The organism is Solibacillus sp. FSL W7-1464 (assembly GCF_038004425.1).
Lineage (GTDB): Bacteria > Bacillota > Bacilli > Bacillales_A > Planococcaceae > Solibacillus.
Genome location: NZ_JBBORC010000001.1, coordinates 3,752,501 through 3,809,536 on the forward strand (window position 1 = coordinate 3,752,501; position 57,036 = coordinate 3,809,536).

General features: G+C 40.3%; 69 protein-coding genes and 1 other annotated feature (2 of these 70 only partly in view). Of the genes, 4 read left to right on the forward strand and 65 right to left on the reverse strand.

From position 1 onward, the window contains the following. A protein-coding gene (locus MKZ25_RS18725) for a hypothetical protein (protein WP_340802804.1) crosses the window boundary here: on the forward strand, positions 1-134 show its 3' end. The gene continues 511 nt to the left of window position 1, outside the view; 134 of the gene's 645 nt are visible here — the last part of the coding sequence; the start codon falls outside the window, past its left edge; it ends in the stop codon at positions 132-134. 69 nt (positions 135-203) lie between these two features. Here the strand turns inward: MKZ25_RS18725 and MKZ25_RS18730 are convergent, their stop codons facing one another. Next, complete coding sequence (locus MKZ25_RS18730; RefSeq protein ID WP_340802805.1) at positions 204-884, reverse strand: KinB-signaling pathway activation protein; 681 nt, start codon at positions 882-884, stop codon at positions 204-206. 148 nt (positions 885-1,032) lie between these two features. Between MKZ25_RS18730 and gerD the strand changes: the two genes are divergently transcribed. Further along, positions 1,033-1,650 carry a spore germination lipoprotein GerD gene (gene gerD / locus MKZ25_RS18735; protein ID WP_340802806.1) on the forward strand — a complete coding sequence of 206 codons (618 nt, stop codon included), beginning with the start codon at positions 1,033-1,035 and terminating at the stop codon, positions 1,648-1,650. Between the two features lie 42 nt (positions 1,651-1,692). Here gerD and MKZ25_RS18740 read toward each other — a convergent pair whose 3' ends face one another. The 5 genes from MKZ25_RS18740 to MKZ25_RS18760 form a co-directional block, all read right to left on the reverse strand. Next, a complete protein-coding gene (locus MKZ25_RS18740) occupies positions 1,693-2,751 on the reverse strand; it encodes a P-loop NTPase (RefSeq protein ID WP_340802807.1) in 1,059 nt (352 codons plus the stop codon). A gap of 73 nt (positions 2,752-2,824) precedes the next feature. Next, the gene (locus MKZ25_RS18745) at positions 2,825-3,538 is read right to left on the reverse strand and encodes an N-acetylmuramoyl-L-alanine amidase (RefSeq protein ID WP_340802808.1); all 714 of its coding nucleotides are present in this window, start codon (positions 3,536-3,538) and stop codon (positions 2,825-2,827) included. Positions 3,539-3,596: 58 nt separating this feature from the next. Next, positions 3,597-5,405: an ABC transporter ATP-binding protein gene (locus MKZ25_RS18750; protein WP_445326875.1), complete on the reverse strand. Its 1,809-nt coding sequence runs from the start codon at positions 5,403-5,405 to the stop codon at positions 3,597-3,599. Continuing rightward, positions 5,398-7,137 (reverse strand): ABC transporter ATP-binding protein, encoded by a 1,740-nt coding sequence (locus MKZ25_RS18755; protein ID WP_340802809.1) that lies wholly within the window; start codon positions 7,135-7,137, stop codon positions 5,398-5,400. Before MKZ25_RS18755 ends, MKZ25_RS18750 begins: the two co-directional genes overlap by 8 nt. Before the next feature lie 32 nt (positions 7,138-7,169). Continuing rightward, positions 7,170-7,454 (reverse strand): 2-keto-3-deoxygluconate kinase, encoded by a 285-nt coding sequence (locus MKZ25_RS18760; RefSeq protein ID WP_340802810.1) that lies wholly within the window; start codon positions 7,452-7,454, stop codon positions 7,170-7,172. A gap of 161 nt (positions 7,455-7,615) precedes the next feature. Between MKZ25_RS18760 and MKZ25_RS18765 the strand changes: the two genes are divergently transcribed. Next, positions 7,616-8,653, forward strand: coding sequence for a C45 family peptidase (locus tag MKZ25_RS18765; protein ID WP_340802811.1), 1,038 nt, complete (start codon positions 7,616-7,618; stop codon positions 8,651-8,653). A 256-nt stretch (positions 8,654-8,909) separates the two neighbouring features. On the opposite strand, the gene rpsI is transcribed toward MKZ25_RS18765, so the two are convergent. The 40 genes from rpsI to MKZ25_RS18965 all read right to left on the reverse strand — a co-directional run bounded on the left by rpsI (position 8,910) and on the right by MKZ25_RS18965 (position 34,300). Then, positions 8,910-9,302: a 30S ribosomal protein S9 gene (gene rpsI / locus MKZ25_RS18770; RefSeq protein ID WP_251690844.1), complete on the reverse strand. Its 393-nt coding sequence runs from the start codon at positions 9,300-9,302 to the stop codon at positions 8,910-8,912. 29 nt (positions 9,303-9,331) lie between these two features. Next, positions 9,332-9,769 (reverse strand): 50S ribosomal protein L13, encoded by a 438-nt coding sequence (gene rplM / locus MKZ25_RS18775; protein WP_008406709.1) that lies wholly within the window; start codon positions 9,767-9,769, stop codon positions 9,332-9,334. A 231-nt stretch (positions 9,770-10,000) separates the two neighbouring features. Continuing rightward, complete coding sequence (gene truA, locus MKZ25_RS18780; protein WP_340802812.1) at positions 10,001-10,750, reverse strand: tRNA pseudouridine(38-40) synthase TruA; 750 nt, start codon at positions 10,748-10,750, stop codon at positions 10,001-10,003. Between the two features lie 12 nt (positions 10,751-10,762). Further along, positions 10,763-11,560 carry an energy-coupling factor transporter transmembrane component T family protein gene (locus tag MKZ25_RS18785; RefSeq protein WP_340802813.1) on the reverse strand — a complete coding sequence of 266 codons (798 nt, stop codon included), beginning with the start codon at positions 11,558-11,560 and terminating at the stop codon, positions 10,763-10,765. Beyond that, on the reverse strand, positions 11,557-12,429 hold the full coding sequence (locus MKZ25_RS18790; protein WP_340802814.1) for an energy-coupling factor ABC transporter ATP-binding protein: 873 nt from the start codon (positions 12,427-12,429) through the stop codon (positions 11,557-11,559). Before MKZ25_RS18790 ends, MKZ25_RS18785 begins: the two co-directional genes overlap by 4 nt. Continuing rightward, positions 12,405-13,250, reverse strand: a complete 846-nt coding sequence (locus tag MKZ25_RS18795; RefSeq protein ID WP_340802815.1) for an energy-coupling factor ABC transporter ATP-binding protein — start codon at positions 13,248-13,250, stop codon at positions 12,405-12,407. Before MKZ25_RS18795 ends, MKZ25_RS18790 begins: the two co-directional genes overlap by 25 nt. A gap of 442 nt (positions 13,251-13,692) precedes the next feature. Beyond that, positions 13,693-14,070 (reverse strand): 50S ribosomal protein L17, encoded by a 378-nt coding sequence (rplQ, locus tag MKZ25_RS18800; RefSeq protein WP_008406715.1) that lies wholly within the window; start codon positions 14,068-14,070, stop codon positions 13,693-13,695. Positions 14,071-14,126: 56 nt separating this feature from the next. Further along, complete coding sequence (locus tag MKZ25_RS18805; RefSeq protein WP_008406717.1) at positions 14,127-15,071, reverse strand: DNA-directed RNA polymerase subunit alpha; 945 nt, start codon at positions 15,069-15,071, stop codon at positions 14,127-14,129. Positions 15,072-15,216: 145 nt separating this feature from the next. Beyond that, a complete protein-coding gene (rpsK, locus tag MKZ25_RS18810; RefSeq protein WP_008406718.1) occupies positions 15,217-15,606 on the reverse strand; it encodes a 30S ribosomal protein S11 in 390 nt (129 codons plus the stop codon). Positions 15,607-15,632: 26 nt separating this feature from the next. Next, positions 15,633-15,998: a 30S ribosomal protein S13 gene (gene rpsM, locus MKZ25_RS18815; protein ID WP_008406720.1), complete on the reverse strand. Its 366-nt coding sequence runs from the start codon at positions 15,996-15,998 to the stop codon at positions 15,633-15,635. Between the two features lie 24 nt (positions 15,999-16,022). Further along, positions 16,023-16,136, reverse strand: a complete 114-nt coding sequence (gene rpmJ / locus MKZ25_RS18820; RefSeq protein WP_000868344.1) for a 50S ribosomal protein L36 — start codon at positions 16,134-16,136, stop codon at positions 16,023-16,025. 37 nt (positions 16,137-16,173) lie between these two features. After that, positions 16,174-16,392 (reverse strand): translation initiation factor IF-1, encoded by a 219-nt coding sequence (infA, locus tag MKZ25_RS18825; protein ID WP_008406932.1) that lies wholly within the window; start codon positions 16,390-16,392, stop codon positions 16,174-16,176. 412 nt (positions 16,393-16,804) lie between these two features. Continuing rightward, positions 16,805-17,458, reverse strand: a complete 654-nt coding sequence (locus MKZ25_RS18830) for an adenylate kinase (protein WP_340802816.1) — start codon at positions 17,456-17,458, stop codon at positions 16,805-16,807. Between the two features lie 62 nt (positions 17,459-17,520). Then, the gene (gene secY, locus MKZ25_RS18835; protein ID WP_339174370.1) at positions 17,521-18,816 is read right to left on the reverse strand and encodes a preprotein translocase subunit SecY; all 1,296 of its coding nucleotides are present in this window, start codon (positions 18,814-18,816) and stop codon (positions 17,521-17,523) included. Further along, on the reverse strand, positions 18,816-19,256 hold the full coding sequence (rplO, locus tag MKZ25_RS18840; RefSeq protein WP_191701166.1) for a 50S ribosomal protein L15: 441 nt from the start codon (positions 19,254-19,256) through the stop codon (positions 18,816-18,818). The genes secY and rplO overlap by 1 nt, the downstream gene beginning before the upstream one ends. A 33-nt stretch (positions 19,257-19,289) precedes the next feature. Next, positions 19,290-19,469: a 50S ribosomal protein L30 gene (rpmD, locus tag MKZ25_RS18845; protein ID WP_008406936.1), complete on the reverse strand. Its 180-nt coding sequence runs from the start codon at positions 19,467-19,469 to the stop codon at positions 19,290-19,292. A 14-nt stretch (positions 19,470-19,483) separates the two neighbouring features. After that, positions 19,484-19,984, reverse strand: coding sequence for a 30S ribosomal protein S5 (rpsE, locus tag MKZ25_RS18850; RefSeq protein ID WP_251690860.1), 501 nt, complete (start codon positions 19,982-19,984; stop codon positions 19,484-19,486). 21 nt (positions 19,985-20,005) lie between these two features. Continuing rightward, on the reverse strand, positions 20,006-20,365 hold the full coding sequence (rplR, locus tag MKZ25_RS18855; protein ID WP_340802817.1) for a 50S ribosomal protein L18: 360 nt from the start codon (positions 20,363-20,365) through the stop codon (positions 20,006-20,008). 41 nt (positions 20,366-20,406) lie between these two features. After that, positions 20,407-20,946 carry a 50S ribosomal protein L6 gene (gene rplF / locus MKZ25_RS18860; RefSeq protein WP_340802818.1) on the reverse strand — a complete coding sequence of 180 codons (540 nt, stop codon included), beginning with the start codon at positions 20,944-20,946 and terminating at the stop codon, positions 20,407-20,409. A gap of 31 nt (positions 20,947-20,977) precedes the next feature. Beyond that, the gene (gene rpsH / locus MKZ25_RS18865; protein WP_008406947.1) at positions 20,978-21,376 is read right to left on the reverse strand and encodes a 30S ribosomal protein S8; all 399 of its coding nucleotides are present in this window, start codon (positions 21,374-21,376) and stop codon (positions 20,978-20,980) included. Between the two features lie 30 nt (positions 21,377-21,406). Beyond that, positions 21,407-21,592, reverse strand: coding sequence for a 30S ribosomal protein S14 (gene rpsN, locus MKZ25_RS18870; protein ID WP_008406949.1), 186 nt, complete (start codon positions 21,590-21,592; stop codon positions 21,407-21,409). A 21-nt stretch (positions 21,593-21,613) separates the two neighbouring features. Beyond that, positions 21,614-22,153: a 50S ribosomal protein L5 gene (rplE, locus tag MKZ25_RS18875; protein WP_340802819.1), complete on the reverse strand. Its 540-nt coding sequence runs from the start codon at positions 22,151-22,153 to the stop codon at positions 21,614-21,616. Positions 22,154-22,181: 28 nt separating this feature from the next. Continuing rightward, positions 22,182-22,490, reverse strand: a complete 309-nt coding sequence (gene rplX / locus MKZ25_RS18880; RefSeq protein ID WP_191701161.1) for a 50S ribosomal protein L24 — start codon at positions 22,488-22,490, stop codon at positions 22,182-22,184. Positions 22,491-22,527: 37 nt separating this feature from the next. Continuing rightward, positions 22,528-22,896, reverse strand: a complete 369-nt coding sequence (gene rplN / locus MKZ25_RS18885; RefSeq protein WP_008406955.1) for a 50S ribosomal protein L14 — start codon at positions 22,894-22,896, stop codon at positions 22,528-22,530. Between the two features lie 46 nt (positions 22,897-22,942). Continuing rightward, positions 22,943-23,206 carry a 30S ribosomal protein S17 gene (gene rpsQ, locus MKZ25_RS18890; RefSeq protein ID WP_079523483.1) on the reverse strand — a complete coding sequence of 88 codons (264 nt, stop codon included), beginning with the start codon at positions 23,204-23,206 and terminating at the stop codon, positions 22,943-22,945. Positions 23,207-23,224: 18 nt separating this feature from the next. Continuing rightward, positions 23,225-23,425 carry a 50S ribosomal protein L29 gene (gene rpmC, locus MKZ25_RS18895; RefSeq protein ID WP_004233646.1) on the reverse strand — a complete coding sequence of 67 codons (201 nt, stop codon included), beginning with the start codon at positions 23,423-23,425 and terminating at the stop codon, positions 23,225-23,227. Then, the gene (gene rplP, locus MKZ25_RS18900) at positions 23,415-23,849 is read right to left on the reverse strand and encodes a 50S ribosomal protein L16 (RefSeq protein ID WP_191704084.1); all 435 of its coding nucleotides are present in this window, start codon (positions 23,847-23,849) and stop codon (positions 23,415-23,417) included. The genes rpmC and rplP overlap by 11 nt, the downstream gene beginning before the upstream one ends. Before the next feature lies 1 nt (position 23,850). After that, the gene (gene rpsC / locus MKZ25_RS18905) at positions 23,851-24,507 is read right to left on the reverse strand and encodes a 30S ribosomal protein S3 (protein ID WP_340802820.1); all 657 of its coding nucleotides are present in this window, start codon (positions 24,505-24,507) and stop codon (positions 23,851-23,853) included. A gap of 3 nt (positions 24,508-24,510) precedes the next feature. Then, positions 24,511-24,855 carry a 50S ribosomal protein L22 gene (rplV, locus tag MKZ25_RS18910; protein ID WP_340716737.1) on the reverse strand — a complete coding sequence of 115 codons (345 nt, stop codon included), beginning with the start codon at positions 24,853-24,855 and terminating at the stop codon, positions 24,511-24,513. A gap of 22 nt (positions 24,856-24,877) precedes the next feature. Continuing rightward, on the reverse strand, positions 24,878-25,156 hold the full coding sequence (gene rpsS / locus MKZ25_RS18915) for a 30S ribosomal protein S19 (protein WP_004233637.1): 279 nt from the start codon (positions 25,154-25,156) through the stop codon (positions 24,878-24,880). Between the two features lie 60 nt (positions 25,157-25,216). Then, entirely contained in the window at positions 25,217-26,047 is an 831-nt protein-coding gene (rplB, locus tag MKZ25_RS18920) for a 50S ribosomal protein L2 (RefSeq protein WP_251690865.1), read from the reverse strand. Positions 26,048-26,090: 43 nt separating this feature from the next. After that, a complete protein-coding gene (gene rplW, locus MKZ25_RS18925; protein WP_340802821.1) occupies positions 26,091-26,375 on the reverse strand; it encodes a 50S ribosomal protein L23 in 285 nt (94 codons plus the stop codon). Beyond that, on the reverse strand, positions 26,375-26,998 hold the full coding sequence (rplD, locus tag MKZ25_RS18930; RefSeq protein ID WP_340802822.1) for a 50S ribosomal protein L4: 624 nt from the start codon (positions 26,996-26,998) through the stop codon (positions 26,375-26,377). Before rplD ends, rplW begins: the two co-directional genes overlap by 1 nt. Positions 26,999-27,025: 27 nt before the next feature. Beyond that, positions 27,026-27,655, reverse strand: coding sequence for a 50S ribosomal protein L3 (gene rplC / locus MKZ25_RS18935; RefSeq protein ID WP_340802823.1), 630 nt, complete (start codon positions 27,653-27,655; stop codon positions 27,026-27,028). A 51-nt stretch (positions 27,656-27,706) separates the two neighbouring features. After that, positions 27,707-28,015, reverse strand: a complete 309-nt coding sequence (gene rpsJ, locus MKZ25_RS18940; RefSeq protein ID WP_008406970.1) for a 30S ribosomal protein S10 — start codon at positions 28,013-28,015, stop codon at positions 27,707-27,709. Between the two features lie 361 nt (positions 28,016-28,376). Then, positions 28,377-29,696 (reverse strand): Na+/H+ antiporter family protein, encoded by a 1,320-nt coding sequence (locus MKZ25_RS18945; RefSeq protein WP_340802824.1) that lies wholly within the window; start codon positions 29,694-29,696, stop codon positions 28,377-28,379. A 125-nt stretch (positions 29,697-29,821) separates the two neighbouring features. Further along, positions 29,822-31,804 (reverse strand): FtsX-like permease family protein, encoded by a 1,983-nt coding sequence (locus MKZ25_RS18950; RefSeq protein WP_340802825.1) that lies wholly within the window; start codon positions 31,802-31,804, stop codon positions 29,822-29,824. Next, on the reverse strand, positions 31,794-32,555 hold the full coding sequence (locus tag MKZ25_RS18955) for an ABC transporter ATP-binding protein (RefSeq protein ID WP_340802826.1): 762 nt from the start codon (positions 32,553-32,555) through the stop codon (positions 31,794-31,796). Before MKZ25_RS18955 ends, MKZ25_RS18950 begins: the two co-directional genes overlap by 11 nt. A gap of 96 nt (positions 32,556-32,651) precedes the next feature. Then, positions 32,652-33,623: a sensor histidine kinase gene (locus MKZ25_RS18960; protein ID WP_340802827.1), complete on the reverse strand. Its 972-nt coding sequence runs from the start codon at positions 33,621-33,623 to the stop codon at positions 32,652-32,654. After that, a complete protein-coding gene (locus MKZ25_RS18965; RefSeq protein WP_340802828.1) occupies positions 33,620-34,300 on the reverse strand; it encodes a response regulator transcription factor in 681 nt (226 codons plus the stop codon). Before MKZ25_RS18965 ends, MKZ25_RS18960 begins: the two co-directional genes overlap by 4 nt. 119 nt (positions 34,301-34,419) lie before the next feature. On the opposite strand from MKZ25_RS18965, the gene MKZ25_RS18970 reads away from it, so the two are divergent. Next, positions 34,420-35,307 (forward strand): LysR family transcriptional regulator, encoded by an 888-nt coding sequence (locus tag MKZ25_RS18970; RefSeq protein ID WP_340802829.1) that lies wholly within the window; start codon positions 34,420-34,422, stop codon positions 35,305-35,307. A 41-nt stretch (positions 35,308-35,348) separates the two neighbouring features. Here the strand turns inward: MKZ25_RS18970 and MKZ25_RS18975 are convergent, their stop codons facing one another. The 19 genes from MKZ25_RS18975 to MKZ25_RS19065 form a co-directional block, all read right to left on the reverse strand. Further along, positions 35,349-36,170: a methyl-accepting chemotaxis protein gene (locus tag MKZ25_RS18975; protein WP_340802831.1), complete on the reverse strand. Its 822-nt coding sequence runs from the start codon at positions 36,168-36,170 to the stop codon at positions 35,349-35,351. A gap of 146 nt (positions 36,171-36,316) precedes the next feature. Next, a complete protein-coding gene (locus tag MKZ25_RS18980) occupies positions 36,317-38,497 on the reverse strand; it encodes a malate synthase G (protein ID WP_340802832.1) in 2,181 nt (726 codons plus the stop codon). 199 nt (positions 38,498-38,696) lie between these two features. Further along, complete coding sequence (gene tuf / locus MKZ25_RS18985) at positions 38,697-39,884, reverse strand: elongation factor Tu (RefSeq protein ID WP_340802833.1); 1,188 nt, start codon at positions 39,882-39,884, stop codon at positions 38,697-38,699. Between the two features lie 135 nt (positions 39,885-40,019). Next, positions 40,020-42,098 (reverse strand): elongation factor G, encoded by a 2,079-nt coding sequence (gene fusA, locus MKZ25_RS18990; protein WP_340716748.1) that lies wholly within the window; start codon positions 42,096-42,098, stop codon positions 40,020-40,022. Between the two features lie 81 nt (positions 42,099-42,179). Next, the gene (rpsG, locus tag MKZ25_RS18995; RefSeq protein ID WP_008406982.1) at positions 42,180-42,650 is read right to left on the reverse strand and encodes a 30S ribosomal protein S7; all 471 of its coding nucleotides are present in this window, start codon (positions 42,648-42,650) and stop codon (positions 42,180-42,182) included. Between the two features lie 41 nt (positions 42,651-42,691). Next, on the reverse strand, positions 42,692-43,111 hold the full coding sequence (gene rpsL / locus MKZ25_RS19000; RefSeq protein WP_008406983.1) for a 30S ribosomal protein S12: 420 nt from the start codon (positions 43,109-43,111) through the stop codon (positions 42,692-42,694). Positions 43,112-43,211: 100 nt separating this feature from the next. Further along, the gene (locus tag MKZ25_RS19005; protein ID WP_340802834.1) at positions 43,212-43,463 is read right to left on the reverse strand and encodes a ribosomal L7Ae/L30e/S12e/Gadd45 family protein; all 252 of its coding nucleotides are present in this window, start codon (positions 43,461-43,463) and stop codon (positions 43,212-43,214) included. A 180-nt stretch (positions 43,464-43,643) separates the two neighbouring features. Continuing rightward, positions 43,644-47,324, reverse strand: a complete 3,681-nt coding sequence (gene rpoC / locus MKZ25_RS19010) for a DNA-directed RNA polymerase subunit beta' (RefSeq protein WP_340802835.1) — start codon at positions 47,322-47,324, stop codon at positions 43,644-43,646. A 315-nt stretch (positions 47,325-47,639) separates the two neighbouring features. Then, positions 47,640-51,194, reverse strand: a complete 3,555-nt coding sequence (gene rpoB / locus MKZ25_RS19015) for a DNA-directed RNA polymerase subunit beta (protein WP_340802836.1) — start codon at positions 51,192-51,194, stop codon at positions 47,640-47,642. Positions 51,195-51,437: 243 nt separating this feature from the next. Further along, on the reverse strand, positions 51,438-52,040 hold the full coding sequence (locus MKZ25_RS19020) for a class I SAM-dependent methyltransferase (RefSeq protein WP_340802837.1): 603 nt from the start codon (positions 52,038-52,040) through the stop codon (positions 51,438-51,440). A 196-nt stretch (positions 52,041-52,236) separates the two neighbouring features. Next, on the reverse strand, positions 52,237-52,599 hold the full coding sequence (rplL, locus tag MKZ25_RS19025; RefSeq protein WP_079523499.1) for a 50S ribosomal protein L7/L12: 363 nt from the start codon (positions 52,597-52,599) through the stop codon (positions 52,237-52,239). A 72-nt stretch (positions 52,600-52,671) separates the two neighbouring features. Continuing rightward, entirely contained in the window at positions 52,672-53,172 is a 501-nt protein-coding gene (rplJ, locus tag MKZ25_RS19030) for a 50S ribosomal protein L10 (protein ID WP_340802838.1), read from the reverse strand. 32 nt (positions 53,173-53,204) lie between these two features. After that, positions 53,205-53,351 (reverse strand) — a sequence feature (ribosomal protein L10 leader region). 74 nt (positions 53,352-53,425) lie between these two features. Beyond that, entirely contained in the window at positions 53,426-54,124 is a 699-nt protein-coding gene (gene rplA / locus MKZ25_RS19035) for a 50S ribosomal protein L1 (protein ID WP_340802839.1), read from the reverse strand. Between the two features lie 132 nt (positions 54,125-54,256). After that, on the reverse strand, positions 54,257-54,682 hold the full coding sequence (gene rplK / locus MKZ25_RS19040; protein WP_008406998.1) for a 50S ribosomal protein L11: 426 nt from the start codon (positions 54,680-54,682) through the stop codon (positions 54,257-54,259). 180 nt (positions 54,683-54,862) lie between these two features. Continuing rightward, a complete protein-coding gene (gene nusG / locus MKZ25_RS19045; protein WP_340802840.1) occupies positions 54,863-55,402 on the reverse strand; it encodes a transcription termination/antitermination protein NusG in 540 nt (179 codons plus the stop codon). A gap of 183 nt (positions 55,403-55,585) precedes the next feature. Next, positions 55,586-55,771 carry a preprotein translocase subunit SecE gene (gene secE / locus MKZ25_RS19050; protein ID WP_008407002.1) on the reverse strand — a complete coding sequence of 62 codons (186 nt, stop codon included), beginning with the start codon at positions 55,769-55,771 and terminating at the stop codon, positions 55,586-55,588. Positions 55,772-55,811: 40 nt separating this feature from the next. Then, positions 55,812-55,958: a 50S ribosomal protein L33 gene (gene rpmG / locus MKZ25_RS19055; protein WP_340802841.1), complete on the reverse strand. Its 147-nt coding sequence runs from the start codon at positions 55,956-55,958 to the stop codon at positions 55,812-55,814. 77 nt (positions 55,959-56,035) lie between these two features. Further along, positions 56,036-56,683 carry an RNA polymerase sporulation sigma factor SigH gene (gene sigH / locus MKZ25_RS19060; protein ID WP_340802842.1) on the reverse strand — a complete coding sequence of 216 codons (648 nt, stop codon included), beginning with the start codon at positions 56,681-56,683 and terminating at the stop codon, positions 56,036-56,038. A 70-nt stretch (positions 56,684-56,753) separates the two neighbouring features. Next, on the reverse strand, positions 56,754-57,036 hold the 3' portion of the coding sequence (locus tag MKZ25_RS19065) for an NYN domain-containing protein (RefSeq protein WP_008407006.1). Its footprint extends 230 nt past the window's final position; 283 of the gene's 513 nt are visible here — the last part of the coding sequence; the start codon falls outside the window, past its right edge; it ends in the stop codon at positions 56,754-56,756.

Below are 57,036 nucleotides of genomic sequence, written 5' to 3' on the forward strand. Positions count from 1 at the left end.
TTGTAAGTATTCCTCTACACCGAGACAAGGAAGTTTCATTTGAAGATATTAATGAATTTATAAAAGCGCATAAATTTGTATCTATTGAACAAAATATATTTGGCTATGAAATTTCTACAAAGCGTTATCCTTAAATTTAAAATCTACTATATAACTAAAAAAGGGCTGCCACGAAATTTTTCATTTCTGTGATCGCCCTTTTTTTATGCTTTTACAGCTTTCGTTGTTTCTTTTCGTGCTTTGCGACGCTCTTCCAATCGTTTTCGATCTTCTTCTGATTGTGCATTGTATTTTGGCAACATTAAAATTTGGTATGCATTAACGGCTACTAATGGGAATAATAGTAGTGCAACATATACATCAATATTATCTTGTCTTCCCATTAAAGCGATGATCCATTCCAATGATGTAATAACGATCATAAAAAACAATGTCGAAATCAGCACATGCGGCTTTTGCGTCATTTTGATTTTTTTTATTGCTGTCCATATAGCCGCGGCGATTAGTACCGTAAGTAAGAAACCATAAAAAACCCAGTCTCCCGCTGCATTTGCTCCCGGTGCAAAACGGAAAACAATAATATCCACCAACACGATAATGATTAATAAAATTTGAATCCAATTCCAAAGTGTCAAAGATCTAAATATATTGACCCCGACTTGATGTAATGTCAAATAAGCGAAAAAGCCTGCTTGTGCCATTACACTCATCGTCATCCCTAATACGATATTCCAAACTACTGCAGCAAGAAATTCCGAGATTTCTCCGTTCGCTAAGTATGGCTGGTAAAAGTCCCAACGAATAATTAACGAGGCAACTGCATTAACTAAACCACCGATTACTAATGCCCAAAAAGCAAACTTCACCCAGTTTCGTATCGTCACGAACAAATTCCCCCATTTTTTAATATATCTTGTATATTTTATCAATTTGATGTGAAAAAAGCGACCTCTCTTAAAAGATGTTACATACAATCGGTAAAATTGTGAACAATAAGCGAAAGCGCATAAATGAAGAAAGGTCGTGAGAAAAGTGAAACGATTAATCATACTAGCCTTTTCCCTCATTCTCCTTGCCGGTTGTAATGATGCCAAATCGACGACAATGTCTTATGATGAAGTAAAGAAAATTATGGTCGATGCCATTCAGACAGAGGACGGGAAAAAAGCAATTCGCCAAATGTTTGAAGATAAGAATTTCCGGGAGTTGCTTATTTTAAATACGGAGGAAGTTAAAAAAGCGACCGAGGAGACAATGTTGTCAAAAGAGGCAATGGATTTTTGGATTAAAACATTCGAAGACCCGAAATTCAAAGAAACATTCGCAAAAAGTATGCAGGATCAGCAGGAAGATCTTATGAAAAACTTACTGAACGACGCCAGCTACCAGGAAGCTTTAACGTCTTTCTTCGACCAGCCGGATATGCAAAAACAGCTGGAAAGCATAATGAAAGGTGCCGTCATGCGAAAAGAGCTTGAAAAAATCGTAATGGAAACAATCGAAAATCCGCTTATGCAGACAAAATGGCAGGATCTCATTAAAAAGAGCGGTGAAGCTTCATCCGAAAAGGAATCGGAATCGGGATCTGAATCCGGGTCCGGCTCCGAGAAGGAAAGCGGCGGCGGTAAAGAAAGTGGTGGAGGATCATAAAAAAACAACCAGTCGTCTCATTCGGGACAACTGGTTGTTTTTTTATTTTTTAATTAACTCTGAAATAATTTCTTCAGCGATTTGCAAATAGATTTTACCTGTTGGGTGACTTTCTGCATAGACAGATGGTGCAAAGTCTTCCTCTGTCCAATCTGGTTGTCCTAATGGAATTTGACCAAGTAATTTTGTGCGCAGTTCATCAGCAAGCTTTGGACCGCCACCTTGACCAAATACAAATTCTTTTTCCCCTGATTTGCTTTCATACCAAGCCATATTCTCAATAACACCAAGAATTTCATGATTTGTCTGTAATGCCATCGCACCTGCACGGGCTGCTACGAAAGCGGCTGTCGGATGAGGTGTTGTTACAACAATCTCTTTTGAAGACGGCAGCATTTGGTGAATGTCCAGAGCTACGTCCCCTGTTCCTGGTGGTAAATCCAATAGTAAGTAGTCTAAATCGCCCCACTCTACATCACGGAAGAACTGGTCCAATACTTTTCCAAGCATCGGTCCGCGCCATACGATTGGTGCATTATTTTCAACGAAGAATCCCATAGAGATAACTTTTACACCAAGACGCTCTACCGGGTAAATACGGTCATCTTTTACGACCGGCATTTCCGTAACACCCATCATGTCCGGTACAGAGAAACCATAAATATCGGCATCGATTAAACCGACTTTTTTGCCAAGGCGTGCTAGTGCAACTGCCATATTTACAGATACCGTCGATTTCCCTACTCCGCCTTTACCTGATGCGATTGAAATAAACTGTACGCTTGATAAAGGGGATAAAATATCCTGTGCTTCCGATTCCGTCGCTTGTCCACGGAATGATTGCAGTACTTCTGCAGGTAATTCTTCAAAACGAATCCCAACGGAAGCCGCGCCATTTTCCTTTAACACTTCAACAATTTTCATTTGCAGTGTCATTTGTTCAGGCGTATTAGTTTTTGCGATTGCAATACGAACACTCACATGCGCTTTTTCCGCTTTAATCGAAACGTTTGTTACACCTTTTGTTTCTGCTAGTGATTTATGTAAAAACGGATCTTGTAGTTCTCCTAGTAGTTCTCGGACTTGTTCCTCATTTAACATATCAAACACTCCCCTGAATGAAATTACAATTGTTAGTATATCATAATCGATTCGTATTGTTATTACATGTTGCCTACTCGTATTTTACGTGAATATAATTTTCGATGCCACGCGCAATCGCAAATGCCATTTTTTCCTGATAGCTGTCATTTGCCAGTAAATCACGCTCTTCCTCATTGCTTAAAAAACCTGTTTCGACTAATACAGCCGGCTTTTCGACTTTCTTTAATAAATAAACATTTTTAATCGCCAGTGCTTCGCGTTCCGTATTTTCCATCGTCTCTCGAATTGATTGCTGAACAGCCTGTGCGAGTGCCGCACTTTTCTCATGTCCTGTCTGATGGTAAAACACTTGCGCCCCTCTCCACTTGCTATTTGGGATTGCATTTGCATGAATCGTAATGAATAGATCCGGTTCATGTGATTCTACTAACGTTTCACGTAAAAAGATGTCCTGTTTTTTACGCTCACGAAGTGTTGGAAAGGTCTCACTTGGTGCATGTTCACTTAATACATCCCCATCTGTTGAACGTGTTAATACTACTTCTGCCCCTAAACGTGTCAATTGACGAGCTACTTTTTTTGTAATTGCCAGTGTCACATCTTTTTCGATTACCTCTCCATTTGAGGCACCACCATCAACTCCTCCATGACCAGCATCTAATACAATTTTTACCCCACCTAATGGCTCGGGCAAAAAAAATCGCCGGTCGGATGCATTCGTTTCATATACAACGACAAGCATCGAACAAAAAATTACGAATATGAGTGCAAGCCAACGTCTCAAAAAAAACACCGTCCTTTTTGCCTACTATACGCAAAAGGACGGTGGAATATTCACCTTATCATTGCGACAAAAGCTGACGCTGTAATGTTGCATAAAAACCTTGTTCATTCATTAAAGAATCATGATTTCCCTGCTCTAAAATCCGGCCATCTTTAATGACAATGATCTGGTCTGCATTTTCAATTGTTTTAAGACGGTGTGCAATGACAAAGCTCGTACGCCCTTCCATCAAATTGTTCAAACCTTTTTGAATATGCACTTCTGTCATCGTATCCACACTTGAAGTTGCTTCGTCTAAAATCAAGATGTCGGGATCCTCTAAAATTGCACGTGCAATCGCTATAAGCTGACGCTGCCCCTGACTTAAATTTAAGCCCCCGCTTGTAAGCACTGTTTCGTACTGTTCAGGCAAATACTTTATAAAATTATGTGCATATGCAATTTTTGCCGCTTGTTCAACTTCATCATCCGTTGCATGGAGCTTACCGAAACGGATATTCTCACGTACTGTTCCTGAAAACAAGTACGTATCCTGCAGTACGACTCCGACATGATCACGCACATTCGTCATCTTGTATTGCCCAATTGGTTCACCGTCCAATAAGATCCGGCCCCCTGTCGCATCATAAAATCGGGTTAATAGCTGGATGATTGTCGTCTTCCCTGAACCAGTCGGACCAACGATGGCAACTGTCTCTCCTGCTTTTGCTTCAAAATCAATTCCGTGTAATACTGTCTTGCCCGTTTCATAAGCAAACTGAACATTTTCGAACTTAACATCACCACTAAACTTTTCTTTCGCTTTTGCATTTCCCATATCTGCTACTTCCTTTGCTTCATCCAGCACTTCAAAAACGCGCTCGGAGCCCGCAATAGCCGATTGGAACGTATTGAGCAAGTTCGATAGCTGATTGATCGGTCGGAAAAACTGGCGGGTATACGTAACAAAAGATGCGATTACACCGATTGTCAGTCCGCTTGTTACAGCCATGATTGCACCGGCACCTATTACAAGACTTAAACCTAAGTTGTTCATAAAGTTATTGATTGGGCCCATGAAGCCAGAAATTATATCAGCTCGCATTGCTGAACCGCGCAATCGCTCATTGGCTTCTTTAAACTCAGCGAGCGTTGATTTTTCCTGACCGAAAAGCGTAATAATATCCGCGTTCGAAATGGTTTCTTCAATATAACCATTCAAATTGCCCAGATCCCGTTGACGTGCTTTGTAGTTTACACTGCTTCGTTTAATAATCTGCTTTGTCGCATAGACGATGAGCGGAATAATAATGAGTGTTACTAGGGCTAATCGCCAATCTAAATAAAAGAGTGCAAAGGCCGTTCCGATAATCGTTAAAAAACTCGAAACAATTTGAATGACACTTTGTGACAATGCGGCATTTAAATTTTCGATATCATTTGTCATCCGGCTCATTAAATCGCCTTGCTGTCTTTTGTCGTAAAAGGAAAGCGGCAATGACTGATACTGCTCAAACAGCTGTTGTCGCAGCCGGCGAATCGTTTTCTGTGAAACTCGAATCATGACGAATGTTTGAAGCCAAGTGAGTAAAGACGACGCGATATAGACGCCGGCTAAAATAAGTGCCATCCGAATCGCTCCCGGAACATCGAGCTTCACAATATAATCATCGATTGTTTTCCCGATCAGAAACGGGCCGACTAAGCTTAACAATGTACTAATAAATACGAAAATGACAACACTGATCAGTTCTACCTTTTGTATGCGTAAATAGCTCCAAATACGAAGCAATGTTTCTTTTTGATTTTTCGGCTTCACAACCGGACCTGTAAAGCGGCCACCTGGATGCCTCATTGGTGCAGGCGGTTCCCCTTGTTGTTTATTCACTTAAGGTCACCCCTTTTTCTGCCTGTGTTTTCGCCATCTCTTGATATAATGGACTTTCCTGCAATAATTGCTCATGTGTTCCTGCTGCGGCAATTTTCCCGTCGTCCATTACGAGTATTTGATCGGCATGACGAATGGAAGAGATTTTAGACGAGACAATAACTTTTGTGGCATCGCTAAATTGTTCTTCAATTGCCCGTTGAATCGTTTTTTCAGAAATACTGTCAACCGCACTTGTCACATCATCCAAAATTAAAATACTCGGTTTCCGGATAAAGGACCTCGCCATTGCCAATCGCTGCTTTTGCCCGCCTGACAAGTTTGTTGCCCCTTGTGTGAGCAAGTGTTCTGTCCCTGCATCCAGCTTATCGACAAACTCCTGGGCGTTTGCTGATTGCAATGCCTGCAAAATTTCCTCTGCTTTTGCATCGGGTTTGCCGTATCGTAAGTTGTCGGCGATCGTTTTTGAAAACAATGTCGCTTTTTGCGGCGCAAAGCCGACCGACTGGCGTAAATGTTCCAATGAATAGTTCCCGATCGGTAAACCGTCTATTTTTACGCTGCCACTGTCAGGATCAAACAGGCGCGGTATCATTTTAACTAATGTCGATTTCCCGCTGCCTGTCATTCCGATAATGCCGACCGTTTCTCCCGCATTCACATGGAAGCTAATGTTTTTCAATACTGATTCTGTTTCTTTTAAATAGGAGAAGCTTACATTTTCAAAACTTATACTTCCTTGAATTTCCTTCGTCTCTGGTGCTGAAGGACTTATTAAGTCTGTTTTCTCTTCCAGCACTTCTACGATCCGCCCTGCGCTTGGTATTGCACGTGCCAACTGTACAAGTACCATTGAAGAACTCATCAGCCCCTGCATGACCATCATCAAATAATTGATAAAAGCAAGGATAACCCCCACTTGCAGCGTATTGTTATCTACTTTGATCGCACCCATCCAAAGTGCTGCAACAATACCTAAGTTCACGACAAACATCGTAAGCGGTGCAAGTACACCTATAATTTGATCGGCTGCCATACTGCGCTTCATCATCTGTGTGTTCACTCCGGTAAACTGCTCGATTTGATGATTTTTCCGATTGTATGCCTTAATGACCCGAATACCTGCCAAGTTTTCCTGGACTTTCGTATTTACAACATCGACAACCTTTTGCACTTTATGAAAAAGCTTTCCTGAAAGTGCCGTAAAATAGTACATGCAAAATGCCAAAATCGGTACAACGACCAACAAAATCGGAAATAACTCGCGTGCTGTAATAAAGACAATGACAATCGCCCCGATAAACATCATCGGTCCGCGGACAAATACTTTTAATAACATCGTCAGTGCACGCTGAAGCATCTCCATATCACTTGTTAAATTCGTAACAAGCTTTCCGAGCGTAAATTTATCTTTACTGCTATTTGAAAAGTACGTAATTGTTTCATATAAATCCTGACGTAGATCGGTTGAAAAGTTAACGGCCGTCCGTGATGCATAAATCGAACACCCTACCCCTCCGATTAAGCCGATTACGGATGTCGCTATCATTAAGCCAAACATTTTCACAATATATGACGTATCATTTTGAGCAATCCCATCATCGATAATATGCTTTAATATTGTAGGCTGCAGTAAATCCATGCTTACCTCAATAACCATCATTACGGGAGCTATGATTGCAAATAATATATACGGCTTAATATATTTTGAGAGTTTCCATACTGCCTGCATTAAACAAGTTCACTTCCTTATGTTGTGAAAAATTATTCCTCTTCTGTTGCCTGTGTATCTTCCAGCAATTCATTCAACTGAAACAAGCCTACGAAATCATTCATAATCGCTTCGGTCGCTTTCAGTTCTCCGGCAATAACAGGATGAATCGATTGCAAATCCGCAGACTCCAGCTGTTGTTTCAATGTTGAACGTTTCATTTCGAGTTGGCGGTAAAACTCCAGTGCACGCCCGCGACGGAAAGTTTGGGCACCTTTTGGGCGGCGCTTACCATGTTCTCCTTCTCCTCGATGTCTCTCCCTACCTTCTGATTTCAAATTTTTCACCTCATCGTTTTTGAATACTATTGTATACCAATGTATACAATTATGGCAATGCATTAGAATACGTACAAATTTTTCTCAAACCCTTTTATTTTGTTTGTTCCTTAAATATCGTTACTATGAAAAAAACAGTTTCATTAAAGGGGTACATAAAATTGAAAAACGTAACAAGCGATATTATACAATTCAGAGGATCGCATTATGAGTTTGGTATATATCAGGGAGAGCTTTTAAAAGATTCCCCTCTTTTTTATAATAGAGAAAAACTTTATAAACAATTGAATCTTAAATTTTCTATAGATAAATTATTTGTTAAGCAACTTTTAAACCGGTTCGGCCCGGGAATTGAAGAGGAAATCGAAGGTCTCGCTTATACACTTGGTTATACGGAAGAACAGGCTTTACTTCACTATGGTGGCTATTATGCGGCACATAAAAAAAGCGGCTGCTCGATAACGACAAGCCCTTCTTATATGATCCGCAACTATGACAATGACCCTCAAAGTTATGATGGGCGTTTTATGTTATATGCCCCGACTGACGGCGGCTACGCATCTGTCGGACCTTCCATGCAAATTACAGGCCGCATGGATGGAATGAATGAGAAAGGACTCGTCGTCGGTTATAACTTCGTAAATACGAAAAACAGGGCAGATGGCTTTGTATGCAATATGATCGGGCGTCTGTTGCTGGAACGCTGTGCAACTGTTGAAGAAGGGATTTCACTATTAAAAAATATTCCCCATAAGCATTCATTTAATTATGTATTACTGGATGCCAAGCAAACGATGGTTGCAGTAGAAGCATCTCCGCGCAATGTGGCCGTTCGGGACGCAACCGCCTGTACGAACCACTTTAAAGTTCTGACAGAAGAAAACCGGTATCGAACGGAAGATTCCTTAGCGCGTGAAAATATTATTTCGAGTGCCCAGACAATTCCACTTAGTTTTGAAAAAGCATTTACATTATTGAATGGTATCGAAAATGGGGTCTTTGCGACAAAATACGGAGCATGGGATGGTACACTCCATACGGTTGGCTATTTACCGGCTGAAGGGAAATGTATTGTTGCTCTAGGCGGGGATGCATTGCCTGTAGTGATTGATTTTAAATCGTGGCTAAGCGGTACTCATTTGCCTCTTTCAAAAATTAAAGGAAAACTCCATGCGACAAACGGTTTTGCAAATGAATAAGAACAAAAGTCTAAAGCGCCCGTTTCACTCCGAGGGACATATCGACACTTCCTTGTGGCATGCCCCCAATGACTCATCTTGTGTGAGCCGCAAGACTAGGAAGGCCTGCCGCAAAAGTAAATGCTTTACCACTTTTGCACGGAGGGACTTAATGGTGCGAGGAGTTGGCGCTTTAGCAAGGACGGAACAAAAAACCCTTTCTCGGAAAAATTCCAAGAAAGGGTTTTGTAATTTCGCAAAATAGTAATCGTAAAGATTAACGTTTTGAGAACTGAGGTGCACGACGAGCGCCGCGTAGACCTGGTTTTTTACGCTCTTTCATACGTGAATCACGAGTTAATAGACCCGCTGATTTTAAAGCTGGGCGGAAGTCTGGATCAACTTGTAATAATGCACGTGCGATACCGTGACGGATTGCTCCAGCTTGACCTGTGAAGCCACCACCGTTTACGTTAACGTGAACGTCATATGAACCTTTAGTTTCTGTAGCTACTAATGGTTGGTTGATAATTAAGTGTAAAGTTTCGTATGGTAGGTAATCAGAAACATCACGGTTGTTGATTACTACTTTACCTTCGCCTGGTACTAAACGTACGCGAGCAGTTGAGCTTTTACGGCGACCTGTGCCGATGTATTGTACTTGTGCCAAAGTTATTTCCTCCTATTATAGTTTATTGATTAACCACGTAACTCGTAAGCTTCTGGTTTTTGTGCAGCATGTGGATGTTCAGAACCAGTGTAAACGTTCAATTTAGAGAACATTTGACGACCTAAAGAGTTCTTTGGAAGCATACCTTTAATTGCTAACTCAAGCATTTGAGTTGGGTATTTTTCCTTCATTTCACCAGCTGTACGTTGTTTTAAACCACCAGCGAATTGAGTGTGACGGTAGTAAATTTTCTTTTGTAATTTGTTACCTGTTAACTCAATTTTATCAGCGTTGATGATGATCACATGATCTCCTGTATCAACGTTTGGTGTGAAAGTTGGTTTATGTTTACCGCGTAAGATAGAAGCTACTTCAGAAGCTAAACGACCTAACGTTTGGCCTTCTGCGTCAACTACTAACCATTTACGTTCTACTTCTTGACCTTTAGCCATGAAAGTTGTGCGCATGTTTGTATCCTCCTAATCGATATGAATTACCGTTATTTTTCATTATATACACTTTATAAGTTTCGGGGCTTATTATTGTGGTGGTAATGAAAATACCATACATCATCATATACTGGATCGCGTTTAAAGTCAAGATATTTAATTGAACACCTGGAGAGGTTGTTAACCCTTTTCACAAGCCGATTTCTCTAGGATTTTATAGCGAAAAGGAAAACTTTTTCAAATAAATTTTTATAAATCTTGATAAAAAACTTGTTCCAAATATAGACCATGTGCTGGTGCTGTTTTACCTGCTTGTGCACGGTCCATTGAAGCGATCGCCTTTTCCAGTGACGCTGCTTCCCTTCGACCGATGCCAACTTCCCACAATGTGCCTGCAATGATCCGTACCATATTGTACAAAAAGCCGTTGCCGCTGATGGTCATATGCAGCTCTTCCCCATGCCAGTCAAGCTCCAGTGCTTCAACCGTACGCACTTTATCGACAACACTCGTATTCGCCGCGCAAAAACAGCTGAAATCATGTGTTCCGACAATTGCCTGTGCTGCTTTACGCATTGCCTCTACATTCGGTTTCACTCCGCCTGTCTCGACTGTATAATGCCTTCTAAACGGGCTTTGAACAGTGCAGCAATCCCAAATATACCGGTAACGCTTGCCTGATACATCATAGCGGGCATGAAAGTCTTCCCTTACTTGCTCCATATGAAGAACACGAATATCACGCGGCAATTGGACATTTAGTGCCTTTTGGAATTTTTCAGGTGGAATTGCAAGAGCGGTATCAAAATGTATAACCTGACCCGTTGCATGGACACGCGCATCTGTACGGCCGCTCGCTGTAATTCTAACATGTGTCCCTTTATGCATTGTTGTTAATACTTTTTCGATTTCAAGCTGTACTGTACGCTCACCCGGCTGCACCTGATAGCCGGCAAAACTTGTACCGTCATAGCTAATCGTTGCTTTTAATCTCACCATATCTTTACTCCTCTAACTGCGCAGCATCCATAAAAGGACGCCCAGTAATACAAGTACGACTAAAATAGCCGTATCTCTTCCCATCCACTTTAACTGACGGTATTTCGTACGCCCTTCGCCACCACGGTAACCTCGCACTTCCATCGCAGTCGCTAAATCCTCTGCACGTTTAAAAGCACTGACAAAGAGCGGTACTAACAATGGCACAACCGCTTTTAGACGGTCTTTAATCGGTCCTGCACTTAAATCCGAGCCACGGGCCATCTGTGCTTTCATAATTTTATCCGTCTCATCCATTAATGTTGGAATGAAACGTAAAGAAATCGACATCATTAATGCAAGCTCATGGACAGGCAGCTTTACCTTTTTAAACGGATTGAGCAGCACTTCCAGACCGTCCGTAATTGAAATAGGAGAAGTAGTCAACGTTAAGATAGATGTCATAAATACAAGCATTAAAAAACGCATCGATATGAACATCCCTTGCCGTAAGCCTTCTTCGTATATTTTCATAAAGCCAAGATCAATTAATACAGGTCCTTCCCTTGTCATAAACAAATGCAAAATCAAAGTGAATAGCATTAAAAATATGACGGGTTTTAAGCCGTTGATCAGAAAATAAAGGCGGATTCTCGATAGTAGAATAACGAGTAATGTAAATGCTAAAAGCAGCGCATAGGTTACTACATTATTGGCAAAAAAGACTACGATAATAAAGACAAAAACAAAGAGCAGCTTTGAACGCGGATCAAGCTTATGCACAAATGAATTTCCCGGTATATAACGCCCAAAAATCATTTTTTCCATCATTGCTGTTCACGCCCCTTTGGAATTGCCTGTCCAATTTCCACGGCAAGCTCTTCTTCAGTTAAGCATACTTTCGCTAATGGTTTCCCTATCATCTTCTCGACCAGATGCTGGAAGCGAACAATACGTGGCGGCTCCAGACGGAATTGGGCAAGTGTTTGACGATCGCTGAAAATCATACGCGGCTCTCCGGTCAACACACAGCGTCCTTCATGCATAATGGCAACCGCATCCGCATAGCGTGCTGCATCTTCCATACTATGTGTAACAAGTATCGTTGTTAAACCGCGCTCTTTATGTAGCTTATAAAATAAGTCCATAATTTCCTTTTGACCACGAGGATCCAAGCCCGCTGTTGGCTCATCGAGAACGATTACTTCGGGATCCATTGCCAATACCCCTGCAATGGCGACACGGCGCATTTGACCACCGGATAGGTCGAATGGGGATTTGTCCAATATGTCTTCCGGCAATCCTACTAATGAAATCAGCTCACGCGCCCGTTTTTCCGCTTCTTCTTCAGACACCCCAAAATTCATCGGACCAAACATAATATCCTTTAAAACGGTCTCCTCAAAAAGTTGGTGCTCAGGAAACTGAAACACGATACCTACCTTTTGGCGCATTGCTTTTAAATCCTTCGCTTTTTTTCCTGCTTCAATCATTCGGTCCCCGATTTTTACGGTACCGCTGGAAGGTTTTAATAATCCGTTGAAATGCAGGAGAATTGTTGATTTACCTGAACCTGTATGTCCGATAATTGCCTGAAATGTTCCACTTTTAATTGTTAAGTCAACCTCATGTAAAGCTTTCTTTTCAAATGGAGTGCCTTTTGCATAGGCATAGCTTACTTGTTGAAGTTGGATGTCCATAAGTCATTCACCAGCTCTTCTTCTGTCATATGTTGTCCTACAAGATGTACACCCTGTGCTTGCAGCAGCTTCGTCATTTTCATCGCAAACGGCATATCCAACCCAAACTGTACGAGATCATCACCCAATGCAAAAATCTCTTCAGGCGTTCCTTCAGCGTATTTCTTACCGGCGTTCATAAAAATAATACGGTCTGCCAATAATGCTTCTTCAAGATCATGGGTTATTGCAAGTACCGTTAGGCCAATTTCTTTACGCAGTGCTTCCACGATTGTTAACACTTCTTCACGGCCTTGAGGATCCAGCATAGATGTTGCTTCGTCCAATATTAATATTTGCGGATGCATTGCCAATGCCCCTGCAATCGCAACACGCTGCTTCTGTCCGCCTGATAGATGATGGGGCTCGTGATTGATAAAGTCTTCCATTTTCACCTGTCTGAGAGCATTGTGCACACGTTTAACCATCTCTTCATGCGGAACACCGTTGTTTTCGAGCGAGAAGGCCACATCATCCTGCACAGTAGCCCCTACAAACTGATTATCCGGATTTTGAAAGACAATACCAATCTGCGAACGGATATCCCATATATTCTCTTCTGTCAGGATCTCACGTTTAATACGGACTTCCCCTTGCTGTGGCATTAGTAAGCCGCTCATCAATTTAGCCATTGTCGATTTACCGGAGCCGTTATGACCGACAATCGTAATCCATTCACCTTTAGTAATCGTAAAGGAAACATCCTCAACTGCATTTTGTTTATGAGGCTCTTCCGGTGTATAGGAAAAGGTTACTTGATTAAATGATAAAATTTCACTCATACGCAGCTAATCTCCCCTCTGCTTCGCTATAGTATGACTTATTATTATGTTACCTTGAATTTCCCAGGAAATGATACCTATATAAAAATAAAGCACGTTTTCAAACAAGTTTTGCGCGATGGCAACCTATTTAAACGTACTTTATGTTTGCATATGTATAGGGAATTTAGGGGCTCAACCCTTCATTCCGTAAATAAAAAAGCGCGCACCTCATTCAGAGAAATGCGCTTGTCGTTACATTTACAAAATTTACGGGTGCTCAAGCCCGAAAATTCGTTGAATGAGGTGCGGAGAGCTAAACGAGACGCCAGTATTTACTACCCCGCTCATCATAACGCTCAGCTTTATTATGTCGTATAAATCAATTTTGTTTATATAAAAAAGGGGTGCGGGTTCAACCGGTGAACCGGACACCCCTTTTTCACCTGTATGTTATTAAGAATTAAACTAATTCGATAACTACTACTGGTGCGCCGTCTCCACGACGAGGACCTACTTTAAGAATACGAGTGTAACCACCTTGACGCTCCGCATAACGAGGTGCGATATCGTCAAATAATTTTTGAAGTGCGAAAACAGTTTTTTCTTCTTCGCCTTCTCCAACTGTTACTAGCTCACGACGGATGAATGCTGCTGCCTGACGACGAGCGTGTAAATCTCCGCGTTTACCTAAAGTAATCATTTTCTCAACAGCTTTACGAGTTTCTTTAGCGCGCGCTTCAGTTGTTTCGATGCGCTCGTTGATGATTAAATCAGTAGCTAAGTCGCGTAATAATGCTTTACGTTGAGAACTTGTACGACCAAGTTTTCTGTAACCCATGGACGTTTCCCTCCTTTTAAATATATCTGATCTAGCTAAATTTTATAATTTTTCGCTTAGTCTTCTTTACGTAATCCTAAACCAAGCTCTTCTAACTTATGCTTAACTTCTTCAAGAGACTTACGACCAAGATTACGTACTTTCATCATATCGTCTTCTGACTTATTAGCTAATTCAAGTACCGTATTGATACCAGCACGCTTTAAGCAGTTGTAAGAACGAACCGAAAGATCAAGTTCTTCGATAGTCATCTCTAATACTTTTTCTTTTTGGTCTTCTTCTTTTTCGACCATGATTTCAGCAGTTTGTGCCTCGTTCGTCATGCCAACGAAGATGTTTAAGTGTTCAGTTAAAATTTTCGCTCCAAGTGAAATCGCCTCTTTAGGACCGATGCTTCCATCTGTCCATACATCAAGTGATAACTTGTCGTAGTCAGAATTTTGTCCAACACGAGTGTTCTCTACTTGGAAGTTGACGCGTGAAACTGGAGTGTAAATAGAGTCGATCGGGATCACGCCGATAGGAAGATCCTCACGTTTGTTTTGATCAGCAGGAGTATAACCACGGCCGCGTTGTGCGTACATACGCATACGTAAATGACCGTTCTTAGCGATTGTTGCGATATATAGATCTGGGTTTAAAATTTCTACATCACTGTCATGTGTAATGTCAGCTGCAGTAACCGTTCCGTCACCTTTTACATCAATCTCAATAACTTTTTCTTCGTCAGAGTAGATTTTTAAAGCTAGCTTTTTCACGTTTAAGATAATCGAAGCGACATCTTCTACAACGCCTTCTACAGTTGAGAATTCGTGCAGCACGCCGTCAATTTGAATTGACGTTACAGCAGCTCCAGGTAATGAAGACAGAAGGATACGACGTAGAGAATTTCCCAAAGTATTACCATAACCGCGTTCAAGCGGTTCTACAACAAACTTGCCGTATTTGGCATCTTCGCTAATCTCCACTGTTTCAATCTTTGGTTTTTCAATTTCGATCATTCCAATTTACCCTCCTTCAAAACATCTAATGTATAGGTTCTTATCATCATAGTTGTTAATCTGAGTTAGACTATAAAATGCACAAGACTTTTGTACAAAGTAACATGATGTACGTAGAAGTAATTAAACTTCTAAGCTGCACCCATTACACACGACGACGTTTTGGCGGACGGCAACCGTTATGAGGAACTGGAGTAACGTCTTTAATAGCAGTTACTTCTAATCCAGCAGCTTGAAGTGCACGTACTGCAGCTTCACGACCTGAACCAGGACCTTTAACTGTTACTTCAATGTTTTTTAAACCATGTTCCATTGAAGTTTTTGCAGCTGTTTCAGCAGCCATTTGAGCTGCGAATGGAGTTGATTTACGTGAACCACGGAAACCTAAAGCACCAGCTGAAGACCAAGATAATGCGTTACCTTGCATATCAGTGATCGTTACGATTGTATTGTTGAATGTAGAACGGATGTGAGCAACACCAGATTCGATGTTCTTTTTCACACGACGTTTACGAGTTTGTTGTTTACGAGCCATGTTAAGAAGGAACCTCCTTTACTTAATTATTTTTTCTTGTTCGCTACAGTCTTACGTGGACCTTTACGCGTACGCGCATTGTTTTTCGTATTTTGACCACGAACAGGTAAACCACGACGGTGACGGATACCACGGTTTGAAGCAATTTCCATTAAACGTTTGATGTTTAAAGATACTTCACGACGTAAGTCACCTTCAGTTTTGTATGAATCTAATTGTTCACGAATTTGGTTTAATTGATCTTCTGTTAAGTCTTTAACGCGAGTATTTTCGTCAATACCTGCACCTGCTAATACTTTTTGAGAAGTCGTTTTACCAATACCGTAAATGTATGTTAATGAAATTACAACGCGTTTGTCGCGAGGAATATCAACACCAGCAATACGTGCCATTCGTTAGTGCACCTCCTTGATTAATTATCCTTGTTTTTGTTTGTGTTTAGGATTTTCACAGATTACCATTACTTTACCGCGTCGGCGAATTACTTTACATTTTTCGCAGATCGGTTTCACAGATGGTCTCACTTTCATCTAACCTAACCTCCTTAATAGTCCGGAGTGCAAAAGATTATTTAAAACGGTATGTGATACGACCGCGAGTTAAATCATAAGGAGATAACTCAATAGTAACCTTATCTCCAGGTAGGATACGGATAAAGTGCATACGGATCTTTCCAGATACGTGTGCAAGCACAGTGTGCCCATTTTCTAATTCTACCTTAAACATCGCGTTTGGCAAAGTCTCAAGAACTGTCCCTTCGACTTCAATTACATCGTCTTTCGCCATCTTCTCGACTCCCTTCTATATGCTTATATCAAAAAACTCATGCGAGCTCTTGCAACTGTTTCTCCTAATTAAGAAGCAACTCGTTTCAACATATGTTTGGATTGCATGAGAGATGTAGAATAAGACGCTCGTCTGGTTTCGCTTCACACAATCCATGGAAACAGTATCCTATAAGGAACCGCATCCTTATGTTAACACGATAGCCGGAATGTCTTGATGAGAGATTCATACCCGTTACACAGATGCTTCCACGAAACCCATTATACGTTACAAAGATGTCATCACACTAATTAAGTGCTCAACCTTTATAGTATATACCGGGCACAATATGCTTTTGCAACTCTCAAAAAATTATGTTTCGTTGTTGCCTCCGCATGACTACCGCGGAAGCTGTCTAGCGCCCGGACGGATATCAGCTGCGGCTGCCCTGCAATAGAGCATCAAGATCAGCAAATACTTTTGAAATTTCTTGCTGTCCATTAATATTTGTAAGTACTCCCTTTGCTTCATAGAAATCAAGTAAAGGTTGTGCTTGGTTCATATTTACTTCCAGACGGTTTGTAACAGTTTCAGGGTTATCATCTGCACGTGTGTACAACTCGCCGCCATCCTTATCACAAATGCCATCCACTTTTGGTGGGTTGAACACTAAATGATATGATGTACCACAAGTCTTACAAATACGACGACCACTTAAACGTGCGATTAACTCTTCTTTTTCAACTTGAACATTAATTGTATGCTCAACAGGACGTCCTAATTCTTCAAGGATGCTATCTAAAGCTTCAGCTTGAGGAACCGTACGCGGGAATCCGTCTAATAAGAAACCTTTTTCGCAGTCTGGTTGTGAAAGACGTTCACGAACAATACCAATCGTTACTTCATCAGGTACTAATGCACCTTGATCCATAAACGCTTTGGCCTGTAAACCTAATTCTGTACCTTCTTTAATAGCGGCACGGAACATATCGCCTGTAGAAATATGAGGGATTGCGTACTTCTCAACAATTTTGTCAGCCTGAGTACCTTTACCGGCACCTGGAAGACCCATTAAAACGATATTCATACGTAATACTCCCCTTTATAGCATAAGCCGGTAAGGAAACGAAAATGTTTCCTAAACCTGCATTATTTCATAAAGCCTTTATAATGACGCTTCACTAATTGAGACTCTAACTGTTTCATCGTTTCAAGTGCAACACCGACTACGATAATCATACTTGTTCCCCCGATTTGAGCCGAAGCTGGCAGGTTCATGAAGTTAATGAATAAAATCGGCATTACTGAAATAACTACTAAGAATAAAGCGCCAACTAATGTTAAACGATAAAGTACTTTTGTTAAGTAAGCTTGAGTGTCATTACCTGGGCGGATACCCGGGATATAAGCACCCTGCTTTTTCAAGTTGTCTGCCACATTTTCCGGATTCACCTGAATGAATGCATAGAAGTATGTGAAGGCGATAATTAAAGCAACATAGATTAACATACCAACAGGTTTAGTATAGTCAAACGTGTTTGTAATAAACGCTGTTACATTATTATCTCCAAAGAATGTTGCTAAAGTTTGAGGTGTAACAATAAACGCAACCGCAAAGATTACCGGAATAACCCCTGCAGCATTTACTTTTAACGGTAAATGCGTTTGCTGTGCACCGACTTTAGGTGAATTCCCAGCAACTCGTTTTGCATATTGGATTGGAATTTTACGCAACGCTTGTTGAATATAAATAACTCCAACGACAACAGCAAGCAGCACTAGAACTAACAGAACTAAAATGGCAATATTGATAAACAATTGATCGCCGGCTCCATCAATTTGTTGTGCGTAGATTTGGTTTACTGCATTAGGAATCGCAGCAACGATACCAGCGAAGATAATAATAGAGATACCATTACCAACACCATAAGCAGTAACTTGTTCAGATAACCACAATAGGAATGCCGTACCTGCAGTTAATACGATTGAAATCGTTAAGTATGATTGAATACTAGTATCTGTAATCAACGATCCGCCATAAAATTGGTTAAATCCAAAGCTCATTGCGAAAGATTGAATAAATGCTAATACAATCGTGAAATAACGAGTGAATTGAGCCAACTTGCGTCGACCTACATCACCTTGTTTCGCCCATTCTGCAAACTTAGGAACAACATCCATTTGAAGCAACTGGACAATAATTGAGGCTGTGATGTAAGGCATAATCCCCATCGCAAAGATCGAGAAGTTTGCCAATGCACCACCGCCAAACGTATTAAGGAAACCTACTAAGCTAAACTCATCAGTTGCCTTTAATACATCTGCGTTAACATTTGGTACCGGAATGAATGTTCCGATACGAAAAATGATTAACATTAAAAGTGTGAAGATGATTTTATTTCGTATATCTCGAACGCGCATAAAGTTAGAGATTGTCTGAAACATTAGATCACCTCAGTTGTTCCGCCAGCGTTCTCAATTGCTTCTTTTGCAGAAGCTGAGAATTTGTGAGCCTTAACATTAAGTTTAACGCTTAATGTACCATGACCTAGAATTTTGATTCCAGCTTTTTCGTTGCTCACGATACCAGTTTCTAATAATAATGCAGGTGTTACTTCTGCACCATCTTCAAAACGGTTTAACGCGTCAAGGTTAACGATAGCGTATTCTTTACGGTTAATGTTCGTAAAGCCACGTTTAGGTAAACGACGGAAAAGTGGGTTTTGACCCCCCTCAAATCCTGGGCGAACGCCGCCGCCAGAACGAGCGTTTTGACCTTTATGACCTCTACCAGAAGTTTTACCGTTACCAGAACCGATACCACGACCAACGCGGTTACGTACTTTACGTGAACCTTCTGCTGGTTTTAACTCATGAAGTTTCATTTGGGTGGCACCTCCTTGTTCATATAATTGAAATTAAATTTCTTTAACAGTAACTAAGTGAGCTACTTTTGTAATCATCCCGCGGATTGCAGCGTTATCAGCTTGTTCCACAGTTTGGTTTAATTTACGTAATCCTAATGCCTCAACAACTTTACGTTGGTTTGGCTTAGTACCGATGACAGATTTATTAAGGGTAATTTGTAATTTAGCCATTATAATTCCCCCCCTTATCCTAATAACTCTTCCACTGATTTACCGCGTAGTTTTGCAACTTCTTCTGCGCGTTTTAATTCAGTTAAACCTGCTACAGTTGCACGCACCATGTTGATTGGTGTGTTTGAACCAAGAGATTTTGAAAGAATATCAGTAATACCAGCTAATTCCAGTACGGCACGTACCGGACCACCAGCGATAACTCCTGTACCAGGAGCTGCAGGTTTGATTAAGATTGAACCTGCACCGAAGCGACCTTGCACTAAGTGTGGAGTAGTTCCACCCACGCGTGGTACTTCGATTAAGTTTTTCTTCGCGTCTTCAACAGCCTTACGGATTGCATCTGGAACCTCTTGGGCTTTACCAGTACCAAATCCTACATGACCATTTTTATCTCCTACTACTACTAGAGCAGAGAAGCGGAAGCGACGACCACCTTTAACAACTTTAGCAACACGGTTAATTGTAACTACGCGTTCTTCAAGTTCTAATTTGTTTGCGTCAATGCGACTCATGAAGTATGTCCCTCCTTCTTATTAAAATTCTAAGCCGTTTTCACGTGCAGCTTCAGCTAAAGCTTTTACACGTCCGTGATATAAGTAACCGCTACGGTCAAATACTACTGTAGTAATATTTTTTTCAGCAGCGCGTTTAGCGATTGTTTCACCGATTTTAGCAGCAGATTCTACGTTTGCGCCCATACCTTCGAAAGCTTTTTCTTGAGTATTAGCAGAAACTAAAGTTACGCCAGCTACGTCATCGATTAGTTGTGCATAAATGTTCTTGTTAGAACGGAATACGTTTAAACGTGGACGTTGTGCAGTACCCGAAATTTTAGAACGAACACGCCCATGACGTTTTTTACGAACTTGATTTTTATCTTGTTTCGTAATCACAGTGGTCACTCCTTTCAAAAATTAATGCGGTTTATGCCGCATTATTTACCTGTTTTACCTTCTTTACGGCGAACGAATTCACCTTCGTAACGGATCCCTTTACCTTTGTAAGGCTCTGGTGGACGCACGTCACGGATGTTAGATGCTAATGCACCAACACGCTCTTTAGAAATACCTTTAACGATGATCTTCGTGTTTGAAGGAACTTCGACCTCTACTCCTTGCTCAGGTGTAAACTCAACTGGGTGAGAGTAACCAACGTTTAGTACAAGTTTAGTACCTTGTAACTGTGCACGGTAACCTACACCGACAAGTTCTAGAGCACGAGTGAAACCTTCAGAAACACCTGTTACCATGTTAGCTAGTAACGCACGAGTTGTACCGTGGTTTGTACGGTGTTCTTTAGAATCAGAAGGACGAACAACTGAAAGTGTGTTGCCTTCTTGCTCGATTTTCATATCTTGGTTAAATTGACGAGTTAATTCGCCTTTAGGACCTTTAACAGTAACAACGTTGCCAGCAGCGACTTCGATTGTTACGTTAGCAGGTACCTCGATAACTTTTTTACCTACGCGAGACATTTATATTGCACCTCCGTTCTTTTCTTACTAATTACCAAATGTATGCTAAGATTTCTCCGCCAACTTGTTTAGCGCGAGCTTCTTTATCAGTTAATAAACCGTTTGAAGTAGATACTAAAGCGATACCAAGACCGTTTAAAACTTTAGGTACTTCGTTTGTTTTAGCATATACACGTAAACCTGGTTTAGAAATACGTTTTAGACCTGTGATAACACGCTCGTTCTCTTTACCGTATTTTAAGAAAATACGGATGATACCTTGCTTGTTGTCTTCTACATATTCTACATCACGTACGAAACCTTCACGCTTTAAAATTTCAGCGATCTCTTTCTTTACGTTAGAAGCAGGAACTTCTAACTTCTCGTGACGTACCATGTTCGCATTACGAATGCGTGTAAGCATATCTGCAATCGGATCAGTCATTGTCATGAAAATTTACCTCCTTCCCAAATTAGGGGATTACCAGCTGGCTTTTTTAACGCCAGGAATTTGTCCCTTATATGCAAGTTCACGGAAACAAATACGGCAAAGTTTAAATTTGCGGTATACAGAGTGTGGACGGCCACAGCGTTCACAACGTGTATATTCTTGAACTTTAAATTTTTGCGTGCGTTGTTGTTTAACGATCATTGATTTTTTTGCCACGTCTTCGCCCTCCTTATTTTATTACTTTTGGAACGGCATTCCGAACTGTGTTAATAACTCGCGAGCTTCTTCGTCAGAATTCGCAGTAGTTACGATCACGATGTCCATACCGCGTACTTTTGAAACTTTATCGTAATCGATTTCTGGGAAAATTAATTGCTCTTTAACACCTAATGTATAGTTACCGCGACCGTCGAATGCTTTTTTAGAAACACCACGGAAGTCACGTACACGTGGAAGTGCGATAGAGATTAATTTATCCAGGAATTCATACATACGCTCACCGCGTAATGTAACTTTAGCACCGATCGCTTGACCTTCACGTAAACGGAAACCTGCGATAGATTTTTTCGCTTTAGTTACTACTGGTTTTTGACCAGTAATTGTTGTTAATTCTTCAACAGCTACATCAAGAGCTTTTGAGTTTTGAACAGCGTCACCAACACCCATGTTGATAACGATTTTCTCCACTTTAGGAACTTGCATTACTGATTTATATTCGAACTTGCTCATAAGAGCAGGTGAAACTTCACTTAAATATTTTTCTTTTAGGCGGCTCATGTGTGTACCTCCCTTCTCAATTTACTTATTAGTCGATTACTACACCTGATTTTTTTGCAACACGAACTTTTTTGCCATCTTTGATCTCAATACCTACACGAGTCGGCTCGCCAGATTTAGGATCGATTAGCATTACGTTCGAAACGTGGATTGCAGCTTCTTGAGATACAATTCCACCTTGTGGGTTAAGTTGGTTAGGTTTAACGTGTTTCTTAACGATGTTTACACCTTCAACAAGAACTCGGTCTTGTTTAGGGAAAGCAGCTAGGATTACGCCTTCTTTACCTTTGTCTTTACCAGTAATTACTTTTACTTTGTCGCCCTTTTTAACATGCATTATGTGTCGCACCTCCTTGATTGGTACTGTCATGAAATTAAAGAACTTCTGGAGCTAAAGAAACGATTTTCATGAAGTTGCCATCACGTAACTCACGTGCAACTGGTCCGAAAATACGAGTTCCGCGTGGTGATTTATCATCTTTGATAATTACGCAAGCATTCTCATCAAACTTAATGTAAGTACCGTCTTTACGACGAGCACCTGATTTTGTGCGAACGATAACAGCCTTAACAACGTCACCTTTCTTGACAACGCCACCTGGTGTTGCTTTCTTAACTGTACAAACAACGATATCACCGATGTTAGCAGTTTTACGTCCAGAACCACCAAGTACTTTAATCGTTAAAACTTCACGTGCACCTGAGTTGTCAGCAACTTTCATACGACTTTCTTGTTGAATCACTTAGGTTACCTCCCTTCGGAAATATATTTTATTCCGAAATGTGTTATTAAATAATAACCGCTTTTTCTACAACTTCAACTAAACGGAAGCGTTTAGTAGCTGATAGCGGGCGAGTTTCCATGATACGTACGATATCACCGATATTCGCAGTGTTTTGCTCATCATGAGCTTTAAACTTTTTCGAGTATTTTACACGCTTGCCGTAAAGCTTGTGCTTTTTGTGAGTTTCAACTAAAACAGTAATTGTTTTATCCATTTTGTCAGAAACAACACGGCCAGTGTAAACTTTGCGTTGGTTACGCTCAGTCATACTTAAAACCCTCCTTTATCAGTTATTTGCACTGATTTCTCTTTCACGAATCACAGTTTTCATACGTGCGATCGCTTTGCGAACTTCACGGATGCGAGCTGTGTTTTCTAATTGACCAGTCGCCAATTGGAAGCGAAGGTTGAAAAGCTCTTCTTTCAGTGATTTCACTTTTAATTCAATTTCAGAAGTGGCAAGGTCACGGATTTCATTAGCTTTCATTAGATTCACCACCAGTTTCTTGACGTTTTACGATCTTACATTTAACAGGAAGTTTGTGTGATGCTAAACGAAGTGCTTCACGTGCGATCTCTTCAGATACACCAGCAATTTCGAACATTACTTTTCCTGGTTTTACTACTGCTACCCAACCTTCAGGAGAACCTTTACCAGAACCCATTCGGACTTCTAGAGGCTTTTTCGTGTAAGGCTTATGTGGGAAGATTTTGATCCAAACTTTACCGCCACGTTTCATGTAACGAGTCATTGCGATACGGGCAGATTCGATTTGACGGTTTGTAATCCAAGATGCTGTTGTAGCTTGTAAGCCAAACTCACCGAAAGATACTTCTTTACCGCCTTTCGCTTCTCCACGCATGTTACCACGGTGTTCACGACGATATTTTACGCGTTTAGGTAATAACATATTATTTGCCTCCTTCCACAGAGTTCTTTTTAGTAGGAAGGACTTCACCACGGTAGATCCAAACTTTAACGCCTAGTTTACCGTAAGTAGTATCAGCTTCAGCATGTGCATAATCAATGTCAGCACGTAATGTATGAAGCGGAACAGTTCCTTCACTATAGTGTTCAGCACGCGCGATATCAGCGCCACCTAAACGTCCAGATACTTGTGTTTTAATACCTTTTGCACCAGCGCGCATTGTGCGTTGGATTGATTGTTTTTGAGCACGACGGAATGATACGCGGTTCTCAAGTTGACGAGCGATGTTTTCAGCTACTAATTTAGCGTCAAGATCTGCACGTTTAATTTCAATAATGTTGATGTGCACACGTTTACCAGTTACTTCAGTTAAGTGTTTACGTAAGTTTTCAACTTCCGTACCACCTTTACCGATAACCATACCTGGTTTCGCAGTGTGAATAGTAATGTTTACGCGATTTGCAGCGCGTTCGATTTCTACTTTAGATACAGATGCATCTTTAAGCTTAGTTTCGATATATTTACGTACTTTGATGTCTTCGTGTAGCAAGTTTGCGTAGTCTTTCTCAGCGAACCACTTTGACTCCCAGTCACGAATAATACCAACACGTAGTCCTATTGGATGTACTTTTTGACCCACGGATTAAACCTCCTTCTTCTCAGATACCACGATTGTAATGTGGCTTGTACGTTTGTTGATTGCCGACGCACGACCTTGTGCACGTGGACGGAAACGTTTTAATGTTGGACCTTCATCAACAAAGATTTCAGATACAACTAAGTTATTAATATCTAACTCATAGTTGTGTTCAGCGTTAGCAACTGCAGATTTTAATACTTTCTCAACGACTGGAGACGCCGCTTTTGGAGTATGACGTAAAATTGCAACTGCTTCACCAATTTGCTTGCCTCGAATTAAGTCTACTACTAGACGAACTTTACGAGGAGCGATACGAACTGTACGAGCGATAGCTTTAGCTTGTGTCATTAGGATTTACCTCCTCTCAAAATTAGCGTCTTGTTTTCTTGTCATCTGCACCGTGACCTTTATAAGTACGAGTTGGTGCGAACTCACCAAGTTTATGACCTACCATATCTTCAGTAACGTATACAGGAACGTGTTTACGTCCGTCATATACAGCGATTGTTAAACCGATGAAGTTTGGGAAGATAGTAGAACGGCGAGACCAAGTTTTAATAACCTGTTTTTTCTCAGAAGCCTCTTGTGCTTCCACCTTTTTCATTAGGTGGTCATCAACAAAAGGTCCTTTCTTTAAGCTGCGACCCATTTAGGAACCTCCCTCCGTGATACGACCACGGCTCTCGAAACGAACCGTAGTTTTACCACATTATTTTTTACGTCCACGAATAATAAATTTAGATGATTTATTTTTCTTGTTACGAGTTTTGTAACCAAGAGTTGGTTTGCCCCATGGTGTCATTGGAGATTTACGTCCAATTGGAGAACGTCCTTCACCACCACCGTGTGGGTGATCGTTAGGGTTCATTACAGAACCACGTACAGTTGGGCGTTTACCTAACCAACGAGAACGACCTGCTTTACCGATGTTGATAAGTTCATGTTCTTGGTTACCAACTTGACCGATTGTAGCACGGCAAGTAGCAAGAATTAAACGAACTTCACCAGATTGTAAGCGAACGATTACATACTTACCTTCACGACCTAATACTTGCGCAGAAGTACCAGCTGAACGTACTAATTGTCCACCTTTACCAGGTTTCATTTCGATGTTATGGATTGTAGTACCCATTGGAATGTTTGCTAATGGTAAAGCGTTACCTACTTTGATGTCCGCTTCTGGACCTGAATAAATAGTTTGACCTACTTCAAGACCTTTCGCAGCTAAGATGTAACGTTTTTCACCGTCAGCATAGTTAATTAAAGCGATGTTCGCAGAACGGTTTGGATCGTATTCGATCGTAGCAACTCGTCCTGGAATGCCGTCTTTAAGACGTTTAAAATCGATAACACGGTATTGTTTCTTGTGACCGCCACCGTGATGACGAACAGTAATTTTACCCTGGTTGTTACGACCAGCTTTGCGTTTAATTGGTAATAATAAAGATTTTTCTGGTTTATTAGTAGTAATTTCCGCAAAGTCAGATGACGTCATGTTACGACGACCATTTGTGGTTGGCTTATACTTTTTAATCGCCATTTGTTTTCCCTCCTTCTTTAATGCTACTTATATGAATTTAAGATTAGATTTCGAATAATTCGATTTCTTTTGAATCAGTAGTTAATTTAACAATTGCTTTACGGCGTTTGTTAGTGTATCCACCGAATTTACCAACGCGTTTGAACTTACCTTTGTAGTTCATTACGTTTACTTTCTCAACTTTAACACCGAAGATTTCTTCAACAGCATCTTTAACTTGAGTTTTGTTAGCGCGAGTGTCTACTTCGAAAGTATACTTTTTCTCTGCCATAATTTCTGAAGAACGCTCAGTAATGACCGGACGTTTTAAGATATCACGTGCTTCCATTATCCAAGCACCTCCTCAACTTTTTTTACAGCATCTTGAGTGAATACAACTTTATCGTGACCTAATAGATCTAATACGTTGATTCCTTCAGCTGTTAACACTGTAACACCAGGGATGTTACGAGCAGATAAAATAGCGTTTTCGTTAACTTCAGCAGTTACGAATAATGCTTTTTTGCTGATTTCTAAAGCAGCTAATACTGATTTGAAATCTTTTGTTTTTGGTGCATCAAATGATAATGCATCAAGTACTACTAAGTTTTGTTCTAATACTTTCGAAGATAAAGCAGACTTGATTGCTAAGCGACGAACTTTCTTAGGTAGTTTGTAAGCGTAGCTACGTGGAGTAGGACCGAATACAACACCACCACCACGCCATTGTGGAGAGCGGATCGAACCTTGACGAGCACGACCAGTTCCTTTTTGACGCCATGGTTTACGACCACCACCAGCAACTGCAGAACGGTTTTTAACTTTGTGATTACCTTGACGTAAAGAAGCACGTTGTGCAACTACAGCGTCGAATAATACAGCTTCGTTTGGCTCGATTCCGAAAATCGCATCGTTTAATTCGATTTCACCAACTGAAGCACCTGTTTGACTAAGTACTGAAACCTTTGTCATTCCTGTTTCCTCCTTTCTTTAAGAGAATTATTTTGATTTAATAGCAGTTTTAACTGTTACTAATGCTTTTTTAGAACCAGGAACATTACCTTTAACAAGTAGTAAGTTGCGCTCTACATCAACCTTAACGATTTCAAGGTTTTGAATAGTAACAACTGTGCCACCCATTTGACCAGGTAATTTCTTTTGCTTGAATACGCGGTTCGGGGCAACTGGACCCATTGAACCCGGACGACGGTGGTAACGAGAACCGTGGGACATAGGGCCGCGAGATTGACCATGACGTTTAATAACACCTTGGAAACCTTTACCTTTTGTTACACCTGTTACATCGATTACTTCGCCTTCAGCGAAAATTTCAACCTTGACTTCTTGACCAACCTCGTAAGTCGCAGCTTCTAAGTTGCGGAACTCACGGATGAAGCGCTTAGGAGCAGTATTTGCTTTTGCTACGTGACCTTGTTCAGGTTTGTTTGAAAGCTTAACGCGCTTATCTTCAAAACCTAATTGGATCGCTTCGTAGCCATCAGTTTCAACAGATTTCTTTTGTAAAACTACGTTTGGAGTAGCTTCGATTACTGTTACTGGGATAAGATCTCCGTTTTCAGCGAAAACTTGAGTCATACCAATTTTTCTACCTAAGATTCCTTTAGTCATTTGTCACACCTCCTGTAAATTTTAGAAAAAGTTTTATATTTGTTTTTACCATTAAAGTTTGATTTCGATATCAACGCCAGATGGTAAATCAAGCTTCATTAACGCATCAACAGTTTGTGGTGTTGGGTTAACGATGTCGATAAGACGTTTATGTGTGCGCATTTCAAATTGCTCACGAGAATCTTTGTACTTATGAACCGCACGTAAGATCGTGTATACAGATCTTTCAGTTGGTAGTGGGATCGGACCCGATACTCCAGCACCTGAACGTTTCGCAGTTTCAACGATTTTCTCAGCAGACTGATCAAGAATACGGTGATCATATGCTTTTAAACGAATACGAATTTTTTGTTTTGCCATTACTTTCCCTCCTTCTCGCCTATTTTCTAGACATTCTCCACGAAAATTTCTCCTACACACCGCCATGGCAAAGCGGCCGGGTGTGTCGGCAACCTCTCGCTTCCTCGCAGTCAAAGACCAACATTCAACATTATATACAATAAAAAAGAAGTTCGCAAGTCTTTTAGCAAAATTCTTTTCATAATGTTTTATTCTTTATAAATAGGTTCGCTCTTTTTGAGCCGTTTTCTAGTATATAAGTTTCTGGCGATGAAAGCAACTGAAAAGGGAGTAATATGTTTTAAATATATTATTCTGAAAACTAACAGTTATGAAATTGAAAAAGTCGCCGCTTTCTATTTGCTGAAAGCGACGACTATTACTATAGGAAGAAAACGACTGCAATCCATCCGAAAATAATCTGTGGAATATTATAGAAGATAAATGTTGGCACACATGTATCCCAAATATGGTTGTGCTGTCCATCGACATTTAGTCCTGCTGTCGGACCTAATGTAGAATCGGAAGCTGGTGAGCCAGCATCACCTAGTACACCAGCTGTTCCGATTAAACAGATGATTGCTAATTCACTTAACCCCAGTTCCATTGCGATTGGTACAAAAATTGCTGCAATGATTGGAATGGTTGCAAATGATGAACCAATTCCCATTGTAACTATTAAGCCGACAATGAGCATGATTAAAACTGCAACACTTATATTCCCGTTAAAAATGTCCATTGCACCGGATACTAATGTTTCGACATCACCTGTCGCATTAATAACTGCAGAAAATCCGTTTGCTGAAATCATAACAAAACCGACAAATGCCATCATACGCATTCCATCCGATAGAACTGCATCTGCTTCTTTAACTTTTAGTGTACCTGTTATATATAAAATCATAATACCGGCAATTGACCCGACAATCATTGAGTCTGTCATCACTTGTACTACTATAGAAGTGATTAATGCCACTGCAGCAAAAACAATGTGCAATGTATTTACTTCTTTATTTAAGTCAGCCGTCTTACCCATTTCAACGTTTTCATACAGTCTTGGTTTACGGTAGGCTATAAAGGCTCCTACAAGCCCTACAGCCATCCCTAAGGCTACAATAGCCATGGCCTTAGGAACATCACTCAAAGCAATGTCCAATCCTGCTATAGCCATCTGATCGACTATAATCCCTTGATAGATTAAACCGAACCCTGCAGGTATGAACATATATGGCATAACTAAACCGAATGTTAAAATACACGCGATTAAACGGCGGTCAATTTGCAGCATATTCATAATTTTGATTATCGGCGGTACGATTAAAGGAATAAATGCAATATGCACCGGAATCAGGTTTTGCGACATGATCGCCATTGCCAGCAATACTAAGAAGATTAATGCTTTGGCGGCACCTTTCTTTTGGGATTCACCTTCACGCTGTACAATTTTTAAAATTGCTTTTACTAATACTTCAGGTATACCAGTACGAGAAATTGCGAGTGCAAATCCACCAAGCAGTGCATAGCTTAGCGCAATTGTTGCACCTCCGCCAAGACCGTCTACAAAGGCCTTGATCGTCTCTGTTATATCTAATCCGCCGACAAGGCCGCCAATAATTGCCCCTACTGTCAGGGATAAAACGACATTTATACGCAGTAGGCTTAAAATAAGCATAACCCCTACCGCTATTAATACAGCATTCATGTTGTACACTTCACTTTCGTCTGCTAAATTACTAATGTGTTAAAGTTACAAGAAAATTGAACATGAGTCAACGGATATAGATAAAATAAAACCGTCAAATAAGAGAAAATTGACGGTTTGAAGTATTATAAAGCCTGTTTTATTATTTTTCTGTAATAATTGATTGTTAATGCAGCAAATATGGTATACATGGCGATATATAATCCCATTGTCACAAGTAGAGGCGTTGTTAATTCTGTACCGAATAAAAACCAGCCGGACTTCACTGCAAAGTAGCTGTGCAATAGGCCAATCAGTAAAGGTACACCAAAGTTAAATAACTGTTTCATCATTATACCGCGCGTTAATTCTTCCTGTGTAAATCCGATTTTTCGGAGAATCTTATACGATTCCATCTCTTCATCTGCTTCGGACATTTGCTTAAAGTATAAAATGCTGCCCGTTGCCAGTAAAAAGGCTAAACCTAGAAAAGCCGTTGTGAAAATGGTCGTCCCATATAGATTTAAATTAAATTCAACCTCTGATCGCAGTGAACTGATTTTATTCATGCCACTGCCTTCTTCAGCTTCAAAAAGTATATTTGCGCCAGTTTGTTCATAAAGCATTTCTGTAAGCTTATATGTTTCATCATCTGCATCTACTAAATTGATTGATGTTTGTTCATGTGTAGTATAACCGATTGCATATTCTTCATTTAATTGCTGCAGTTGGTCAAACAGAGTATCTTCAACGATAAATACAAAGCCGCCTCCTGTAATATGCCATGCTATAATCGATGTATCGTTCACATCCTTAACTTTTAGCGGAAACTGGTGCTCCTGATGCAGCAATGTAAAGTCGTGTGGTGCTTCTATCGGCAATATATTTGCCTGGAAGCCATTATAGCCCGCAATAATCGCCTCTCCTTTTGAAAGTTGTACATCCGGATCGAGCTGATGGTAGTCCGAAAGCGGAATTATTAGGGCGTCCGCTAATGTCTTACCCTGAAGTAAATCTACTATTTCACCAGAAAAAGTTTCCGTCATATCAAATTGTGCGCTCGTTAACCTGAACTTATCTTCCTCAATTGCAATTCCTTCCTGCTCCAGCGCTTCAATGAAGGATTCTCCGCGTCCATCTACTATTATATAATCTGCTGGTACTGAATTTTCCGCCGTACTGCCCGCCGAGTAGTAACTGATATAAGAAAGAGTCGTAATGGCAAGAGATACCGCCGTTATGACAGTAATGAGCGTCAGTGATTTCGCATTGCCCTTCATCCGGTGCATAATTGGTGTCAGCGCCAGAACATCAGCTAGATTCAAATGCCCGTTCTTTCTTAGACGGAACAAATTTAATATGAATGCAACCGAATAGCGGAATACAAAATAAGTTCCGCCGATTGTCGTCGCTAAAATAATGATCATGCTTAAAAATAAGTTTGTTGTTTGCCCTGAAAATAATACCGTACTTTTATAGTAGCCATAAATAATCAATGCCAACCCAATCGCACCCATTATCATCGGGAATACACTAAAGCGTTTTACACGCTCGTCCGCCTGCTTGGATACGTTAAATAGTGAGAGTAAAGTTGTTCTGTGTACCATAAATGCCATTTGCACTAAAAGAACTGCGAGCAAAATACCAAATACACTTAACGTATTCACAACTGCTACTTTACTGATGCTCAGTGTTACAACCGCATCAAATCTTAATAGCTTTAGTAAAATCATCGCAAACAAACGTGAACTTAAAAAGCCCAATAAAATTCCGACGCTTACCGCACCGGCAAATAATAGGATGTTTTCAAAGGCTAGCAGACGTGTCACAAGCCCTTTTGTCATGCCGACTAATTGATACAACCCAATTTCCTTGCTGCGGCGCTTAATAAATAAGTGATTGGCATACAGCACGAAGAACAGGACAATAAAATACAGCATATACGATGCCGCTTCAAATCCGGAAGCTGCCGTACCACTTGCTTTTGTCGCTTCAATTACAGATTCATTGTACTGCAGTGTCACAAATGAGAAAAACAGCGTCACACTGAAAATGAGTGCGAAAAAGTATAAGTAATAGTGACGCATATTTTTTATCATGCTTTTAATAACGAGCTGACTAAGCTTCACTCTGCTCACCGCCTAGAACACTTTGCGTATTTAATATTTGCTGGAAGAATTCATTGCGTGATTTATCGCCCTTATACAGTTCTGTATAAATTTGACCGTCTTTTAAAAACAGTACACGAGAACAGAAGCTGGCGGCAATGGCATCATGTGTGACCATCATGATTGTAGCGTTTTTTGCTTTATTAATTTTTGCTAAATTATCGAGCAGTGCAGTAGCCGCTTTTGAATCAAGTGCTCCTGTTGGCTCATCTGCAAATACAAGTGATGGATTGGTTACTAGGGCTCTAGCTGCAGATGTTCGCTGCTTTTGACCACCGGAAATCTCATTTGGATATTTCCGCAAAATGTCTGCAATTCCTAAAATCGAAGCGAGTTCCTGTAAACGTTGCTCTGCAGCGGCTTTTGGAATGGTGCTGAGTGATAACGGCAATAAAATATTTTCTTTTACCGTCAAAGTGTCGAGTAAATTATAGTCCTGGAAGATAAAGCCGAGCTCGTCACGTCTAAACTTTGCCAATGTACGCTCCTTCATTCCTTGGAGCTTTTGCCCATTGATTTCGACAAATCCGTCTGTCACTTGATCTATGGAGCAGAGTACATTTAGTAATGTTGTTTTTCCGGAACCTGAAGCCCCCATTATGCCGACAAACTCACCCTTTTCCACTTCCAGATCTATGCCCTTTAATACTTCTTGTGCAAGCGAGCGCTTACCATATGTTTTTCGAACTTTACGTGCGATTAAAATGCTCATCGTTTCCACCCTTTCTTGTTACTTTCATTCTACATGTACCGTTAATGGGAATCGTTTGATTTACATGACAAAAACGCATGGTAAGTGACAAGTTCGTCACATTCCAAGCGTTTTTTGATATTCATTAATTTTCGGGAAAGTAATTTTTACAGAAGTGCCTGCCCCTTCAGTTGATTCGATTGCCAGAACAATATGCAGAGATTGTGCCGCCTGTTTAGCAAGGTACAGCCCCATCCCTGTTGCGGCACTCGTCTCACGACCAATTGTTCCGGTGTAGGATTTGCGGAATACACGCGGCAAGTCTTCACTCTTTATACCGACTCCGCCGTCTTGAATAATGAGAACCGGCTGCTCATTAACCATTTGAGCAGAGATTGTAATTTCTCCCCCGATATGACTATACTTTACCGCATTCGATAAAAGTTGCCGTACGATAAACCCTAGCCACTTTGCGTCTGATTGGACAGTCAGATCACCCAAATCCAGATTAATTGCTATTTGCTTTTCAAAACACCAGCTGCGCAATGCTTTGATTTCTTGAATAAGTACATCCTTCACCTGAACTTTTTCAATTCGGTTATCCTGCTCGATTGTCATAAGACGTGTTGCATGTAGCTGCTGGTCTAATAATAAATAAAGACGCAGCCATTCATTTTCGATGCGTTCCTTCACTTCGCTTTTCTCTACTTTTTCGAACAACAGCTGCATTGCCGTTAATGGGGATTTCATTTCATGTACCCAGGCTAAAAGCTCATCCTGCCGTTCTAATACGATCTGCTTCTGTTCCTGTATTTTTATATTCTTCTCAGCAAGCTGTTCTTTATAATCTTCATGAATAACGTCAGAGTAAGTTCCACTAAACTTGGCATATAGCTTCATTAATCTCCTGTCTTTCACATAGCGCAAACTGAAATAACCGGCGGCTAGTGTAAACCAGATAATGTTTAAATAAAGCAGGGAAACCTCATGGAATCCTGTGTCGAGGAATAATATTAGATTGATCAGCACCTGAAGGAGGATAACAAATAGGATGGCCGACAGATACTGCCTTATAAACAAGCGGATCATGCATCCACCGCCAAATAACCAAGGCCTTTTTTCGTCATAATCACATTGATGAGACCAATATCCTCTAATCGTTGGCGTAAACGATTTACATTGACCGTTAATGTATTGTCGTTTACAAAGCGTTCGTCATCCCATAATTTTCGCATTAGTTCATCCCGGGAAACAATTTGTCCTTTCGCTTTTACGAGCACCTTTAATATAAACAACTCATTTTTGGTTAACTCTATTTGCAGATCTTTATAATGGACAATTGCACGGTCATAATGAATTTCAGCTCCATTCCACTTTTCAATATCACTTTGCTGCGCTTCCTGATAATTATAGGCACGTCGAAGCAATGCTTGAACTTTTGCAATTAATACTTCCGTATGAAATGGTTTTTGCACAAAGTCATCTGCTCCCATTTGCATCGCCATAATCATATCCATCGGATGGTCACGTGAAGAAAGAAATAACATAGGAACATTCGAAACCGCTCTTATTTCACGGCACCAATGAAAACCGTCAAATGCAGGCAGCTGAATATCAATAATAACAAGCTGAGGCTCTTCTTCTTTAAATGTTACCATTATATGTTGAAAATCTTTCGGCCCGATTACTTGTATATTCCACTGCGCTAATCGTTCACCTATCAGTTCAAAAATGGAGATATCATCTTCTATTAATAATACTTTCAAAGAACACCACTCCTTCTATATACTTCCATTATACAAAAAACTGGCAGTCCAACTCTTACAAACTTTGCTATAATCAATTCAATTACAGGAATTATAGTTAAAGAGGTGGGGAAAGAAAAATGGATTTACGCCAAATCGAATACTTTGTTGAAGTGGCCAAGCATTTAAGTTTTACGAAGGCAGCTGCAACTTTGCATGTATCACAGCCATCTATTAGTAAAGCAATCCAAAATTTTGAGTCAGAGCTAGGTGTACCGTTATTTTACCGGTCTTCCAAACAGCTTGAGCTGACAGATGCCGGTCAGGCCGTTCTTGTGAATTCAATGCAAGTACTTGAATCATTTCAAAACCTGCGTTCGGAGTTAACGGATTTGATGGAATTAAAGAAAGGCCAAATACGAATCGGTATTCCGCCAATCGTTGGGGCCGAGTTTTTTTCGAAATTAATCAGCTATTATAAAGAGCTTAATCCATATATCGAAATTTTACTAACGGAAGTCGGAACGAAACGCATACGCCAGGAAATCGAAGCCGGTGAACTGGATGTCGGATTAGTATGCAGTGTAACTTCCTCGAACGAATCTTTGGAGACAATCCGATTTTTAAAAGATCCTTTACTGTTAATCGTCCATGAGAGTCACCCTTTGGCAGTAAAAGAAACGATACAGCTAAGTGAATTAGCGGATGAGACATTTATTATTTACCGAAAAGATTTTATTTTGTATGACCGCATTATTGAGGAGTGCTCCAAACACGGATTCTTTCCTACAATTGCCTGCGAAACGACTCAGAAAGATTTATTTATCGAAATGGTTCAGGCAAAACTGGGGATTGCGCTGCTTCCGGAAAAGCTTGCCGAGAAAATTCCATACACTTCGATTAAATGCATTCCTTTTCAGGAGGAAGCAATTCATCTGGAACTTGGGGTTACATGGAAGAAAAACAAATACTTACCCTTTGCAGTGCGGGAGTTTATTAAACTTGCCCGCGAATTTGTTTCCCAATAGAAAAGTTGCCTAGAAAGTTTCTGTATCTCTAGGCAACCATTTTATAATTTATCGGCATATTCATTCAGCTGTGCAGACATTGTTTGAATTTCCTTCACAAAATCGGAAACTTGTTGGATAGATTCGCTTTGTAATGTCCCGATAGTGGAAATTTGAGCAATGGAGTTCGTAATCTTTTGGGTAGCCTCATTAATTTGGGCCATTGTTTCTCTGATTTTTTGTGTTGATTCAATTGTTTCTTTCGAAAATTTACGGATTTCCGTCGCAACGACTTCAAAACCTCTTCCCTTTTCACCTGCACGGGCAGCTTCAATTGCTGCATTTAAGCCTAATAAATTCGTTTGGTCCGCCATTCGTTTCAACAACGTTAAAATATCGGAAGTCTGTTGAACATTCTTCTCAGCCTGCTTTGATTGTTCCAGCAGCTCATTTGCCGACTCTTTCAATTTTGTCGAACCACCCGCAATGCTGCCTATTTGCTCATTCGCCTGTGTTAAAGAACCCGTTATTGCTTGGGAAATTTCTATTAATTCTGAGTGCTTTCTTACTTGGACAGCAATTCCTCCGACTGTTTTACCTGTTTTATCGTATAAAGGCGTCGCTGTACCGATAAATTCAAAACCGTAATAATCCGACGGTACAACTGCCTCTAAACGGCGGCTGTTCTTTAACGCAATCATTAATGGTTCTTCCGGATGTAATTGTTGACCGACTCGTATTTTCAGATCTAAATCTTCGGCAGGAAAATAGGCTACAAACTTCTCTATATCACATACTGCAATCGATAAGTCTACCGGAATTGCTTCTTTCACAACCGGTATTATTGACATAAGCGCATCTAAAGATTCAATTTTATTTAGCATTTTTAGTTCTCTTCTTTCCTATATCGATTACTACATTGTTACTGTTATACACATTTTCACACTAAAATAAGTAAATTTCCATTATTTTTTGCTACTTGTATAAAAAAACTACTATCTCAGAAGAAATAGTAGTAACTTAGATAACCTTATGCGTTTACTTTTTGTTTTGCTTTTGCTTCAATACGTTTTTTGTGTAAAATTGGCTCTGTGTAGCCGTTTGGTTGATCATAACCTTTAAATATTAACTCGCTTGCCGCTTGGAAAGCTACTGAATCCCCGTAGTTTGCTGACATTGGCGAATATTCCGGATCACCTGCATTTTGCTCATCTACAACTTTTGCCATACGGTTCAACGATTCCTCTACTTGTTCTTTCGTACAAATACCGTGATGCAGCCAGTTTGCTACATGCTGACTTGAAATACGCAGTGTAGCGCGGTCTTCCATTAAGCCAATATCATTAATATCCGGCACTTTCGAACAGCCTACACCATGCTCTACCCAGCGGATAACATAGCCTAGAATTCCTTGAACATTATTATCAAGCTCATTTTGGATTTCTTCCGGTGACCAGTCTGTATTTGCCGCTACCGGAATTTCCAAAATCGCATCCTGTAAATCTTCCGAAGTCACAATACCTTTTTGAACATCTTTTACATTTACTTCATGGTAATGCGTTGCATGTAATGTTGCAGCTGTCGGCGATGGAACCCAGGCAGTGTTCGCCCCTGCTTTCGGGTGATTGATTTTTTGTTCAATCATATCCGCCATTAAGTCCGGCATTGCCCACATTCCTTTACCGATTTGTGCACGTCCTTGCAAGCCTGCATTTAACCCAACAATAACATTTGATTTTTCATATGAAGTAAGCCATGTTGAAGTTTTCATTTCGCCTTTGCGAATCATCGGGCCCGCTTCCATCGATGTATGGATTTCATCACCAGTACGATCCAGGAACCCAGTATTAATAAATACGATACGGTTTTTCACTTCACGAATACATGCTTTCAAGTTAAGTGATGTACGACGCTCCTCATCCATAACACCGATCTTTAACGTGAACCGTTCCAAACCGATTAAATCTTCTACACGCTCAAATAGTTTATTTGCAAATGCTACTTCTTTTGAGCCATGCATTTTCGGTTTTACAATATATATAGACCCTTTTTGCGAATTTTTATACTGACCGTTGCCGATTACTTCATGCTTCGCTATTAAACTCGTTACGACACCATCAATTATTCCTTCAGGCACTTCGCTACCATCTTTATCTAGAATAGCTGAATTTGTCATCAAGTGACCTACATTGCGGATAAACATTAACGAACGTCCGTTTAATGTTACCGTATCCCCATTAACTCCTGTATATACACGGTCAGGGTTTAATGTACGTGTTACCGTTTTTGAGCCTTTTTCAAAAGTTGCCGTCAAGTCGCCTTTCATTAGCCCTAACCAGTTCGCATAAACTTCCACTTTATCCTCTGCATCTACTGCCGCTACCGAATCCTCGCAATCCATAATTGTTGTAATTGCGGACTCTAAATAAATATCTTTTACACCGGCTGCATCATCTTTTCCAATTGGATGATTGCGGTCTATTTGAATTTCAATGTGTAAATCGTTATTTTTCAGTAAAATTGCAGTTGGCTGTTCTGTTGTTCCTTGAAAGCCAATTAATTTTTCCGGTTCTGCCAATGTCGTCGTTTCACCATCAGCCAATGTAATTACTAATTTATTTTCTGCAATTTTATAATTCACTGCATCAGTATGTGAGGCTGCTGTTAAAGGTGCAGCTTGATCTAAAAACTTCTTCGCATACGCGATTACTTTGTTACCACGGAGTGGATTATAACCTTTGCCTGCTTCGGCACCATCTTCATCACTGATAGCATCCGTACCATATAGTGCATCATACAAACTTCCCCAACGTGCATTGGCAGCGTTAATTGCATAGCGTGCATTGCTTACAGGTACAACTAATTGCGGACCTGCCTGATATGCAATTTCTGCATCAACGTTTTCTGTTTCCACTTGGAAATCTTCTACTTTTGGTTCTACATAACCGATTTCTTCTAAAAATGCTTTATAATCGGCAAATTGGAAATTCCCCTTATTTCCTTTATGCCACTCATTAATTTGTGACTGCAGTGCATCCCGTTGAGCAAGCAATGCCTTATTTTCAGGTGCCAACTCATGAATCAGCTGATCGAAGCCCTCCCAAAATGCCGTTTGCTCTACCCCACTGTTTGGTAATACTTGTTCATTAATAAACTGAAATAATACTTCCGCTACTTGTAAGTTTCCCACTTGCACATAATTTGTCACCATTAAATCCCCCTTTTAAATGAACATTTCTAATAATTAATTAGAATCCCCTGTTCTTACCTTTCATTATACAAGAGTCATTATATATAAATGAAATACATATATTGAATAAACATTATGCTTTTACGTTATAAAGCGCAAAAAAAAACACCTTGCAAGCGTCCCTGCAAAGTGTTTTTTAAAAATTAGCAATTAGCTAAAATTATTTTTGGATAGATGCTACTACGCCAGCGCCTACAGTACGGCCACCCTCACGGATAGAGAATTTAGTACCTTCTTCTAAAGCGATTGGAGCGATTAATTCAACAGTCATTTCGATGTTGTCGCCAGGCATAACCATTTCTACGCCTTCTGGTAACATGCAGATACCAGTTACGTCAGTTGTACGGAAGTAGAACTGAGGACGGTAGTTAGAGAAGAATGGAGTGTGACGTCCACCCTCTTCTTTTGATAAAACATAAACTTCAGCTTTGAAGTTAGTGTGTGGAGTGATTGAACCTGGTTTAGCTAATACTTGACCACGTTGGATGTCTTCACGAGCAACACCACGTAATAAAGCACCAATGTTGTCACCAGCTTCAGCATAGTCTAATAATTTACGGAACATTTCTACACCAGTTACAGTAGTTTGTTTCGCTTCTTCTTCGATACCTACGATTTCAACTACGTCACCAACTTTAACTTGACCACGTTCAACACGGCCAGTTGCTACTGTACCACGACCAGTGATAGAGAATACGTCCTCTACTGGCATCATGAATGGTTTGTCAGTTTGACGTTCTGGAGTTGGGATGTAAGAATCTACAGCGTCCATTAATTCAACGATTTTTTCTTCCCATTCTGCTTCGCCTTCTAAAGCTTTTAAAGCAGAACCTTTGATTACTGGAATGTCGTCGCCTGGGAAGTCGTACTCAGATAATAAGTCACGGATTTCCATTTCAACTAATTCTAATAATTCTTCGTCGTCTACCATATCACATTTGTTCATGAATACTACTAAGTAAGGAACACCTACTTGACGAGATAAAAGGATGTGCTCACGAGTTTGTGGCATTGGGCCATCAGCAGCAGATACTACTAAGATACCGCCGTCCATTTGTGCAGCACCAGTGATCATGTTTTTAACATAGTCAGCGTGTCCTGGGCAGTCAACGTGTGCATAGTGGCGAGTTTCAGTTTCATACTCTACGTGAGATGTATTGATTGTGATACCGCGCTCTTTTTCTTCTGGAGCGTTATCGATGTCAGCGTAAGATTTAGCTGATCCACCCATTTTTTTAGAAAGAACTGTTGCGATAGCAGCAGTTAAAGTTGTTTTACCATGGTCAACGTGTCCGATTGTACCAATATTAGCATGCGTTTTAGAACGGTCAAATTTTTCTTTAGCCATTAGAAAATGCCTCCTCAGAGATATGTTTTATTTTTTTAAAATTATTCTAAGATGCCGACTATAAACGGGCCCCATCTATAGTCAGTCATTCATAGCTTACAAATTATTTATACTTGATGCAAGGTGAAATTTCAATTATTCACCTTTATTTTTTTTGATAATATCTTCTGCAATTGATTTTGGTACTTCTTCATAGTGATCGAACACCATTGAGAATACACCGCGACCTTGAGTTGCAGAACGTAAAGTTGTAGCATATCCGAACATTTCAGATAGTGGAACCATAGCACGTACTACTTGAGAGTTACCACGAGCTTCCATACCCTCTACGCGACCGCGACGAGCAGTAATGTTACCCATAATATCACCAAGGTACTCTTCTGGAATTACAACTTCTACTTTCATCATTGGCTCTAAGATAACTGGGTTACATTTTTTAGCTGCTTCTTTTAATGCCATAGATGCAGCGATTTTGAACGCCATTTCACTTGAGTCAACGTCATGGTAAGAACCGAATACTAATTTCGCTTTAATGTCGATTAGTGGGTAACCAGCAACAACACCACGGTCAAGAGAGTCACGTAGACCCGCTTCTACTGCAGGGATGTATTCACGAGGTACAACACCACCAACGATAGCATTTTCGAATTCGAAACCTTTACCCTCTTCGTTTGGAGAGAACTCGATCGTTACGTCACCGTATTGACCGCGACCACCAGATTGACGAGAGAATTTACCTTGAACTTTAGCTTCGCTACGGAATGTTTCACGGTAAGATACCATTGGAGCACCCACGTTAGCTTCTACTTTAAATTCACGTTTCATACGGTCAACTAAGATATCAAGGTGAAGTTCACCCATACCAGAGATGATTGTTTGACCTGTTTCAGTGTCAGTATGAGCACGGAATGTTGGATCTTCTTCTTGTAGTTTTTGTAAAGCTTGACCCATTTTATCTTGGTCAGCTTTAGATTTTGGTTCTACAGAAAGAGAGATTACTGGCTCTGGGAAGTCCATTGACTCTAAGATAACAAGGTTTTTCTCATCACATAGAGTATCACCTGTTGTAGTATCTTTAAGACCTACAGCAGCAGCGATGTCACCAGAGTATACTTTTGCGATCTCTTCACGAGAGTTAGCGTGCATTTGTAGGATACGTCCTACACGTTCACGTTTACCTTTAGAAGAGTTTTGTACGTAAGAACCTGCTTCTAATGTACCTGAGTACACACGGAAGAATGTTAACTTACCTACGAATGGGTCTGTCATTACTTTGAAAGCAAGAGCTGAGAATGGCTCTTCATCAGAAGAATGACGGATGATTTCTTCTTCGCCGTCAACGTCAGTACCTTTAATAGCTTCTACGTCAGTTGGAGCTGGTAAGAATGCTACAGCAGCATCTAACATTTTACGAACACCTTTGTGTTTGAATGCTGTACCACAAAGAACTGGGTAGAATTCTACCGCGATAGTCGCTTTACGGATAGCCGTTTTTAATTCTTCTTTAGAAATCTCTTCGCCTTCTAAGTATTTCTCCATAAGTTCTTCATCAACACTTGCAACAGCGTCGATTAATTTCTCACGGTACTCTTCAGCTTGGTCTTTGTATTCTGCTGGAATTTCACCAACAGTTACATCAGTACCTAAATCGTTACCATAGAACGTTGCGTTCATTTCGATTAAGTCGATAATTCCTGAGAAGTCATCTTCAGCACCGATCGGTAATTGGATTGGGTGAGCATTAGCTTGTAAACGCTCATGTAATGTACCTACAGAATATAGGAAGTCTGCACCCATTTTATCCATCTTGTTGATGAATACGATACGAGGAACTCCGTATGTTGTAGCTTGACGCCATACTGTTTCAGTTTGAGGCTCAACACCTGATTGAGCATCTAATACTGTTACTGCACCATCAAGTACACGTAGAGAACGTTCAACTTCAACTGTGAAGTCTACGTGCCCTGGAGTATCGATGATGTTAATACGGTGACCGTCCCATTGAGCTGTTGTTGCAGCAGAAGTGATCGTGATACCACGCTCTTGCTCTTGCTCCATCCAGTCCATTTGAGCTCCACCATCGTGAGTTTCACCGATTTTGTGAATCTTACCAGTGTAATAAAGGATACGCTCCGTTGTTGTTGTTTTACCAGCATCAATGTGAGCCATGATCCCAATATTACGAGTATTCTCTAGAGAGAATTCGCGTTTCATAGGAAATTTCTCCTTCCATATTGGGTTAACTGTATAGATGGTAAAAATCTTAGCCCCAGCAATGCTAGAGCAAAGATCAAATTACCAACGGTAGTGAGCGAATGCTTTGTTCGCTTCTGCCATTTTGTGCATATCTTCACGTTTCTTAACTGAAGCACCAGTGTTGTTAGATGCATCTAAGATTTCGTTAGCTAAGCGCTCTTCCATCGTTTTTTCTCCACGAAGACGAGCGTAGTTTACTAAATAACGTAAACCTAAAGTTGTACGACGTTCTGGACGAACTTCTACTGGTACTTGGTAGTTAGAACCACCAACACGACGAGCACGTACTTCTAATACAGGCATTACGTTGTTTAATGCAGCTTCAAATACTTCTAAAGCATTTTGACCCGAACGCTCTTGAACTAATTCGAAAGCTCCGTATAAAATCTTTTGAGAAGTACCTCTTTTACCATCAATCATCATTTTGTTGATTAAACGAGTTACTAGTTTTGAGTTATAAAGTGGATCTGGTAACACGTCACGTTTGGAAACAGGACCTTTACGAGGCATGTGTTTTCCTCCTTTCAAATCGTTGTATATTTAAACTTAAATTATTTTTTTTCTTTAGGGCGTTTAGTACCGTATTTAGAACGAGATTGTAAACGACCGTTAACACCAGCTGTATCAAGTGCACCACGAACGATGTGGTAACGTACTCCAGCTAAGTCTTTTACGCGTCCGCCACGGATAAGAACTACACTGTGCTCTTGTAAGTTGTGACCTTCACCTGGGATATACGCAGTAACCTCAAGTTGGTTAGTTAAGCGTACACGAGCGTATTTACGTAAAGCCGAGTTCGGTTTACGTGGTGTCATTGTACCTACACGAGTACAAACTCCGCGTTTTTGAGGAGACTTAACGTCAGTTAAAGATTTTTTAAATGAGTTATATCCTTTGTTTAACGCTGGAGATTTTGATTTCGTGCTTTTAGATTGACGAGGCTTACGTACTAATTGGTTAATTGTAGGCATCGATTTGTCCTCCCTTCATTTTTTCCTTGTTTCAATACCACACATCCAGGTGGTTCATTTTTTGGGTAAAAACAAAGTCTTTGTGCATTTTACACAAAAACTACATCGCAGTAATCGCAACAACTGCAGCTCCAACATGAATGCCGCAAGCTTTACCAAGTTCTTTCTTTGAATCGACGTATTTGACTGGTACACCGATTTCTTTCGCGAGAAGAATGGCCGGATCGGTTACCCATTTGTCTGCATCGATTGCGACAAAAAGAGCTGTTACTTGTCCAGCATACATTGCTTTCACTGCTTGCTTTATACCTATGATTGTTTTACTGGCCTGTTTTACTTGATCGTAAGACATTTTCATATCCTCCTAAGTACAGACAGTTAACTATCAACCTTCAATATATTATCATTCCAAACTTACACTGTCAACAGATTTCTTTTGAAAGTATGTTGGTTAATATTTAATCCAAGGAAATTCCAAAGAAAATCTCCCGACCAAGAATGGTCTCAGCCGGGATCTCTTCGTTATAGAATGCTATTCAGCTGTAATTGCTTCTGCTGATTCTTCTTGCTCCATACGGATTTGACGATAACGTTGCATACCTGTACCAGCCGGAACTAGTTTACCGATAATTACGTTTTCCTTCAGACCTAGAAGCTCATCACGTTTACCTTTAATTGCAGCATCCGTTAACACACGTGTTGTCTCCTGGAATGATGCAGCTGATAAGAATGATTCTGTTTCAAGAGAAGCTTTTGTAATACCTAAAATGACAGGACGGCAAGTAGCTGGTGTTTTACCGCTAAGTACTGCTTCAGCATTTGCCTCAGAGAATTGGTGAATATCAAGAAGCGATCCTGGTAATAACTCTGTGTCGCCTGCTTCAATCACGCGCACTTTACGAAGCATTTGGCGAACCATTACTTCGATGTGTTTGTCTCCGATTTCTACCCCTTGCATACGGTATACTTTCTGAACTTCTTTTAATAAATATTCTTGAACTGTCGATACATCTTTAACTTTTAATAATTGCTTCGGATCGATAGAACCTTCAGACAATGTTTGACCCGCTACAATTGTGTCGCCTTCTGCTACTTTTAGACGCGCATTGTAAGGTGCTTGGTATTTACGTGTTTCCACATCACCTTGGATCGTTACTTCTTTAAGACCTTCACGAATTTCTTCGATTTCGATTACTGTACCAGTAATTTCAGAAATGACTGCTTGACCTTTAGGGTTACGAGCCTCGAAAATTTCCTGGATACGTGGAAGACCTTGTGTGATATCGTTACCGGCTACCCCACCTGTATGGAATGTACGCATCGTTAACTGTGTACCTGGCTCACCGATAGATTGTGCCGCAATAATACCAACTGCTTCACCAACTTCTACCTCTTCACCAGTAGCTAAGTTCATACCGTAACATTTTTTACATACGCCGTGTTTTGTATTACATGTAAATGCAGAACGGATTGTAATTTCTTCGATATTTGCATCCTCGATTACGCGGGCAATATCTTGTGTAATTAAACCATCACGCTCTACGATAACCGCTCCTGTTTCCGGATGGCGAACTGTTTTCTTCACGTAACGACCAACAATACGTTCGTCTAACGCTTCGATCAATTCGTTTCCTTCCATTAATGAACCGATTAATAAACCGCGGTCAGTACCACAGTCGTCTTCACGAACGATAACATCTTGTGCCACGTCTACTAAACGACGAGTTAAGTAACCTGAGTCGGCAGTTTTTAGTGCTGTATCGGCAAGACCTTTACGCGCACCATGTGTAGAGATGAAGTACTCTAATACTGTTAAACCTTCACGGAATGAAGACTTGATTGGTAACTCGATAATACGACCAGCCGGGTTGGCCATCAGACCACGCATACCAGCTAACTGTGTAAAGTTCGATGCGTTACCACGGGCACCAGAGTCAGACATCATGAAGATCGGGTTAGTTTTTTGTAAAGATTTCATCAGCTTGCCTTGAATTTCATCTTTGGCAGCTGTCCATACGTTAATAACTCGGTTATAACGCTCTTCCTCAGTAATTAAACCGCGGCGGAACTGGATCATTACTTTGTCTACTTTGCTTTGGGCTTCATCTAAGATTACACCTTTATCCGGTAATACGACGATGTCAGATACACCTACTGTAATACCAGCACGAGTAGAATATTTGAAACCTAAGTTTTTCATGCGGTCAAGCATCTTAGAAGTTTCTGTAATGTGGAACTCTTTGAATACTTCAGCAATAACATTTCCTAAGAATTTTTTACGGAAAGGATCTACTACAGGCATATTTGTGAAGTGCTTCGCTAAAATAGCGCGGCGTTGTGCTTCAACTTTTTCTGATTCAGATAAATCAGCATAGCCTTCTGTAGCTTCGATTTCTTTCAGTAGCTCTTCGTCAATTGTTAAGTTCACGAAGTACTTTTCAGGTGTTTTTTGCTCTAAGTTGACTGAAGTAGGCTCATTAATATAAGGGAATGAGCGTGGTAAAATTTCATTGAAGATTACTTTACCTACAGTCGATAACAAGAACATTTTATTTTGTTCTTCTGTAAATGTCGGGTTATTTAATGAGCTTGCTTTAATTGCAATACGAGAGTGTAAATGTACATGACCGTTTTGGTAGGCGATTAACACTTCGTTTGAATCATTAAATATTGCTCCTTCACCGCGAGCACCTTCACGCTCAAGTGTTAAGTAATAGTTACCTAATACCATATCCTGAGATGGAGTTACTACCGGTTTCCCGTCTTTCGGGTTAAGGATGTTTTGCGCTGCTAACATAAGTAAGCGAGCTTCTGCTTGTGCCTCAGCTGATAATGGAACGTGAACCGCCATTTGGTCACCATCGAAGTCAGCGTTATAAGCTGTACATACTAATGGGTGAAGACGAATTGCACGGCCTTCTACTAGTGTAGGCTCGAATGCTTGGATACCAAGACGGTGCAATGTCGGTGCACGGTTAAGTAATACCGGATGCTCACGAATTACATCTTCTAATACGTCCCAAACTTCGTTGTGTAAACGCTCAATTTTACGTTTTGCACTCTTAATGTTATGGGCAAGGCCACGTTCTACCAACTCTTTCATTACGAAAGGTTTGAATAGTTCGATTGCCATTTCTTTTGGAAGACCACATTGGTACATTTTTAAGTTAGGACCTACTACGATAACCGAACGACCAGAGTAGTCTACACGTTTACCAAGTAAGTTTTGACGGAAACGACCTTGTTTCCCTTTCAGCATGTGTGAAAGTGATTTTAAAGGACGGTTACCAGGACCTGTTACAGGACGACCACGACGACCATTATCGATTAATGCGTCAACCGCTTCTTGTAACATACGTTTTTCGTTTTGTACGATAATGCTTGGTGCACCAAGGTCAAGTAAACGTTTTAAACGGTTGTTACGGTTAATAACACGACGGTAAAGGTCATTTAAGTCAGATGTAGCAAAGCGTCCACCATCTAATTGCACCATCGGACGAAGCTCTGGCGGAATTACCGGTAGTACATCTAAAATCATCCACTCTGGTTTGTTGCCCGAGTTACGGAATGATTCTACTACTTCTAAACGTTTGATCGCACGTGTACGGCGTTGGCCTTGTGCAGATTTCAATTCTTCTTTTAAAACTTGTGTTTCATCTTCCAAGTCAATTTTCTCTAAAAGACGTTTAATCGCTTCAGCACCCATTGCTGCTTCGAATTCGCTGCCATACTTTTCACGGTATGCACGGTATTCTTTTTCAGAAAGTAAGTCTTTATAGCCTAAAGACGTTTGACCCGGCTCGACTACTACATAAGAAGCAAAGTAAATTACTTCTTCCAATGCACGTGGAGACATATCTAAAATAAGACCCATACGGCTTGGAATACCTTTGAAGTACCAAATATGTGATACAGGTGCTGCTAGTTCGATATGTCCTTGACGTTCACGGCGAACTTTCGAACGCGTTACTTCTACGCCACAACGGTCACAAACGACACCTTTATAACGTACGCGTTTATATTTACCACAGTGACATTCCCAGTCTTTTGTTGGTCCAAAGATACGTTCACAGAATAGACCATCTTTTTCTGGTTTTAATGTACGGTAGTTAATTGTTTCTGGTTTTTTTACTTCTCCGTATGACCAAGAACGGATCTTGTCAGGTGAAGCTAAACCAATTTTCATATATTCAAATTCATTAACATCGATCAAGGAGCCTACCTCCCTTTAGTTATAAGTCGTAAATGACTTTTAATGTAGCTCTACACTTACAAAATTTCATATTAGGCCATAATGAAACTTGCATTTTCAATCAATTACGCCCCGGCGTAATTGCGTCCAGATTTTAGGCCCACAGGACGTGGGTCAGTCAGCCTTTGTCGCACGACGCGACGTTTTTAGGCTGGCATCCTCCCTTTAAAAATCTGTGACATCTGCCCGAGGCCATATGTTCATTCAGCGAGTGACTCTCGCTGAATGAATATAAGAAAACCGGGCAGGGCATATACCTGCCCGATTCAATTGAAGTTATTCAAATGATTCTACTGGGTCTTCTTCTTTATCATTAGATCTTTCGACTGGTGCAGCTACTTCATCTTCATCGTCAAGGTCGCGTAATTCCACTTCCTCGTCGTTGATTGTAAGCATCTTCACATCCATACCTAATGATTGAAGTTCTTTAATTAATACTTTAAATGATTCTGGAACACCTGGTTCTGGAACACTTTCACCTTTTACGATTGCTTCGTATGTTTTCACACGACCTACAACGTCATCCGATTTTACAGTTAAAATCTCTTGTAACGTGTAAGCAGCACCGTATGCTTCTAGTGCCCAAACCTCCATCTCACCGAAGCGCTGACCACCGAATTGTGCTTTACCACCAAGCGGCTGTTGCGTAACTAATGAGTAAGGTCCAGTTGAACGTGCATGAAGTTTATCGTCAACCATGTGCGCTAGTTTGATCATATACATGACACCAACAGAAACGCGGCTATCGAATGGCTCACCTGAACGTCCATCATAAAGAATTGTTTTACCGTCACGGTTCATACCAGCTTCTTCCATCGTTTCCCAAACATCGGCTTCATTGGCACCATCGAATACTGGTGACGCCATGTGAATTCCTAAGTAACGAGAAGCCATACCTAAGTGTAGCTCAAGCACTTGTCCGATGTTCATACGAGAAGGTACCCCTAGTGGGTTAAGCATGATATCTACTGGTGTTCCGTCCGGCATGAACGGCATATCCTCTTCCGGTAAGATGCGTGAAATTACACCCTTGTTACCGTGACGTCCGGCCATTTTGTCACCAACGCGGATTTTACGTTTTTGAACAATATAAGCACGAACTAATTGGTTTACACCTGGTGGTAATTCATCGCCGTCTTCACGGTTGAATACTTTAACATCTAAAATGATACCGCCGGCTCCGTGTGGTACACGTAGAGACGTATCACGTACTTCACGAGCTTTTTCACCGAAGATAGCATGTAATAAACGCTCTTCCGCAGTTAACTCTGTAACTCCTTTAGGCGTAACTTTACCTACTAGAATGTCACCGTCGCGAACTTCTGCACCGATACGGATAATTCCGCGGTCGTCCAAGTTACGAAGTGCATCTTCACCCACGTTTGGAATATCACGTGTGATTTCTTCAGGTCCAAGCTTAGTATCACGAGACTCTGATTCATATTCTTCAATATGAACAGAAGTATATACATCGTCTTTAACAAGGCGTTCGCTCATAATTACAGCATCCTCGTAGTTGAAGCCGTCCCATGTCATGAACGCAACAAGTACGTTTTGACCAAGTGCTAATTCGCCTTTTTCCATAGATGGACCATCAGCTAAAATATCACGAGGTTTTACACGGTCGCCAACTTTTACGATTGGACGTTGGTTATAAGATGTACCTTGGTTAGAACGAATGAATTTTTGTAATTTATATTTTGTTAAATCGCCTTTTACTTCTTTACCATCTACTGACTCAATACGACGTACGTGAATTGAACGTGCTTCTACATGTTCAACAATACCATCGAATTTAGCTACTACAGCAGCACCTGAATCACGTGCATCTACGTGCTCCATACCTGTTCCAACGAATGGTGCGTTTGGATATAGTAGCGGAACAGCTTGACGTTGCATGTTCGCTCCCATTAACGCACGGTTTGAGTCATCGTTTTCTAAGAACGGAATACACGCTGTCGCAGCAGATACTACTTGTTTAGGCGATACATCCATGTAGTCGATACGATCTTTAGAGAATACTGTGTTGTCACCACGGAAACGTCCAACAACTTCTTCATTCGCGAAAGTACCGTCTTCATTTAAGATTGAGTTCGCTTGTGCAACTACATAGTTATCTTCTTCGTCAGCAGTTAAGTAATGGATTTCACTCGTTACAGCACCTGTTTCCGGATCAACGCGGCGGTACGGTGTTTCGATGAAGCCAAACTTGTTAACTTTTGCAAATGAAGATAATGAGTTAATAAGACCGATGTTCGGTCCCTCTGGAGTCTCGATCGGACACATACGGCCATAGTGAGAGTAGTGAACGTCACGTACTTCCATACCAGCACGCTCACGTGTTAAACCACCAGGCCCTAATGCAGATAGACGACGCTTATGCGTTAACTCTGCTAATGGGTTAGTTTGGTCCATGAACTGAGACAATTGAGAGCTACCGAAGAACTCTTTAATTGAAGCGATAACAGGACGGATATTGATTAATTGTTGTGGTACGATTGCAGCTGTGTCGTTAATTGACATACGCTCACGTACTACACGTTCCATACGAGATAAACCGATACGGAATTGGTTTTGCAGTAATTCACCAACAGAACGTAAACGACGGTTACCTAAATGGTCAATATCATCAGTGTTACCAACGTCATATAATAAGTTGAAGAAGTAAGATACAGAAGCCAATACATCGGCCGGAGTAATATTTTTCACTTCTTCATCTACATAGGCGTTTGAAATAACGTTAATTTCTTTTTGTGCTTCATCATTTGGTGCAAAGATTTTAACCGACTGGATTGTAATATCATCTTCCAATACACCACCAACTTGGTTTAATGTACGGAAACCTACACCACTCTCCAAATAAGGAATTAACTTATCCAAATTACGGCGGTCTAATAATGTACCTGCTTCTACGATAATTTCTCCTGTATCAGGATCCACTAATGTTTCTGCAATCGTTTGGTTGAATAAACGATTTTTGATGTGAAGCTTTTTGTTCATTTTGTAACGACCAACATTCGCTAAATCATAGCGTTTTGCGTCAAAGAAGCGAGAATATAATAAGTTCTTCGCAGATTCAACTGTTGGTGGTTCACCTGGACGTAAACGTTCGTAGATTTCAAGAAGGGCCTTTTCAGTACCTTCCGTATTATCTTTTTCTAACGTATTACGTAAATATTCATTGTCTCCAATGATATCTAAAATTTCTTGATCCGAGCCAAAACCTAATGCACGTAAAAGTACTGTTACCGGTAATTTACGTGTACGATCGATACGTACATATACAACGTCTTTAGCATCTGTTTCATATTCAAGCCATGCACCACGGTTAGGAATAACCGTTGCACCAAAGCCTTTTTTACCGTTTTTATCCGTTTTTTCGTGGAAGTATACACTTGGAGAACGAACTAACTGTGAAACGATAACACGCTCAGCACCGTTAATAATAAACGTACCTGTTTCTGTCATTAATGGGAAGTCACCCATAAAGACATCTTGCTCTTTCACTTCGTTTGTTTCTTTGTTGTGCAAACGTACTTTTACACGTAATGGTGCAGCATAAGTAACGTCACGCTCTTTACACTCATCCACATCATACTTAGGATCTCCTAAAGTATAGTCGACGAATTCTAATGAAAGATTACCTGTAAAATCTTCGATTGGAGAAATGTCGTGGAACATCTCGCGCAACCCTTCTTCAAGGAACCACTCATAAGATGCTGTTTGGATTTCGATTAGATTCGGAAGTTCCAGCACCTCACTAATACGCGCAAAGCTTCTACGCTGGCGGTGTTGTCCGTACTGAACTAGTTGACCTGTCAACTCATTCACCCCTCAATAAAGCGATAATAGGTCTTTGCAAAAACATACAAATAGTGTATGATTTCGAAAGACAAAAAGAAAACGAGACTTTTTTTAAACCTCATTTTCGGTTAAACTTAACTTATTCTTAGAAGTATACCCGTAACTTTGAATATTTAATGCAAAAGGGCATACTACCTCAAAATAATAATTTTGCATTTTATTATGTTATCATACTCGATTTGTCAAGTCAATATTGGAAACTAATCTTACTTATTTTTTTGCACGAATAATCCAATATCCTTTTTTCTTCTCAACGACATCTACTTCTGAAAACATTTCTTCTAAATGACTCATCGTTGATGGAGCCCCTTGCTTCTTCTGAATGACAATCCACAGCTCACCATTTTCCGCTAACAATTCATATGCACCGTCATAAAACTTGAAGATTGTTTCTTTACCAGCACGAATTGGAGGATTTGTTAATACTGCGGCTACTTTCATTCCAGGTTCAACAGCGGCTAATCCATCGCTTTCAAAAATACGTACATTTTGAACCCCGTTAAGCTGGGCATTTTTTTGAGACAAACTAACTGCTCGTGAATTAATATCCATCATGTATACTTCACGCTCAGGGTTGTTTTTTGCAATCGATAATCCGATCGGTCCATAGCCACAACCTACATCAAGCAAAACACCATCAATTTTAGGCATTTCAAACACATCGATTAGTACACGGGAACCAAAATCTACTTCGCTTTTACTGAATACACCCGTATCCGTTTCAAACGTAAATGTATTGCCTAATAAAGTGAATTTCCATTGGCGTGGTTTACTCTCAGTTTGAGGCTTATTTGAATAATAATGTTCAGACATGCAACACGCCTCCTTAGAAAAAATACATTTTGCGCTAATTTGTGCAAAATGATGTCTTTTCATGTGGATTCCTATAAAAATCAATCAATATCTTTATATCCACAAAAGTTAAATAAAGAAAAGCCCGCCGCAAAATTGTGACGAGCTTTCCTTATTAAACTAAGCTCAGAGCCTAGCAATTAAAGTTAAACTGAAATTATTTAACTTCTACTGAAGCGCCAACTTCTTCAAGTTTAGCTTTGATAGCTTCAGCTTCGTCTTTAGAAACGCCTTCTTTAAGAGCTTTAGGAGCGTTATCTACAACTTCTTTAGCTTCTTTTAAGCCTAAACCAGTGATTTCACGAACCACTTTGATTACTTTAATTTTTTCTCCACCAGCAGAAGCTAGTACTACGTCAAACTCAGTTTTTTCTTCAGCAGCGCCTGCAGCACCACCAGCAACTACTGCTACTGGAGCAGCAGCTGTTACACCGAATTCTTCTTCGATTGCTTTTACTAAATCGTTTAATTCTAGAACTGTCATAGCTTTGATAGCTTCTAAGATTTGCTCATTGTTCATTTTAATTTCCTCCTATGGAATGTTTATTAGTTTTAGGCAGTTTGCCTGATTTTTGAAGTTATGAGGCTACTATTAAGCGCCTTGCTCTTCTTTTTGATCTGCAACAGCTTTTGTTGCAAGTGCGAAGTTGCGCACTGGAGCTTGAAGTACAGATAAAAGCATTGATAATAGACCTTCGCGAGATGGAAGTTCTGCAAGAGCTTTAACGTCTTCAACTGATGCCACAGTACCTTCGATGATACCAGCTTTAATTTCTAACGCTTCGTTTTTCTTAGCGAATTCGTTAATAATTTTAGCAGGAGCTACTACGTCCTCGTTAGAGAATGCGATAGCGTTAGGACCAGTTAAGAATTCATTGATTCCTTCTAAACCAGCAGCTTCAGCAGCACGGCGAGTTAAAGTGTTTTTGTAAACTTTGAACTCAACACCTGCTTCACGTAATTGCTTACGTAATTCAGTTACTTGCGCTACAGTTAAACCACGGTAATCTACTACTACTACAGAACCAGCAGCAGAGAATTTATCAGCGATTTCTTGAACTTGAACTTTTTTAGTTTCGATTGCTTTGCTCATGATGACACCTCCTATTAGAATGAGTCATTTATACCGACAAAGAAAAGCCTCTATATCAACAATAGACATAGAGGCTGAAAGTACATCATCTTAAAAAGAATCCGAACTCCTATGTCCTCGGTAGGATCATTAAGTGCATATGGCACCCCTACTGTCTACGGTACAAATGGATGATTCACAACAGCACTCATCTTACCAAGTAAGAGGTGCGTTGTCAACAAATTTTATTTTACGATTTTTAAAAAATCGGAAATTACTTAACTGTTACGTTAGCAGCGTCAACTTTTACAGCAGGACCCATTGTAGTTGTAACATTTACAGACTTCATGTAAGTACCTTTTGATGCAGCTGGCTTAGCTTTTTGAACTACTTCAAATACTGCTAAGAAGTTTTCTACTAATTTTTCTGTTTCGAAAGAAACTTTACCGATTGGTGCGTGGATGATACCAGCTTTTTCAGCACGGTATTCTACTTTACCAGCCTTGATTTCTTCGATTGCTTTTGTTACGTCAAATGTAACTGTACCTGTTTTAGGGTTTGGCATTAAACCTTTAGGACCTAATACACGACCTAATTTACCAACTTCACCCATCATGTCAGGAGTTGCAACGATTACATCGAAATCAAACCAACCTTGTTGGATTTTTTGGATGTATTCTGCATCGCCTACATAGTCTGCGCCAGCAGCTTCTGCTTCTTTAAGTTTATCGCCTTTTGCGAAAACTAATACGCGTTGAGTTTTACCAGTACCGTGTGGTAATACTACCGCACCACGGATTTGTTGGTCGTTTTTACGAGTATCGATACCTAATTTGAATGCTACTTCTACTGTTGCGTCGAAGTTTACAGTGCTTGTTTTTTGCGCTAATGCTACTGCTTCTTCAACAGAGTATAAAGTAGCGCGGTCGATTAACTTAACTGCTTCTTGCAGCTTTTTACCTTTTTTAGCCATTATAATTTCCTCCTTGATTGTGGTTGTAACGGATTTGACCTCCCACGAATAAAGGTTGCGCACTCATCAAACATGTATCCGAGTGCAGCAACCTTCCAAAAACAAAAACATCATCAAGTGTTGAAGACGGGATTAGTCTTCGATCGTAATACCCATGCTTCGCGCAGTACCTTCAACCATTAACATAGCAGCTTCAACTGAAGCAGCGTTAAGGTCTGGCATTTTTTGTTCAGCGATTTCGCGAACTTTATCACGTTTAACCGTTGCAACTTTTTTACGATTTGGTTCACCAGATCCAGATTGGATACCAGCAGCTACTTTAAGTAATACTGCAGCTGGCGGAGTTTTCGTAATAAAAGTGAATGAACGGTCTTCAAATACTGAAATTTCAACTGGAATGATAAGACCAGCTTGATCAGCAGTACGAGCGTTAAATTCTTTACAGAATCCCATAATGTTTACACCTGCTTGACCTAATGCAGGACCAACCGGTGGCGCTGGGTTTGCTTTACCAGCAGGGATTTGAAGTTTTACAACTTTAATAACTTTTTTAGCCACGAGACACACCTCCTTAAGTCCGTGATGTGGTAATTGGGTTGCCCCTCCCACTCAAATATCTGTTCGTCAGCTAACTTGCCGATAACATTAAAACTAATTATAATCACACGCCCAAAACCTGGACAGTCTGACCTTTGAAATGATAACACTTTTAAATTGCTTAATCAAGTATAAATAATTCTATATTTTTTGAACTTGGTTAAAGTCTAGCTCCATTACCGTTTCGCGACCGAACATATCAACAAGAACTTTTAATTTCGCTTTGTCGTAATCTACTTCTTCTACGCGGCCTTGGAAGTGTGCAAAAGGTCCTTCAAGAACTTCTACAACTTCACCAACAGAAATCTCCACTTCACCTAATAAGGATTCGTTCATACCCATTTGCGCAAGCAGACGTTCCGCTTCTTCCGGTAATAACGGAGTCGGTTTTACACCACCGCCTGAAGAACCGATAAATCCTGTAACACCAGGCGTATTACGCACAACATACCAAGCATCATCCGTCATAATCAATTCTACTAAAACGTAACCCGGGAAAATTTTTCGCATTACCGCTTTTTTCTTACCGTCTTCTTTTACATCGATTTCTTCGTGTTCAGCTACGATTACACGGAAAATTTTATCTTGCATTCCCATCGTTTCCACGCGTTTTTCAAGATTTGCTTTCACTCGGTTTTCATAACCGGAATACGTATGAACAACATACCAATTTTTCTCCATATAGGTAGGACTAAATCGTCCGTCCCTCCTTTACATTAAGTGTGTTAGGGTATATATTCCCCCGTTCACAGAACTTCAATAATCTATTTCTTTAAATAATTTAGCTGTTAGCACTTTTTAACAAATGAAAAAACCCGTTATATGGCATGGACGGGCTATTTCGAAATATTAACATGATATAGCTTACAGAGACAAGAACCAACGGAATAATTCCGAGATCCCTAAATCTATTGCTGTAAAGAATAACGCCATCACGATAACTGTAGAAACTACTACTACCGTATACTTAGTTAACTCTTTACTTTTCGGCCAACTTGTTTTGCGCATTTCCGAGCCGACTTCTTGTAAAAAGTTTGTTACTTTACTCATCTTTGCCTAACCTCCGAACAACGAATTAATCTATTTTCATCTATAACGTTTGTTTATGCATTGTATGCTCATTGCAGTGAGAGCAAAATTTCTTCAGTTCTAAACGCTCGGTCGCCCCTTCTTTTTTCGGGACGCTATAGTTTCTTGAACCGCATTTTTCACAACTTAAAACGACTTTCTTTGCCATGTTTATCACCTTTTCGGCAGTTTGTCCTTTAAAGACTAACACCTAAATTTCCCACTGTCAATAAAGGCTCGTGGTGTTTAAGTCATTTCTTTTAGTTCAAGATGACGCTCCAATTTGCGCTTCACCCGCTGTAATGCATTATCGATGGATTTTACATGGCGGTCCAATTCTTCAGAAATTTCATTATAAGATTGCCCTTCCAAATAACGAACGAGCACTTGCTGTTCGAGTTCGCTTAATACTTCACCCATTTTCTCTTCCAAATAAAGATAATCTTCACGATTGATCATCAAATACTCCGGGTCATCCGAAATCGGGCTCGTAATAATATCCATCAGCGTACGCTCTGATTCTTCATCGTAAATTGGCTTATCTAGAGAAACATATGAATTTAGCGGAATATGCTTTTGTCTAGTAGCCGTTTTAATCGCCGTAATAATTTGCCGTGTAATGCAAAGTTCTGCAAAGGCACGGAATGACGCCAGCTTGTCCTCCTTGAAATCCCGAATCGCTTTATATAAACCAATCATTCCTTCTTGAATTATATCTTCTTTGTCCGCACCAATTAAAAAATACGACCGTGCTTTCGCTTTAACAAACAATCGGTATTTTGAAATCAAAAAATCTAGCGCATCTGTATTGCCTAGATGCACTTGTTCTACAAGCTCTTCATCTGTCAAATGTTCAAAACGTAGTACTATTTGCAACTTCTCACTTTTAAGCAATGAAAATCACCTCAGTTACGCTAGAATAATTAGGAATAGTATAACTTAATTGGAAATAACGGGCAATCTATTACTTGAGCCCTCTTCTCCATTTTTCAAACTGCAGTTCTACTTCTTTAGATAGCTTAATCCTTGAGGCCGGTTTTTCGTCGGTCGATTCTTTTACTTTGGATGAAATTTTAGATTGAATAATTTGCATTTCAATTTCAAGCTCGCGTGCAGATTTTCTTAATGCACCGTGACCAAATACAACATTTTGTTCTGTCATATCGGATGTTGCTACATGTATTTGGATTTTCCGCCCTTTTAATTCGTTCGATAGTTTTTCAATGCGCTCGTCCGCTGTTTCGTTT

What these genes read in the sequence shown, in the direction of transcription:
- rplC (WP_340802823.1), bottom strand. Translation starts at nt 27,655, where the DNA reads ATGACTAAAGGAATCTTAGGTAGAAAAATTGGTATGACTCAAGTTTTC.
- rpmG (WP_340802841.1), bottom strand. Translation starts at nt 55,958, where the DNA reads ATGGCAAAGAAAGTCGTTTTAAGTTGTGAAAAATGCGGTTCAAGAAAC.
- MKZ25_RS18945 (WP_340802824.1), bottom strand. Translation starts at nt 29,696, where the DNA reads ATGAATGCTGTATTAATAGCGGTAGGGGTTATGCTTATTTTAAGCCTA.
- rplL (WP_079523499.1), bottom strand. Translation starts at nt 52,599, where the DNA reads ATGAACAATGAGCAAATCTTAGAAGCTATCAAAGCTATGACAGTTCTA.
- MKZ25_RS18790 (WP_340802814.1), bottom strand. Translation starts at nt 12,429, where the DNA reads ATGGACATCCAACTTCAACAAGTAAGCTATGCCTATGCAAAAGGCACT.
- rplB (WP_251690865.1), bottom strand. Translation starts at nt 26,047, where the DNA reads ATGGCGATTAAAAAGTATAAGCCAACCACAAATGGTCGTCGTAACATG.
- MKZ25_RS18755 (WP_340802809.1), bottom strand. Translation starts at nt 7,137, where the DNA reads ATGCAGGCAGTATGGAAACTCTCAAAATATATTAAGCCGTATATATTA.
- infA (WP_008406932.1), bottom strand. Translation starts at nt 16,392, where the DNA reads ATGGCGAAAGACGATGTAATTGAAGTCGAAGGGACAGTTCTTGAGACT.
- MKZ25_RS18740 (WP_340802807.1), bottom strand. Translation starts at nt 2,751, where the DNA reads ATGTTAAATGAGGAACAAGTCCGAGAACTACTAGGAGAACTACAAGAT.
- MKZ25_RS18980 (WP_340802832.1), bottom strand. Translation starts at nt 38,497, where the DNA reads ATGGTGACAAATTATGTGCAAGTGGGAAACTTACAAGTAGCGGAAGTA.
- rplP (WP_191704084.1), bottom strand. Translation starts at nt 23,849, where the DNA reads ATGTTATTACCTAAACGCGTAAAATATCGTCGTGAACACCGTGGTAAC.
- rplQ (WP_008406715.1), bottom strand. Translation starts at nt 14,070, where the DNA reads ATGGGTTACAGAAAACTTGGTCGTACAAGTTCTCAACGTAAAGCATTA.
- rpsS (WP_004233637.1), bottom strand. Translation starts at nt 25,156, where the DNA reads ATGGGTCGCAGCTTAAAGAAAGGACCTTTTGTTGATGACCACCTAATG.
- rplM (WP_008406709.1), bottom strand. Translation starts at nt 9,769, where the DNA reads ATGCGCACAACTTTCATGGCTAAAGGTCAAGAAGTAGAACGTAAATGG.
- truA (WP_340802812.1), bottom strand. Translation starts at nt 10,750, where the DNA reads ATGGTGAGATTAAAAGCAACGATTAGCTATGACGGTACAAGTTTTGCC.
- tuf (WP_340802833.1), bottom strand. Translation starts at nt 39,884, where the DNA reads ATGGCTAAAGAAAAATTTGACCGTTCTAAAACGCATGCTAATATTGGT.
- rpsL (WP_008406983.1), bottom strand. Translation starts at nt 43,111, where the DNA reads ATGCCTACAATTAACCAATTAGTACGTAAGCCTCGTCAATCTAAAAGC.
- rplF (WP_340802818.1), bottom strand. Translation starts at nt 20,946, where the DNA reads ATGTCTCGCGTAGGTAAAAAAGTTATCGAGGTACCTGCTAACGTAACA.
- rpsG (WP_008406982.1), bottom strand. Translation starts at nt 42,650, where the DNA reads ATGCCTCGTAAAGGTCCTGTTTCCAAACGTGACGTGTTACCAGATCCA.
- MKZ25_RS18830 (WP_340802816.1), bottom strand. Translation starts at nt 17,458, where the DNA reads ATGAATATCGTTTTAATGGGTCTTCCAGGTGCCGGTAAAGGTACTCAG.
- rpsK (WP_008406718.1), bottom strand. Translation starts at nt 15,606, where the DNA reads ATGGCTCGTAAACAACAAACTCGTAAACGTCGTGTGAAAAAGAACATC.
- MKZ25_RS18975 (WP_340802831.1), bottom strand. Translation starts at nt 36,170, where the DNA reads ATGCTAAATAAAATTGAATCTTTAGATGCGCTTATGTCAATAATACCG.
- rpsE (WP_251690860.1), bottom strand. Translation starts at nt 19,984, where the DNA reads ATGAGTCGCATTGACGCAAACAAATTAGAACTTGAAGAACGCGTAGTT.
- rpsJ (WP_008406970.1), bottom strand. Translation starts at nt 28,015, where the DNA reads ATGGCAAAACAAAAAATTCGTATTCGTTTAAAAGCATATGATCACCGT.
- rplV (WP_340716737.1), bottom strand. Translation starts at nt 24,855, where the DNA reads ATGACACAAGCTAAAGCTATCGCTCGTACAGTTCGTATCGCTCCTCGT.
- MKZ25_RS19005 (WP_340802834.1), bottom strand. Translation starts at nt 43,463, where the DNA reads ATGTCTTACGATCAAGTAAAACAGGCCAGTAAAACAATCATAGGTATA.
- nusG (WP_340802840.1), bottom strand. Translation starts at nt 55,402, where the DNA reads ATGGAGAAAAATTGGTATGTTGTTCATACGTATTCCGGTTATGAAAAC.
- secY (WP_339174370.1), bottom strand. Translation starts at nt 18,816, where the DNA reads ATGTTTCAGACAATCTCTAACTTTATGCGCGTTCGAGATATACGAAAT.
- MKZ25_RS18970 (WP_340802829.1), top strand. Translation starts at nt 34,420, where the DNA reads ATGGATTTACGCCAAATCGAATACTTTGTTGAAGTGGCCAAGCATTTA.
- MKZ25_RS18795 (WP_340802815.1), bottom strand. Translation starts at nt 13,250, where the DNA reads ATGAGTGAAATTTTATCATTTAATCAAGTAACCTTTTCCTATACACCG.
- secE (WP_008407002.1), bottom strand. Translation starts at nt 55,771, where the DNA reads ATGAGTAAAGTAACAAACTTTTTACAAGAAGTCGGCTCGGAAATGCGC.
- MKZ25_RS18785 (WP_340802813.1), bottom strand. Translation starts at nt 11,560, where the DNA reads ATGATGGAAAAAATGATTTTTGGGCGTTATATACCGGGAAATTCATTT.
- rplA (WP_340802839.1), bottom strand. Translation starts at nt 54,124, where the DNA reads ATGGCTAAAAAAGGTAAAAAGCTGCAAGAAGCAGTTAAGTTAATCGAC.
- rpsM (WP_008406720.1), bottom strand. Translation starts at nt 15,998, where the DNA reads ATGGCACGTATTGCTGGTGTTGATATTCCTCGCGACAAACGCGTTGTA.
- rpmC (WP_004233646.1), bottom strand. Translation starts at nt 23,425, where the DNA reads ATGAAAGCTAATGAAATCCGTGACCTTGCCACTTCTGAAATTGAATTA.
- MKZ25_RS18955 (WP_340802826.1), bottom strand. Translation starts at nt 32,555, where the DNA reads ATGAGCATTTTAATCGCACGTAAAGTTCGAAAAACATATGGTAAGCGC.
- rplX (WP_191701161.1), bottom strand. Translation starts at nt 22,490, where the DNA reads ATGCATGTTAAAAAGGGCGACAAAGTAAAAGTAATTACTGGTAAAGAC.
- MKZ25_RS18960 (WP_340802827.1), bottom strand. Translation starts at nt 33,623, where the DNA reads ATGATCCGCTTGTTTATAAGGCAGTATCTGTCGGCCATCCTATTTGTT.
- rplD (WP_340802822.1), bottom strand. Translation starts at nt 26,998, where the DNA reads ATGACAAAGGTTTCAGTACTTAGTCAAACAGGTGCTTCAGTTGGTGAA.
- rpmJ (WP_000868344.1), bottom strand. Translation starts at nt 16,136, where the DNA reads ATGAAAGTGAGACCATCTGTGAAACCGATCTGCGAAAAATGTAAAGTA.
- rplE (WP_340802819.1), bottom strand. Translation starts at nt 22,153, where the DNA reads ATGAGCCGCCTAAAAGAAAAATATTTAAGTGAAGTTTCACCTGCTCTT.
- rplW (WP_340802821.1), bottom strand. Translation starts at nt 26,375, where the DNA reads ATGGAAGCACGTGATATCTTAAAACGTCCGGTCATTACTGAGCGTTCT.
- rplJ (WP_340802838.1), bottom strand. Translation starts at nt 53,172, where the DNA reads ATGAGCAAAGCAATCGAAACTAAAAAAGTTCAAGTTCAAGAAATCGCT.
- MKZ25_RS18805 (WP_008406717.1), bottom strand. Translation starts at nt 15,071, where the DNA reads ATGATCGAAATTGAAAAACCAAAGATTGAAACAGTGGAGATTAGCGAA.
- rplO (WP_191701166.1), bottom strand. Translation starts at nt 19,256, where the DNA reads ATGAAACTTCATGAGTTAAAACCAGCAGAAGGTTCACGTAAAGTACGT.
- rpsH (WP_008406947.1), bottom strand. Translation starts at nt 21,376, where the DNA reads ATGACAATGACTGATCCGATTGCAGATATGCTTACACGCATTCGTAAT.
- MKZ25_RS19020 (WP_340802837.1), bottom strand. Translation starts at nt 52,040, where the DNA reads ATGTCTGAACATTATTATTCAAATAAGCCTCAAACTGAGAGTAAACCA.
- fusA (WP_340716748.1), bottom strand. Translation starts at nt 42,098, where the DNA reads ATGAAACGCGAATTCTCTCTAGAGAATACTCGTAATATTGGGATCATG.
- rpsQ (WP_079523483.1), bottom strand. Translation starts at nt 23,206, where the DNA reads ATGACTGAGCGTAACCAACGCAAAGTTTACACTGGCCGTGTTGTTTCT.
- rpmD (WP_008406936.1), bottom strand. Translation starts at nt 19,469, where the DNA reads ATGGCTAAATTACAAATTACCCTTAATAAATCTGTCATCGGTACTAAG.